Here is a 56036-nt window from a genome sequence, read left to right as displayed (position 1 = left end):
GGCGCGCGCCATCGCGAGTGCGCCTTCGGGCGACAAGACTGCACAGCCGGCGGCCGCTGAAACCCGCTCGGCCGCGGCGACAAAAATCAGCGGCCCGGAAAGCCTGTTGAAGGGCTGGCAACAACTGGCGGCGCGCGTCGCCGCGTTACCGGCACCTGTGCAAGACATGGCGCTTCGCGGCCTGAAAAAAGTCGTCGACTACCAGGACATCGCCTATGGCGGCGAGTATCTCGACCGGCTCGACCGGGCGGTCGTCCTGGACAATGCCGAACATGACTGCGTGCTGTCGATCGCCGCGGCAAAGCATCTGGCCAACGCCATGTGTTACGACGACATGATCCGCGTCGCCGATCTGAAGACACGCTCGACGCGCGACCAGCGCGTACGCCGCGAAGTCGGTGTCAAGCAAGGCTCAGTCCTGCAGGTGACCGAATATTTCCATCCGCGCATCGAGGAATTCTGCGGCACGCTGCCGGCCGGGCTCGGCAGCTACATCGAGGACCGGCCGAAGCTCGCCGCCTTTCTCGACCGCCGCATCAATCGCGGCCGCCACATCCGCACCGACAGTTTCGCCGGCTTTGCCGCTTTGTGGTTCATCGGCGGCCTGCGCCGCTGGCGCCGCCGCCTGCTGCGCCACAAGGTCGAGACCGCGCATCTCGATCGCTGGTATGGGCTGGCGCTGGGCCAAGTCGGCCAGGACTACGCGCTTGGTACGGAGATCCTCAACTGCCGCCGGCTGATCAAGGGTTACAGCGACACCCACGCCCGCGCGCAGTCGAAATTCGACCGGGTGCTGTCGGCGCTCGACCTGGTCAAGGGCCGCCCGGACGCCGCCGACTGGATCCGGCGCCTGCGCGAAGCAGCATTGAAGGACGAGAAGGGCGACATGCTCGACGGCGCGCTGAAGACCGTGGCGTCGCTGGGCGACACCTCGCCGAGCTGAGGCGCACGTTCGACCCGGCTGTAACTCAGTCTGTCGTCCATGTCGCCTTCGACGCGGCAGTCTGCACGGCAATTCTCAGGCCAATGATCTCAGCGATCGCCGCCTCCAGCACCAGGACGATCGTTTCCTTTGCCACATCATCGAGATTTTCGGCGACATAGCTCAGGTCGCTTAGGACATCGTCTTCCTTTTCCATTTTTCTCCTCTGTTGAACTTTAGGCCAGAACTAAAAATGGGTGGCGGCACCGATTTGCATGCCTGCCGCTCCGTGTAGGCTTCTGCTCGCAGTGTGGATGAACCTCCCAACACCACGACGCCTTCACGGTCCGGGGGAGAAGGCGGGCAACGGCGGCGGTGCTGGGAACCGCCGCCGGCGTCCCCTTCCTTGCCGACAGACTCCTACGAAAACAGTACGCATTCATCCGGTTTTCTTGGATTTACCTTTATGAGCACAGTGTCTCCGACATGTTTATTGGTCGTCTCTTTTCTATAAAAATTCCTAGCTACTGAATCGTATTTCTTGCCATGGAACAAGTAACTCACTCTTATATTATACGCGACAGGATCAGGAGCCGCAGTCAATCTATCTACAACCCTGGACTCAACCACCGGCCAAGCTGTCGCCTTCGCCGCAAGCCTATTCTCCTGAATAGTTGCAAGCACAAAAACAATGACCGTAATTATAAAGCCCACGAATACAAAAATAAAACCAGCATGATAGCTATCCATTCTTTCTCACGCTGACCTTTCCTAGAAGAGATTAACATTACCTAGAAAGATGCTTTTTATGATCATTTAGCTTCTCATCATACCCCGCCCTACGGCGCCACTGTTGCGTCCTCGCTGCTCGGCAAGCTCATACCACAAACCGCATGGAAATCCTCCTGCGCCTGCGCGGCGAGCCGTGGCTGCTGACGGGCACTCATCCGCTGGAACCGCACCAGACTGGATATTGATCCCAGCCCGTTCTGTCGGGATGGGACAGGCTCTGGGTAGTTCCCGCAGCAACATTTCCCCGAAAACTGGGAAATCGTCCGCCTAAAAATGGGTGGCCGGCACCGATTTGCATGCCCGCCGCTGCGCGTAGGCTTCTGCTCGCAGCGTGGATGAACCTCCCAACACCACGACGCCGTCACGATCCGGGGAGAAGGTGGGCAACGGCGGCGGTGCGGGAAACCGCCGCTGGCGTCCGGCCGCTAGGCGCCGAGAATTCCTCGCCGCCCTGTGATCGACGCAACAAACGGGGGCTGCAATGTCGAATTCGCTTCTTCTGTCGACCGCCATGCTGCAATTCCTGGCGGCATATACGGTGATCATGATCGCCAGGCCCTATTGGACTCGCGACCGGCAGCCTTGCCTCCCTGCACGGCTTTGGCAGGACGATCCGCTCGTGGCCGGGATTGGCGCCGGAACCGCCGTGCTGGCGATCCTGGTGGCGTTCGGCGCCGTTCACCTTTCCGGGTCGCTGTCGGTGCCGGCGGTCAAGATCGCCGGTGCGGCGGCCCTTGGCTGGATGGCCCAGCGCATCGCCAGAACGGCGCCGCCGGCCATCGGCGAAGCGCCTCGGCAGGCCGGATTGTTTGCCGGAGGTTTTCTCATCAGCATTCTCTCACCTGAAACCGCCGCCTTCTTCGCCGTCGCCTTCATGGGACTGATGCTGCCGATCCGGACCTCGAACGAGGTGCTGATGGTCGCGGCCATCGTCGCCATCATCGACATAGGCTGGTACGGATTTCTGGCCGTCGCGCTTTCGCGTCCGCTCGTGCGCGCTGCCGCGATGCGGCATCATCGCGTCATCTGCCGGGCGGCGGGGATCGTGCTGGCAATGCTCGCCCTCGTCTCGGCAGCATCAGCTTTTCCACTCGGCTGAGCGCTGGTTGAAGCAGGCGTGCGGGATAGGTCGTTTGGTGCCGCTTGCGTGACTCGAACACGCGACCCCATCATTACGAATGATGTGCTCTACCAACTGAGCTAAAGCGGCCCGGGAAGCCGTGCTTCCAAGATGGGCTGGGTGATAGACGCAACCGGCCGCGAATTCAAGATGGCTGCCGCGAATTCAGGACGAGCAATTCGTCTCCGTCCCAGGCTGGGCACAAGGGCAGCTGCCGCGCCGATGCTACGCCGTATCGGCAGGCCGCCCGTCCGTCACGTCGGGGCCGTGACGGAAAAGTCAGCGAAAAAGGTTGATTTCTTTACCGAAAACCGCCGAAATGAGCTTTGTATCCCTCGGCAAGGCAGAATGCAGCCGCTCGCTTGTTGATTGATTGGTCGCCTGCGGCTAACGATCATGACAATGTGAGTGAAATTGCAGAGGGAATTCGTTTGGACGCGATCGAAAAAGCGATCCGCAACGCCTTCGAGAAAGGCAATGCCGACGACCGGGCGTTTCGCGAGCGGGTCTACCGATCGGCTTTCGCGGCACTCGACCGCGCCCTGCAGGCCAATCCAAACGTCACCGTGGAAGTCGCCATCAAGCGCCGCAAGGCGGTCCAGGCGAAGATCACCGAAATCGAATCGGAATTCCTGCCGGCGGTTGCCGACGTCGCCGCGCCGACCGACAGTTTGGAGGCAGCACCGGAGGTGGAGCCTCCGGCCGAAGCCGAAGCCGAGCCCGCGCCGTCGCCCGATGTCGTCGTTGACGGTCCGCCGCAGTCGCCCGAATCCGATGCGCCCCGGTCGCGCGTCCTGCCGGTCGTCCCCGACATAATGCCCGATGCGCCTGTTCCCGAGGCGCCGGTGATCGACATGGGGGCCTCGGCTCCGATCGAAGCCGAAACCGACGACGCGGAAGTGACGCCCGACCGCGACGACCAGCGGGCGAGGCGGCGGCGCCTGCCTTTGACCGCGATCTTCTTCGGCGTGACGCTGCTCGCAGCCGCCGGCATCGGCCTTTATTTCGCCAACCAGACCGGCGTCTTCAAATCGGCGACCGAGCTCGACACGGCGCCGCCGGAAGCGCCGCCAACGGTCGACGGCGATGATTTCACGCCGGACGACACCGCTTCGCCGCCAAAGCAGGGCGAGGCGGACCAGGCGCGCGACTGGATCAACGTGTTTTCGCCGGGTGACCCGACGCAGGTCAATGCACCGTCGGACGCCAAGGCCGACGTTATCCAGGACGAAAGCGGTTCCTTCCTGCGCATCCGCTCGGGTGCATCCGGTTCGGCCATCAGCTTCGACGTCGGGCAAGGCGTGCTGGAAAAACTCGCCGGCAAGCATGCCACATTCGACATCATCGCGCGCTCCGAGGAGGGCCAGGAGACGCAGATTTCCGTCGATTGCAATTTCGGCGAACTCGGCGACTGCGGCCGCAAGCGCTATGCCGTCGGTCGCGAGCGCAATGAATATCTGTTCGACGTGCGCTTTCCCGACAAGCGTCCGGGTGCTGCCGGCACCATCGCCATCAATTCCGACTTCGACAAGCAGGGCAAGTCGGTCGACATCTACGAGATTCGCGTCTCGGTCGTTCCGTAAAGCACGTCGCGTTCGGACCGGCCTCATGCGACGCAGTTTAGGTTCTTGTTTTGATGCATGTCGTTACCGCAAAACCGCTGCACACTTTTTGCGCGACATGCATTAACTATCGAGCAGCGCCTGCAGCGTCTCGATGCGGTCGGCTTCCGCGGCCGGCTTGTCCCAGCGCAGCCGCGAAATGCGCGGAAAGCGCATGGCGACGCCGGATTTGTGCCGCGTCGAACGGTTAAGCCCTTCGAACGCCACCTCCAGCACCAGGCCCTGTCTGCGGTCGGCCCGTACCGAGCGCACCGGGCCAAAGCGCTCAATTGTATTGTCGCGGACATATTTGTCGATTTGCCTCAGTTCCTCGTCGGTGAAGCCGAAATAGGCTTTTCCCACCGGCACCAGCTCCTCCGATCCCTCCGGCCCGGACCAGACGCCGAATGTGTAGTCGGAATAGAAGCTCGAGCGTTTGCCGTGGCCGCGCTGGGCGTACATCAGCACGGCGTCGACCGTGTGCGGATCGCGCTTCCATTTGAACCACGGCCCCTTCGGCCGCCCGGCCACATAGGGCGAATCCCAGCGCTTCAGCATGACGCCTTCGATGACCGGATGCAGCGGCTTGCGGCGCAATTCCTCCAGCGCCTGCCAGGTGGTGAATTCGACCAGCGGCGACAGATCGAAGCGACTCGGATCGAGTGTCCTCACGAAGGCCTCGAGCCGGCCGCGTCGTTGGCGGAAGGGCAATCCCCGCACATCCTCGTCACCAATCTGCAGCGCATCGTAGCAGCGCATGAAGGCGGGGTATTGCTGCTGGATCTTGGGTGACACGCTCTTGCGGTTCAGCCGCTGCTGCAGGTCCGAGAACGTGCCCGTCGCCTGCCTGGGGTCACCGACCAGAAGCTCGCCGTCGAGGGCGCCTGAAAAATCCATCGCCTCGGCAAGATCCGGAAAGGCGCCGGAGACATCGTCACCGGTGCGCGAATAGAGCCGGCGAATGCCGCCTTCGCAAACCGCCTGGACGCGGATGCCGTCCCATTTCCATTCGGCCGCGTAGTCGGCCGGGTCGAGCTTTTCGAGGTCGCCGTCGCCGACGGCGTTCGACAGCATCACTGGCCTAAACAGCGCCAGCGCCGTCTTCCTGGGTTTTTCCGCCTTGCCCTCCAGCCAGGCGAACAGAGCCGCATAAGGCGGCGTCAGCCCGTGCCAGAGTTCCTCGATCTCGGCGATATCGACCTTGCCGAAATCGGCCAGCGCCTGCTTGGCGAGCCGCGCCGAAACACCGATGCGCAGGCCGCCGGTGACCAGCTTTATGATGGCAAAGCGCGCGGACGTGCTGGCGCTGTCGAGCAGCCGGGCCAGCACCTGTGGCCCGTCGGAACGGCTTGCCGCCTGCAGCTTGGCCACCACCTCGGCCAGCGTCGGCGCGTGGTTCGCAATATCGAGAGGCGATTGCGGCCAGACCAGCGACACGGTCTCGGCCAGGTCGCCGACATAGTCGTAGGAATAGCCGAACAGCACGGGATCCATGCGCTCGACCACCAGCGTGCGCAGCATTGCCGGCTTGACCGCGGCGATGGAAAGATCGCCGGTAATGGCCGCCAGCGCCAGCCCGCGATCCGGATCCTCGACGCTGCGGAAATAGTCGGTCAAAAGCGTCAGCTTGCCGTTGCGCGAAGGCGTCAGCACCAGCCGGTCGAGAAGCTCGGCGAAGCGGTTCATGGGAGGGGCGCCAAGGGGGGAAGTTTGCGATCCTTCGCGCCCCCCTCTGTCCTGCCGGACATCTCCCCCACGAGGGGGGAGATCGGATGTCGCGACTGGTTTCGCCAATCTCGAACGTCGCTGGAATGAGCGCGGCGGCGAAGAAGCCAATCTCCCCCCTTGTGGGGGAGATGGCCGGCAGGCCAGAGGGGGGTGTGAAGGATCGCGGCGCCCGCGATTGGTGGTTCAACAATTGCCATCAATCGCCCTCGTCCTCGTAGCCGACGAGATGCAGCGGCCTGGCGGCGATGCCTTCGAGTTCGCACCAGCGCACCAGCGCCTCCTCGCGGCCATGCGTCACCCAGATTTCTTCCGCGCCGGTCTCCTTGATCGTCGTTGTCAGCTCGTCCCAGTCGGAGTGATCGGAGATGATCAGCGGCAGCTCGACGCCGCCCTGCTTGGCGCGCTGGCGGATGCGCATCCAGCCTGAGGCGAAGCACGACATCGGATCGGGAAAACGCCGCGCCCAGCGATCGGCGAAGGCGGATGGCGGGCCGATGACGATGGCGCCGGCAAAGTCGCTTTTTTGGCCGGTCTCGACGGTCGCCGGTTCCAACGTGCCGAGATCGATGCCCTGGCTCTGGTAATATTCGCTGAGCTTGGCCAGCGCACCATGGATGTAGATCGGCTTTTCGTAGCCGACATCGCGCAGCAGCCGCATGACACGCTGCGCCTTGCCCAGCGCATAAGCGCCGACCAGATGCGTGCGCTCGGGGAACTGTTCGGTCGATTTCAGCAGCCGGGCGATCTCTTCGGAATCGGGCGGATGGTGAAACACCGGCAGGCCGAACGTCGCCTCGGTGATGAAGACGTCGCAGTTGAGCGGCTCGAACGGCTCGCAGGTCGCGTCGTTCTGGCGTTTATAGTCGCCGGACGCGACGATGCATGTGCCCTGATGCGCGACCTTGATCTGCGCCGAGCCCAGCACATGGCCGGCCGGGTGAAAGCTGACGGCCACACCGCCAAGCGCAATCGTCTCGCCGAGCACGGCGGCTTGCGTCGTTCCGGCAAAACCTTCGCCGTAACGCAGCCCCATAATATCGAGCGTCTGCTGCGTCGCCATTACCGAGCGGTGGCCGGAGCGGGCATGGTCGGAATGGCCATGCGTGATCAGCGCCCGGTTGACCGGCCGCACCGGGTCGATGAAGAAATCGCCGGGCGGGCAATACAGCCCTTCCGGCCGGGGATGAAGCAGGTCGCTGGCGCGCATGGCCCCAAGATAGGCGCTAATTCCGGCGCGGGAAGCCTGTTGTAAGTCACTGCTGACTCCAGCATAGAGCGCAAGCCGGCTGCAAACACCCGGCGGAATTCGATCACGATGAAACCGCTCCAGACCTCGTCCGGCGATTTGACCGCCGACCGCCGCGCCGACTATGCCGAAATGCTCTATGCATCCGGCGATCATGCGGCAGCCGCGGAATTGCTGCTCGGCGCGCTCGAACTGGCGCCGCAATGGCCAGCCGGCTGGTTCCGCCTCGGCGAGATGCAGGAAGCGGCGGGCGCGCCCGATCGTGCCGCGCAGGCCTGGACGACGGCACTGCGGCTCGACCCGGCGGACAGGCTCGGCGCGGTGCTCAAGCTGCAATTGATCGGCAGGGCAGCGGCGGCCCAGGCGCCGCCCAGCGCCTTTGTCGAGACGCTTTACGACCACTATGCCGAAAGCTTCGAGGGTGAGCTGGTCGACAGGCTCGGCTACCGTCTGCCCGAATGCCTCGACCGCGCCATCCGGGCAGCACGGCCGGGCCGGTTTTCGCTGGCGCTCGATCTCGGCTGCGGTACCGGCCTGATGGGCCAGAAGCTGCGGCCGATCGCCGATCGGCTGGAGGGTTACGACATCTCGGCCGGCATGCTGCGGCAGGCGCGCGCCAAAGGCCGCTACGATCTGCTCGTCAAGACGGACCTGCAGGATTTTTGCTATTCTGGCCCGAAAGCCGATCTGGTGACGGCGGCCGATGTGTTCATCTATGTCGGCGCACTCGACAGGGTGGTGAACAAGATTGCCGGAATGCTTGCCGGCGGCGGTCTGTTTGCGTTCTCTGTCGAGACGCTCCCGGGCGGAGAATCGTCTGACCGCGCCGATTTCGCCCTGCAGCCGTCGCGCCGCTACGCGCATTCGCGAGGCTATATAGAGCGGGTTCTGGATGCCGACGGCTTTTCGATCCTGTCGCTGCAGGCAACGATCATCCGGCAGGATCGCCGCGAACCGGTCGAAGGGCTGGCCGTAGTGGCAAGCTTGCTTTCCGGCAGCGTAAAATCTGGCTAAGACTTCTGCCGCTGCGCATGAGAAGCCGCAGCGGCGAAAGACAAGGAGCACGTTCATGCGCTGGAACATGACGGTCTTGGCATCTTGCCTGGCGATGGCTGGCTGCGTCGGCAATTCGATGTCCGAACGGCAGGACGAAAACGTCCAGTCCTCGCTGCTGTATGACAAGGTGCCTTGCGATCAATTGCTGGCGCAACGAAACGGCCTGGCGCAGCAATATCATCTGCCGGTGGACGCCAAGCCGTCCTTCTCCAACCCGGCGACGGGCTTTGGCCCGTTCACGCCGGATATCCGCTCAAAAGCCAAGCGCGACGCCGACCAGGCAAGCGGCAAGATCGACGCCATGAACCGGTCGATTGCCCGCCGCGAATGCGGCAAGCCGGCCAAAAAGAACAAGCTCGGCCTGACCTGACCGGATCCTAATCCGCCACCTTCCACTGCTCGCGCGAGGCGCTGGCGGGATAGACGCCGAGAATGCGCATTTCGCGCGAGAAAAAGCGCAACTCGTCGAGTGCCAGCTTCACCAGCGGATCGTCGGGATGGCCCTCTATGTCGGCGTAGAACAGCGTCGCTGTAAACGCGCCGAGCTGGTAGCTTTCCAGCTTGGTCATGTTGATGCCGTTGGTGGCAAACCCGCCCATCGCCTTGTAGAGCGCCGCCGGCACGTTTCGGACGCGGAAGATGAAGGTCGTCATCATCTTGGCGTCGGCCGAGGGACGTTCGGCCCATTGCTTGTTCTTGGTCAGCACCACGAAGCGGGTGACGTTGCTGTCGGTGTCCTCGACATTCTCCTCGATGATTTCGAGTCCGTAGAGGGTCGAGGCCAGCGCCGGCGCCAGCGCGGCCATGGTGCGGTCCTTCATCGCGGCGACCATCTTGGCGGCGCCCGCGGTATCGCCGGCAACCGCCGCCTTCCAACCGTTCTTGCGGATGTATTTGCGGCATTGGCCGAGCGCGTGGATGTGGCTGTGCACGGTCCTGATCTCGTCGCGCCTGACGCCCGGCAGCACCATCAGCTGGAAGTGGATCGGCAGAAAGTATTCGCCGATGATGTGCAGCTTCGATTCCGGCAAGAGGTGATGGATGTCGGCGACGCGGCCGGCAATGGTGTTCTCGATCGGGATCATGGCCAGATCGGCCTTGCCGGTCTCGACGGCGTTGAAGGCGTCCTCGAAGGTCGGGCACGGCAACGGCTCCATCGAAGGGAACATGTTGCGGCAGGCGGTGTCGGAATTGGCGCCCGGCTCGCCCTGGAAGGATATTTTGTTGGTCTTTTCAGGCATGCGCGGAGTCTCGGGAATTGGGGGAAGAATTTCTTAGTTGGAAAGGAGCGCCCTGGCGCGTTCGAGATCGTCCGGCGTATCGACGCCAAGCGGCACCGACTGCACGATCTCCGCATCGATGCGCATGCCAGCCTCCAGCGCCCGCAACTGCTCGAGCCGCTCGCGGCGCTCCAGAGGCGACGGCCTTAGCGCAACGAAGCGTTCGAGTGCGGCGCGGCGATAGGCATAGAGGCCGATATGATGGTAGAGCGGGCCTTCGCCCCAAGGGGCGGTAGCGCGGGTGAAATAGAGCGCCCTGAGCCGCGTCGTCGAGAGTGGCGAGCCGACCAGCTTGACGACGTTCGGATTGGTCTTTTCCTCATCGCGGACGATCTCGACGCAGAGCGTGGCGATATCCACCGCCGCGTTCTCGAAAGGCTTCAGCGCGGCGCCGATAACAAGGGGGTCGATGGTCGGCAGATCGCCCTGCACATTGACGATGGTCTCGACGCTGTTGCCAGGGTCGAGAATGGTCAGCGCTTCGAAGATGCGGTCGGAACCGGTTTCGTGGTCCGCCCGCGTCATCACCGCCTCGAAACCATGCGCGCGCACCGCCTCCGCAACGCCTTGCGTATCGGTGGCGACGACCACCCGGCCGAGCCCCGCCTCGGCAGCACGGCGGGCGACGTGGACGATCATCGGAGTGCCGGCAATGTCGGCCAGCGGCTTGCCCGGCAGGCGGGTCGAGGCCATGCGGGCCGGGATCAGGATGAGCGTGGACATGAGGCGGGCAGGGGCTCGAAAAAGAGGGGGACAAAAGTGGCAAAAGGTCTCACTGGCAGCGCCCTTATAGGTGTTGCAACGCCGGAGCAAAAGACCTAGTTTCCGCGCGATTTGACCGCCTTGCAGGGTGGTTCACGATACCGACGGACGGAGTGGACGGATCGGTCCGCCGGAAAAGGGAGCCTGGGGCGTATGGATTCCAACGAAGTCAACAAGCTGCTCGCCGGTTTCCTCGGCACGGTGTTCATTGTCTTTTCCGTTGGCATCGTATCCGACGCGCTGTTTGCCTCGCCGACGCCGGAAAAGCCCGGCTTCGCCATCGAGGCGACCGAGCCCGCCGAAGGCGGCCCGGCCGCTCCCGCCGCGGAGGCCAAGCCGATCGCCGAGCTGCTGGCCACCGCCAACGCCGAAGCGGGTGCCGCCATCTTCAAGAAATGCCAGGCCTGCCACTCCGGCGAAAAAGGCGGCCCCAACAAGGTTGGCCCCGATCTGTGGGACATCATCGACCGTCCGGTCGCCGAGCATGAGGGCTTTGCCTATTCGGCCGGCATGAAGGAGTTCTCCAAGGGCGGCAGCGAGAAGTGGACCTACGACAATCTCAACCACTTCATCACCTCGCCGAAGAAGTTCGTGAAGGGCACGGCGATGGGCTTCGCCGGCCTGCCGAAGGATGAGGACCGCGCCAACGTCATCGCCTATCTGCGCACGCTGTCGGACAATCCGAAGCCACTGCCGGCCCCCGGCGCCTCGGCCGAGAACGCGCCCGCCAAGCCGGCCGAAGGTGCAGCCCCTGCCAAGCCGGCAGAAGGCGCCGCTCCGGCCGCTCCGGCCGCACCCGCAAAATAACAAAACTGTAATGACATAATCCTTGAAAAAGCCGGGTTCAGCCCGGCTTTTTCGTTTGGGAAAATGCATATGCGACGACAAAGCCACTCGGTTGCGGTTTTCAGCGCCGCCAAATGATCTAGATTGGGCCCAGACGCTATGGTGACGGCGCTATATCGCGAAGAGGAGAACGCATGACGGTTGGCCGAGCGCGGACGCTTCTGAAATCAGTGCTGATGCTGGCTGCTTTTGCCAGCGGCCTGCAGGTGGCCTTCGCGGACCAATGGCGCACGACCTCGTCGCTGATCGGCGAATCCAAATATGGCGACAATTTCCAGCACTACGATTACGTCAATCCGGATGCACCGAAGGGCGGCACGCTGAATTCGGTTGTGCTGGGCACGTTCGACAGCTTCAATCCCTACATCGTGCAGGGTTCGCCGGCCGCCGGCTTTGCACAGTTCGGCGGCGGCCTGCTCTACGACACGCTGATGGAGCAGGCGACCGACGAGGGCAGCACCAGCCATCCGCTGATCGCCGACGCCTATAAATATCCGGCCGACTATTCCTCGGCGACCTACCGGCTCGACCCGCGGGCCAAATGGCATGACGGCCAGCCGATCACCACGGACGACGTGATCTGGTCGTTCCAGGTACTGAAGGCCAACAGCCCGATGTACAGCCGCTATTTCGAAAACGTCACCGACGCCGTCGCCATCTCCGACCGCGAGGTCGAGTTCCACTTCAGTCAGAAAGGCAACCGGGAGCTACCGAAGATCATCGGCGACCTCGTCGTGTTGCCCAAGCACTGGTGGGAAGGCACGGACGCCAGTGGCAAGAAACGCGACGTCACCAAATCGACATTGGAGCCGCCGCTGGGATCGGCCGCCTACAAGATCGCCAGCTTCAAGCCGGGGTCCGAAATCATCTGGCAGCGCGTACCCGATTACTGGGCGGCCAAGCTGCCCGTAAAAATCGGCCGCGAGAATTTCGACAGGCAGCGTTTCAGCTATTTTCTGGACGACAACGCCGCCTGGCAGGCCTTTACCAAGGGCGGCTTGGACGACATCAAGCCGGAGAACAGTTCGAGGCGCTGGAACACATTCTATGATTTTCCGGCAGTCAAGGCCGGCGACGTCATCAAGAAGGAATTCAAGACCGCGTCGCCCGAACCGATGCAGGCCTTCATGCTCAACACCAGGCGCCCGCTGTTCCAAGATCGCCTGGTGCGCGCCGCGCTGATGTACCCGTTCGACTTCGAGACGATGAACCGGACCCTGTTCTTTGGTTCCAACACCCGCACCAGCAGCTATTTCCAGGGCACGGAACTGGCGTCGAGCGGCCTGCCGCAAGGCAAGGAACTGGAGATCCTGGAGCAGTACCGCGACAAGCTGCCGCCCGAAGTCTTCACCCAGGAATTCAAGCTGCCGGTCTACGACACGCCGCAGGCGGAGCGCAAATACCTGAAGACCGCGGTCGATCTGTTCGCCAAGGCCGGCTGGGTGATCAAGGGCGGCAAGATGGTCAACGCCAAGACCGGCGAACCGTTCAAATTCGAGATCCTCGGTTGGAACGACACCGACCAGGTCATCGCCAGCCCATATATCGCCAATCTGCGCAAGATCGGCGTCGACGCGACGCTGCGCCTGATCGACCAGACCCAGTATATCAACCGCGTCAAGCATTTCGATTACGACGTCATCATATGGCAACTCGGCCAGTCGGACTCTCCCGGCAACGAACAGCGCGACTTCTGGAGCTCCAAGGCCGCCGATTCGCCGGGATCGCGCAATTACGCCGGCATCAAGAATCCGGTCGTCGATGCGCTGGTCGATCGGATCATTTATGCCACCGACCGCGACGATCTCGTTGCCGCCACCCATGCGCTCGACCGGGTGCTGTTGTGGAATTTCTACGTCGTGCCGCAATATTACCGCGCCGTGGTCTGGCTCGCCTACTGGAACAAGTTCGGTATGCCGGAAAAGCAGCCCGCCTATAGCGGCGTCGACCAGAATTCCTGGTGGATCGACCCGGCCAAGGAAAAGGCGCTGGCGGCCAAATACAAGAGCGGCAATTGATGGCGGCGCTGCCCCGTCGCGACTTCCTCGCCCTGGGCGGTGCCGCCGCGGCCGCAGCGCTGCTGCCCGGCCGGGCTTTCGCGGCCATTCCAACCGGCGTGAAACTGCACGGGTTGTCGGCCTTCGGCGATCTCAAATACGGGCCGGATTTCACGCATTTCGACTATGTCAATCCGGACGCTCCCAAGGGCGGCCGGATGAATTTCGCCCCGCCGAACTCCACTCTCAATCAGAGCTTCCTGACTTTCAACACACTGAACTCACTGGTGTTGAAGGGGGATTCGCCGCCGCGCACCGAGCTCTGCTTCGATTCGCTGATGGCAAGGGCAGTCGACGAACCGGATGCGGTCTACGGCCTGCTTGCCGAATCCGTTACCTTGTCGCAGGATCGCAATGGCTACCGCTTCAGCCTGCGGCCACAAGCGCGCTTCCATGACGGGTCGCCGCTGACCGCCGACGACATTGCCTTCGCCTTGAACCTCTACAAAGACCGGGGACATCCGAACCTTTCCCAAGCGCTGCGGCACATGACGGAAGCGGTCGCAATCGATCCGCTTACAGTCAACCTTACCTTCAACGGCCAACAGTCCGCGCAGAATATCCTCGCGATCGTCGTAATGCCGATCGTGTCGAAAGCTTTCTACACCGCCAATGATTTCGACGCCTCGACGTTGATCCCACCGCTCAGCTCCGGACCGTACAGGGTGGGACGGGTTGTGGCCGGGCAGACCGTCGAATATGAACGCGTCGCCGACTATTGGGGCCGCGACCTGGCCGTGAACCGCGGCAGTTATAATTTCGACCGCATCCGTATCGATTTCTACCTTGATCGCCAGGCGGCGTTTGAAGCGTTCAAGAAAGGTGACACGCATTTTCGCGAGGAGTTCACCTCGCGGGTATGGGCGACCGGCTACGACTTTCCGGCGCTGACGGATGGCAGGATCGTCAAACGCGAATTTCCCGGCGAGAAAACGCCATCCATGCAGGCTGTCGCGCTGAACCAGCGCCGTCCGCAGTTCCGCGACATTCGCGTGAGACGGGCGATCGCCTATTGCTTCGACTTCGAATGGACCAGGCGGGTTCTGTTTTTCGACTCCTACGAGCGTTCGCAATCGAACTTCGAGCGATCGGATTACAAGGCCAAGGGCCTGCCCTCACCCAAGGAGTTGGCCCTGCTGGAGCCGTTTCGAGCCGAGTTGCCGCCGGAGACCTTCGGCGAACCGGTGATGCAACCCGTCTCCGACGGTTCCGGGCACGACCGTAAGCTGCTGCGCGAGGCTTCGAGGCTGCTTGCCGAAGGCGGCTGGAAGCGAGCGGGCAATTTCGTCCTCAACGACAAAGGCGAGCGCCTGCGCGTGGAAATGCTTGCCGAGGACGAGGGTCTCGTTCGTATTTTCGCGCCGTGGTCCGAGAATATGAAGGCGATCGGCATCGACGCTTCGATCCGGCAGGTCGACTCGACGCAATTTGAAGCGCGGCAGAGCAATTTCGACTTCGACTTCAACATGCTCGCATGGTCGATCGGAGCGACGCCCACCGCCGACGGTTTGGAGATTCTCTATGCTTCCCGAATGGCGAAAACGCCGGGGATGCGCAACTATCCGGGTACGGAAAGCAAAGCCATCGACGCGCTGATCGAGGCAGCCGGCAAGGCGCAGAGCCGGATCGAACTCGTCACCGCGCTCAACGCGCTCGATCGGGTCTTGCGCGCGCGGCTAGACTGGATTCCAACATATCATCTGGCGAATCACCGAGCAGCCTTCTGGGACATGTTCGGCTTTCCCGCTCAAAAGCCGGATTACGACTTTCCGGTCGAGACGTCATGGTGGTTCGACAAAGACAAGGCGGCAAAGATTGGCAAAGGCTGAGATTTTTGCACAAGCGAGGCAGGGAACCTGATGGGCGCCTATATACTGCGCCGCATCCTGTTGATGATCCCGACCCTGTTCGGCATCATGGCGGTATCCTTCGCCGTCATCCAGTTCGCGCCGGGCGGGCCGGTCGAGCAGGTCATCGCCAGGCTGACCAACCAGGGCGGCAGCGATCGCCTCGGCGGCGGCGGGGGTGATGCCGGCGGCGCCAATTTCGATGTCGCCGGCGACGTCGGCTCGAAATACCGCGGCGCGCAAGGGCTCGACCCGGAATTCATCAAGAAGCTGGAGAAGCAGTTCGGTTTCGACAAGCCGCCGCTCGAGCGCTTCGGCATGATGCTGTGGAACTATCTCCGCTTCGATTTCGGCGACAGCTATTTCCGCGACATCTCGGTGCTCGACCTGATCCTGGAAAAGATGCCGGTGTCGATCTCGATCGGACTGTGGATCACACTCTTGTCCTATCTGATCTCGATCCCGCTCGGCATCCGCAAGGCGGTCAAGGACGGCTCCACCTTCGACGTCTGGACCAGCGGCGTCGTCATTGTCGGTTACGCCATTCCGGGCTTCCTGTTCGGCATATTGCTGATGGTGCTGTTTGCCGGCGGCTCGTTCTGGGACTGGTTTCCGCTGCGCGGCCTCACCTCCGACAATTGGGACCAACTGTCCTGGCCGCAGCGGATCGTCGACTATTTCTGGCATATGACCCTGCCGCTGACGGCGCTGGTGCTGTCGGCCTTCGCCACGACGACGCTGTTGACCAAGAATTCCTTCCTCGAGGAAATCCGCAAGCAATATGTGGTCACAGCCCGCGCCAAGGGCCTGTCGGAGCGGCAGGTGCTTTATGGCCACGTCTTCCGCAACGCCATGCTGATCGTCATCGCCGGTTTCCCAGGTGCCTTCATCTCGGCATTCTTCACCGGGTCGCTGCTGATCGAGAACATCTTTTCGCTCGACGGCCTCGGCCTGCTTGGTTTCAACTCGGTGGTGCAGCGCGACTATCCGGTGGTCTTCGCCAATCTCTACATCTTCTCGCTGCTTGGCCTGTTCGTCGGGCTGCTGTCCGACCTGATCTATACCTGGGTCGATCCGCGCATCGACTTCGAGCGGAGAGACGTCTGATGGCGCAGGCGACAGCCGAAACGGCGCCGCCTCGGATCGCGCGGCCCTTTCTGTCGCCGCTCAACCAGCGGCGCCTGCAGAACTTCAAGTCCAACCGGCGCGGCTACTGGTCGTTGTGGATTTTCCTGTTCCTGTTCGTGCTGTCGCTGGTTTCCGAACTGATTGCCAACGACAAGCCGATCATCGCCTCCTACAAGGGCGAGATCCTGTTTCCGGTCCTGGTCGCCTATCCCGAGGAGAAGTTCGGCGGCTTCTATGCGGTCACCGACTACCGCGACCCGGTCATCCAGGACGAGATCAATGCCAATGGCTGGATGGTCTGGCCGCCGGTGCGCTACTCCTACCAGACCGTCAACAACGCCATTCCCGAAGCAGCACCGACAAAGCCGTCCTGGCTCTACGACAAGAAGACGCGCTGCAACCAGTATCCGAAAGGCGAAGCGGACCCCAATTGCAACGTCGGCAACTGGAACTGGCTGGGCACCGACGACCAGGCCCGCGACGTGCTGGCGCGCGTCATCTACGGCTTCAGGATATCGGTGCTGTTCGGTCTGATCCTGACCGCCGGCTCGGCGCTGATCGGCGTGGCGGCCGGCGCCTTGCAGGGCTATTTCGGCGGCTGGACCGACCTTCTGTTCCAGCGCTTTATCGAGATCTGGTCGGCGATCCCGGTGCTGTATCTGCTCTTGATCGTCGCCGCCATCCTGCCGCCCGGCTTCTTCATCCTGCTCGGATTGATGCTGCTGTTCTCCTGGGTGGCGCTGGTCGGCGTGGTGCGGGCCGAGTTCCTGCGCGCCCGCAATTTCGAATATGTCAATGCGGCGCGCGCGCTCGGCGTTCCCAACATCACCATCATGTTCCGGCATCTGCTGCCCAATGCCATGGTGGCGACGCTGACCTTTCTGCCCTTCCTGCTCAGCGGCTCGATCTCGACGCTGACCTCGCTCGACTATCTCGGCTTCGGCCTGCCGCCCGGCTCCGCCTCGCTGGGCGAACTGTTGAAGCAGGCGCAGCGCAACCTCAACGCCCCCTGGCTCGGCATTTCCGGCTTCGTCGTCATCTCGCTGATGCTGTCGCTGCTGGTCTTCGTCGGCGAGGCCACCCGCGACGCCTTCGATCCGCGCAAGACGTTCAGATGAGGGCCCCTCTCCTCTCGGTCCAGGATCTCAGCGTCGCCTTCACGCAAGGCGGCAGCCAGTCGATCGCCGTCGACCATATCTCCTTCGACCTCGCCAGGGGCGAGACGGTGGCGCTGGTCGGCGAATCCGGCTCCGGCAAGTCGGTCACCGCGCTGTCGGTGCTGAAGCTGCTGCCCTATCCGACCGCCAGCCACCCGTCGGGAAAGATCCTGTTCCTCGGCGCCGACCTGCTTGCCGCGGACGAGAGAGACTTGCGCCGCGTGCGCGGCAACAAGATCACCATGATCTTCCAGGAGCCGATGACCTCGCTCAACCCGCTGCACACGATCGAGCAGCAGATCGTCGAAGTGCTGAAGCTGCACCAGGGCCTGGGCGATCGCAACGCCAAGGCGCGCACGCTGGAACTTCTGCACGAGGTCGGCATCCGCGAACCGGAAAAACGGCTCGACGCCTATCCGCACCAGCTTTCCGGCGGCCAGCGTCAGCGCGTCATGATCGCCATGGCGCTCGCCAACGAGCCTGAACTGTTGATCGCCGACGAACCGACGACGGCGCTCGACGTCACCGTCCAGGCGCAGATCCTCGAATTGCTGGCCGGCCTGAAAAGCCGCAAGAACATGTCGATGCTGTTCATCACCCACGATCTCGGCATCGTCAGGAAGATCGCCGACCGGGTCTGCGTGATGACCAAGGGCAAGATCGTCGAGACCGGCCCGACCAAGGAGATATTCGCCAATCCGCAGCACGCCTACACGCGGCATCTGCTTGCCGCCGAGCCGAAAGGCAAGCCGCCGGCGGCCAACCAGGCCGCCAAGCCGGTGATGGTCGGCAAGGACGTCAAGGTCTGGTTTCCGATCAAGAAGGGCTTCTTCCGGCGCACCGTCGACAATGTGAAGGCGGTCGATGGCATCGACGTCACCGTGCGGGCCGGTCAGACGCTTGGCGTCGTCGGCGAATCCGGCTCAGGCAAGACGACACTCGGCCTGGCGCTGGCCAGGATGATCTCGTCGACGGGGACCATCCAGTTCAACGGACGCGGCATCGATCAGCTGTCCTTCAGCGAAATGCGGCCGTTGCGGCGCGAGTTGCAGATCGTCTTCCAGGATCCGTTCGGTTCGCTCAGTCCGCGCATGTCGGTCGCCGAGATCATCGAGGAAGGGTTGAAGATCCACGAGCCGAAACTGTCTCCTGATGCGCGCGACGAGCGTGTCGTCGACGTGCTGAAGGAAGTCGGCCTCGATCCGGCGACGCGCAATCGCTATCCGCACGAATTCTCCGGCGGCCAGCGCCAGCGCGTCGCCATCGCGCGCGCCATGGTGCTCAACCCGCGTTTCGTCATGCTGGACGAGCCGACCTCGGCACTCGACATGAGCGTGCAGGCGCAGGTCGTCGACCTCTTGCGCAGCCTGCAGGCCAAGCACGACCTCGCCTACCTCTTCATCAGCCACGATCTGAGGGTCATCCGCGCGCTCGCCAACGAAGTCATCGTCATGCGCAACGGCAGGATCGTCGAGGCCGGTCCTTCCGAACAGATTTTCGGCAACCCGCGGACCGACTATACAAAGGCGTTGATCTCGGCCGCCTTCAAGATCGAAACGGCGCCGGTCGGTATCGTCAGCGAGTAGATTTTCGCCAGAGATCATGCACAAAATCAAAACGCTGCCGCGCCCTTGCGAGTCCGGACGCGAACGCTGTTGGTAAAAGGGAAAAACAATCCGCAATGGAAAAAGGCCGCATCCTGCTTGCCCTCACCGGTATTCATCCGCTGCGCTGGCGCGAACTGCTGTCGGCGGAGCGCGAAGTGGTGCTCGAGCCGAATGGCGCCGGCGACCCCTCGATCACCTATGCGGTGGTGTGGAAACAGCGGCCGAACCTGTTGTCGTCGCTGCCCAATCTGCGGGCTATCTTCTCGATCGGCGCCGGCGTCGACCACATTTTCGCCGATCCCACCTTGCCCGACGTACCGGTCGTCAAGGTGGTGGCCGACAACCTTACCCAGTACATGACCGAATACGTCGTCTGGCGGGTGCTCGACCACCATCGCCAGGGCATGCTCTACCGCGTCCAGCAGCAGAAGAAGATCTGGCACGAACCGCAGCAGCGGCCGGCCGGCGACATCTCCGTCGGCATCATGGGGCTCGGCACGCTTGGCCGCGCGGCGGCGTCGGTGCTGTTGTCGCTCGGCTTTCCCGTTAATGGCTGGTCACGCAGCGACCGGCCGATGGAAGGTGTCTCGACTTACGCGGGCGAGGCCGGCCTGATCCCGTTCCTCAACGCCACCGATATCCTGGTGGTGCTGTTGCCGCTGACGCCACAGACGCACGGCATCATCAACCACGGCGTGCTGAAGGAGCTGCGCAAGCGCAATGGCCTCGGCGGCTCGGTGCTGATCAATGCCGGGCGCGGCAGGCTGCAGAAGGACGCCGACATTCTGCGCGCGCTGGATGACGGCACGCTGAAGGAAGCCAGCCTCGACGTGTTCGAGGTCGAGCCGCTGCCGAAGACCAGCCCGCTATGGAGCCACCCGAAAGTGTTCGTGACGCCGCATGCGGCGGCAACTTCCGATCCGGTCCACCTGGCGCCGATCATGCTGCGTCAGATGGACGCCTTCGAGCGCGGCGAAGCGCTGGAAAATGTGGTGGATCGCGACGCGGGGTATTGATTTTTTAGAGCGTCGCTTTCCAGTCTCAGCCCCAGCCGAGCGGCACGTAGTCGATCTCCATAAACGCCTCGACCTCCGGGATCCAGCGGTCGCGGACGAAGGCGACGTGGTCGGGATGGTCGTTGTAGCCGGAGTAAGCCCGCTGATCGGCGAACTCCATCGAGAAGCCGAAGCGATAGTCGTTCTTGGGGCTGACCTGCCGCAACTGCTCGAAATGCGTGACGCCCTTTATCGCCGTGAGGATCGTCTTGGCGTCGGCGAGGAACCTTTTTTCCTCAAGCGAATGCGGCGGGTGCTTTAGCGTGAACACGACGGTGTGACGGATCATTTTTTGCTCCTGCGATGTCTTCGTATCACGCGCTGTCGGCCCAGGCGCGGATGAGATTATAGGCGATCGCCCCCTTCGGCGGTGTCACCAGGCCGCCCGGATGCTCGCGGGCCAGCATCGAGAGCACCTCGTCGCGAAAGAACCAGCGGCAATCTTCCAGCTCGTTGAGGTCGGGGTGGATATCGTCGTTGAGCGGTTCGCCGAAGCAGCCGATCATCAGCGAATAGGGAAACGGCCAGGGCTGGCTGGCGTGGTAGACGACGCGGCCTAGCCGGATGCCGGCTTCCTCCAGCGTTTCGCGGCGCACCGCCGCCTCGATCGTCTCGCCCGGTTCGATGAAACCGGCGAGCGCCGAATACATGCCGGACCCGAAATGCCGGCCGCGGCCGAGCAGGCATTTTTCGCGCGTCGCCGTCAGCATGATCGCCACCGGGTCGGTGCGCGGAAAGTGCTCCGTGCCGCAGGCCGGGCAATGCCGCTTGTAACCGCCCGCCCGCATCTCAGCTTCGGTGCCGCACTTGCTGCAGAAGCGATGGCTGGCATGCCAGGCAAGCAGCGCCGCCCCTTGCGCCAGCGCGCCGGCGGCCGCTTCGTCGATCAGCCCCTGCATATAGACCGAGCGATAGTCGATGGCCTTGATCGTCTCGGGAAGCTGCTCGGGCTCGACTCCGGCCGGCACCGCCAGCACCGGGCCGCTTTCGGAAAAACCGAGCAGCACGCCGTTTTCGAGCGATGCTTCGAGCGGCCGGCATTCGGCCACGCCGAACCAGGGGTCGAATGCGCCTTGCGCAAGCTTCAGATAGAGCCGGCCGCCACGCATCAGCAAAAGCCGCGCCGAAGGATCGGCGAGCGCCTTTTCGACGGAATCGTCGGCGCGGTTTTCGGACTGCCGGTCGATAATGTTGCCGGCGAAGCCGACGAACTGGCTCGGCTCGCGCAAGGGCGCGTCAAACAGGCGAAAGCTCATGCAGACTCGGGAAGGTTCAAGATGGACACGGGGGGCTTATAGCGCTGCCTTGATCTTTTCCGCAAACTTGCGGAGGTCGGAGCGCTGATAGGGCTCGCGCAGGCCGTGCCCCCACACCGGGCCAGGCCAGCCGGGATCGCCTTCCGAGCGCGCAACGACGTGTACGTGCAACTGGCGCACGATGTTGCCGAGTGCGCCGGTATTGATCTTGGTGCAGCCGGTCACCCGCTTCAGCGCCAGCGCCACCATATTGGTCTCGAAGGTCAGCATCGCCTGGTCGAGCGGCGTCATATCGTGGATTTCCTCGATGCCCGGCCGCTGCGGGACCAGCAGCAGCCATGGCCAGCGGCGGTCGTTCATGACGCGCAATTCGCACAGGCCGAGCCACATCAGCTGTTCGCTGTCGGCTTCCAGCTGGGCGTCAAGCGTGAATCCGGCCTTGAGGCCCGGCAGCATCGGCGTTTCCCTCACTTTTGGACGTTTTTTGAACTCTATCGACGCTAGAGCGGCTTCCGAAGGGCCGCAAGGGGCAGCAAGCAACATTGGCCGTCGCGGCGCTGATTGTGCGCGAAGAAGTGGAGGCCCGGGCAAATTGCATCAGGTTGGCGCTGCCCCGCCGAGGTCGACGATTTTGATCGTGGCCACATTTTGTTCTTGCTTTGTGCCGGCAGCTGTGCTACTAATCCCGCTATGGTGATTATTCGCACCAATGACCCGCCCGCCGAGGCGGGTTTTTGGTTTCAGCTTTCGCCGTCGCTAGGGCCCCTATCATCCGCACTTGCATTTCATCGCCGGATTGCCGATATGGAGGCTGGGAGGTTGGTGGTGGACGGTCCACTCGCCAACCGGGTCAGGTCCGGAAGGAAGCAGCCCTAACGAGCCCGGAACGGGTCATTGTTCCAGCCTCCCGCCTCTTCGCCTTTTGCCCCGACATTGACGGCGCCAAGCCGTGCGGGCGAAACTATGCGCAGGAATCGGCCGCCTCCAGTGGCAGCCCTTGGAGCTTGACGGGCGAATGAGCGAAGCCGGAAACGAGGCCGGGAAATTGGACAAGCCTGCCGCCTACCGCGTGCTGGCGCGCAAATACCGACCGTCGAATTTCTCCGAGCTGATCGGCCAGGAGCCGATGGTCCGCACGTTGACCAATGCCTTTGCCACCGGCCGCATCGCCCAGGCCTGGATGCTGACCGGCGTGCGCGGCGTCGGCAAAACGACGACCGCGCGCATACTCGCCCGGGCCCTGAACTACAAAACACCGACGGTCGACCAGCCTTCCGTCGACCTTGCCGTGCTCGGCGAGCATTGCCAGGCGATCATGGAAGGCCGGCATGTCGACGTCATCGAGATGGACGCCGCCTCGCATACCGGCATCGACGACATCAGGGACATCATCGAGCGTGTGCGCTACGCCCCGGTGTCGGCGCGCTACAAGGTCTACATCATCGACGAAGTGCACATGCTTTCCAACCAGGCCTTTAACGGCCTGCTGAAGACGCTGGAAGAGCCGCCGCCGCACGTCAAGTTCATCTTCGCCACCACCGAAATCCGCAAGGTGCCGATCACCGTCCTGTCGCGCTGCCAGCGTTTCGACCTCAGGCGCATCGATGCGGCAATGATCAAGGCCGACCTTGCCAGGATAGCCGGTCTGGAGGGCATCGAAGTCGAAGAGGATGCGCTGGCGATGATCGCCCGCGCGGCCGAAGGCTCGATGCGCGATGCGCAGTCGATCCTCGACCAGGCGATCGCCCATGGCGGCGGCGCGGTCAGCGCCGAAGCGGTGCGCGCCATGCTCGGCCTTGCCGACCGCGCCCGCATCGTCGACCTGTTCGAGCATGTCATGAAGGGCGACGTCGCCGCCGCCCTTGCCGAATTCCGTGCCCAGTACGATACCGGCGCCGATCCTGCCGCGGTGCTGACCGACCTTGCCGAGTTCAACCATCTGGTCACCCGTCTGCGTTTCGTGCCGGCTGCCATCGACGACGCCTCGCTGTCCGAGGACGAGCGCCGGCGCGGCGCCGATTTCGCCAGCACGCTGTCGGTCAAGGTGCTGTCGCGGACATGGCAGATGCTCTTGAAAGGCATTCCCGAGGTGCAGACCTCCAACCGCCCGGTCAGCGCCGCCGAGATGGTGCTGATCCGGCTGGCGCATGCCGCCGACCTGCCGACGCTGGACGAGGCGCTGAAATCGCTGGAGAACGGCGTTTCGCCGCCGGGCGCCGCGCCGCGCGTGAATGGCGCGCCGGCAAGCCCCGGCCCCGCAAACCATGCGCCTGCAAGCGGTGGTGCCGGTGCCGTGGCGCAGACGCGGATGCCGACGGCCAATGGCGGCGCGCAGACGATGCGCCTGGTCGAGGCCGAGCCCGTGCCGACGAACTTCGTTGCTCCGCCGGAGCCGGTGGTCGAGGCGCCGCTGGTGCCGGTGAAATCGCTGGCCGATATTGTCGCCCTTGCCGACGCCCAGCGCGACATGGCCTTCAAGGTGCTGGTGAAGCGTTGCGTGCGCCTGGTGCGCATCGAGCCCGGCCGTATCGACGTCAGCCTGACCGACGATGCGCCGAAGATGCTGCTCAACGATTTGACCGCCAAGCTGCGCGCCTGGACGGGCCGCAGCTGGCTGGTGTCGCTGTCGAAGGAGGAGGGCGGCCAGACGCTGGCCGAGATGGAATCGACAAAGCGCGAAAACGCCTTCCTCGATGCCAAGAGCGACCCGACGGTCGCCGCCATCCTGGCGCGCTTTCCCGGCGCCAAGATCATCGACGTGCGCATTCCCGACGCGCCGGAAGCCGATGCGGCAGAGGCCGAAGTGCCGGTCGAGCCGCCGGCCGACGACGACGAAACCTGAACAACCAGCACCAACTGCAAAGGACCGTGCGATGAAAGATCTTCTCGGCCTGATGGGCAAGGCAAAGGAAATGCAGGCCAAGTTCCAGGCCATGCAGGATGAGATTGCCACGCTGGAAGCCACCGGACAGGCCGGCGGCGGCCTGGTCAGCGTGACGCTGACCGGCAAATTCGAGATGAAGTCGCTGAAGATCGACCCGGCGCTGTTCAAGGAGGACGAGGTCGAGATTCTCGAGGACCTGCTCCTCGCTGCCCACAACGACGCCAGGACCAAGGTCGAGCAGATCATGCAGGAGAAGACCAAGGCGCTGACCGCGGGACTGCCGATCCCGCCGGGAATGAAGCTGCCGTTCTAAGGTGTGTTGATATTCACGTGATGCCGGCCTGCAAACAGCGGCTTCCTGCGCTTCCGGTGCTCACGTACGAAACGTACGCTCCGCTCCGGTTCCCAGAAGCCGCCATTTTCGGCTCGGCCTGACCTGAATCTCAGCACACCTCGAGCTGTGTTTACAGTTACCGCGTCGACTGAACCAATCTCTCCAGGCTTGGGCAAGCCCTCTTGCGGAGATTGCGGCGCTCCAAGGTCACGGCATGAATCCTTGGAACCATGCCGGCACCTGACCGAAGAGGGCAGCGATCCAACGCTCTTCGCCCGCCAGCTGTGTCTATTGGGCAACGCCCCAAACTTAATAACGCTTTAGCCATCTTTTTGCCTGAAAGTGTCTCATTCTTGCCGCAACCAGGGGCGGGCTGGCAGCAGAATGAGGGGACACCTGTTGATCTCTACCCGATGGAAGGCGCCGTTGCGGCTCGGCGTCGTTATCTCACCGCTGTTTTTGGCCGCTTGCAGTCAGACCGCCTCGCACGGCATGTCCAGCCTGACCGATGCCATTACGCCGGGTTTCCTGAGCTCGCGCTCCTACAATTCCACGCCGAAGGAGAAGGAATGCCTGGAGCGGGCGATGTTCTTCGAGTCCAACCGGTCGAGCCGTGACGGCATGATTGCGGTCGGCACGGTGGTGATGAACCGGTTGCGGTCCGGCAAGCACGGCAGCACCATCTGCGAAGTGGTTGGCGAGCGCGGCCAGTTCGCGCCGGGCGTCATGACACGGCCGATGAATTCGAAGGCGATGCCCGACGTCGAGGAGGCCGCCGAGGCGGTTCTCAAGGGCGAGCGCAAAGCCAAGCTGAAGAACACCATGTATTTCCACACCGCCGGCCTGCGCTTCCCCTACAAGAACATGCACTACACCATGGTCGCCGGCGGCAATGCCTTTTACGAAAAGCGCGGCCGCAACTGGCAGCCGTTGCCGGACGAAACGGTGGTCGCCATAGCCCAGGCCAAGCCGCAAGCGCCTGCCGCTCAGGCCATACTTGTCGCTTCGGCGGAGCCGGCTCGCGAGGTCAAGCCGACATTCGCCAAGGCAACCTATGTTACCGCCGCCGCATCGCAGCCAGCAAGGCAGACAAGGGTGACTGCAGGAATGGCGACCGCGGCGAGGGCGGCACCGGAGAAGCCAATCCTTGTGGCGTTGCAAGAGCCAATGCACGAACCGGACGCGGCCCGTTTCGGTAGAACCGTGAACCCCCGGCTGGTCACATCATTCCAGGCGGCGCCGGCAGAGCCGACAATGTCGTTCGAGACGACGCCCGAGAACACCGACGCCATCGGCGCGATGATCGCCGGCCAGACCCGGCCGCTGGAGGAAAACTGAGGCGGCCGGCGTCGGCGCGTTGTACCGGGAGAAATGCCCGGCAGGGCAATGAGGGGCGGCGGCGCAACGCCGGGCGATTGCCTCTTTGCAGGCTGAACACCGCGCCTCAGCGCTGTTCCAAAACCCGTTGAAAAATCCTAAACCGGAGCGATGTCGAAGCGAATCGCCGGTCCCGAGATCGAACGCCTGATCCAGCTGCTGGCCAAGGTGCCGGGGCTCGGCCCGCGTTCGGCGCGCCGCGCCGCGCTCCACCTCATCAAGAAGAAGGAGCAGCTGCTGGCGCCGCTCGCCGCCGCCATGGGCGAGGCGGTCGAGAAGGTGCGCATCTGCTCGACCTGCGGCAATGTCGACACCTCCGATCCATGCATGATCTGCACCGACCCGCGCCGCGACCCCACCACGCTCATCGTCGTCGAGGACGTGGCCGACCTTTGGGCGCTGGAGCGGGCGACCGCCATGAACGTGCGTTATCATGTGCTCGGCGGTACGCTGTCGCCGCTCGACGGCATTGGTCCCGATGAGCTCAACATCCGTTCGCTGGTCGATCGCGTCGCCGGCGGCGAGGTCAAGGAAGTGATCCTCGCCGTCAACGCTACGGTCGAGGGCCAGACTACCGCGCACTACCTCACCGACCAGCTTTCCGGCTTCGACATCAAGGTGACGCGCCTGGCGCACGGTGTTCCGGTCGGCGGCGAACTCGACTATCTCGACGAAGGCACGCTCGCCGCGGCACTGCGCTCGCGGACGGTGTTTTGAGGCGAGTTGCGGGGAGGATGATGGTTGCTAAGCATTCTTTAAGGCTGGCACTCCGTCCCACCCCCCTCTGCAGGACAGAGGGGGGTGGGACGGATCGCTGTTTTCGCAAAATAGCCGTCGCGTTTCTTCTTGCAGTCCTCTTTGCCCTCATCCTCGCCACCCCCGCCTCCGCGGCAAAGATCGACGACCAGTTCCGCGCCTGGCTTGGCAACGACCTCTGGCCCGAAGCCAGCGCCAAAGGCATCTCCAGAAAAACCTTCGATGCCGCCTTCGACGGCGTCAAGCCGAACCTCAAGCTGCCCGACCTGGTAAAGCCGGGCGAGAAGGCGGTGACGCCGCGGAAACAGCATCAGGCCGAGTTCGGTTCGCCCGGCGCCTATTTCGCCGAAAGGATCGTCCGTGCTGTGACCGCCGGTGGCCGCACCCGCGAGGCGGCCAACGCTAGGACCCTTGCAGCGATCGAGAAACGCTACGGCGTGCCTGGCGAAGTGCTGCTGGCGATCTGGGGCCGCGAGAGCGGCTTCGGCGCAGCGAAGCTGCCTTTTGACGCCTTCGAGGTGCTGGGCACCAAGGCGTTCATGTCGACCAAGAAGGAATTCTTCCGCACCGAGCTCTTGGCGGCGCTGGAGATCGTCGAGCGCGGGCTTGCCCCGGTCGGTGCGATGAAATCGTCCTGGGCCGGCGCGCTCGGCCAGCCGCAGTTCATGCCGACGTCGTTCCTCAAGCATGCCGCCGATTTCGACGGCGACGGCCGCCCCGACATCTGGAATTCGACGCCCGACATACTGGCATCGATCGCCAATTATCTCGTGCATTATGGCTGGGTCAGGAGCCGTGGCTGGGGCTTCGAGGTGACGGTGCCGGAAAGCGTCTCGTGCTCGCTCGAAGGTCCGGACCAGGGCAAGAAGATTTCCCAATGGGCTGATATTGGCATCAGGCGTGTGTCGGGTAAACCGTTCCCGGCGAGCGAACTGAAAGCCGAGGGCTTTCTTTTGATGCCGGCCGGGCGTAGCGGCCCGGCCTTCATCGTGACCCCCAATTTCTACGTGCTGAAGCAGTATAACACCAGCGATCTCTATGCCCTGTTCATCGGCCATGGCGCCGATCGCATCGCCCATGGCGACAGCAATTTCTCGGGCAATTGGGGCGCGGTCGGCGGGCTCTACCGCTCCGACATCGCCGCCCTGCAGCGGGCGCTGGAAGCCAAGGGCTACGATGTCGGCAGCGCCGACGGCCTGCCTGGCTTCAAGACGCGCCGCTCGATTGGCAAATGGCAGGCCAGCAACGGCCGTTCCGCTACCTGCTTTCCCGACCCCGATCTGGTTACCGCGCTGAAATAGCCGGATTTTCGCACCGCCGGTCTGGCCCAATCGACCGTTCTGCAAATGCTCGTTGCCGCGCTCGAAACCGCCGGATATGGTGAGCTGGAACCGCACAAAAATTGCCAATACGACGGTCCGGGGATCACCGTTCGACGCGGCAAGAAATGCCACAACCCTGAGCCGGGAACTCAGGTCAACAAAAACAGGGAACAGTTGAAATGATGATGGAAAAGTTTGCTCTACGCACCCGCTTCTTGCTGGCGGGCGCCGCCATGTCCGCGCTGCTTCTGGCCGGTGCGCCTGCCTTCGCGGTCACGCCCGCCGACACGCTGGTCGAGGGTTTCGCCATCGACGACATCATCTCCATGGATCCGGGCGAGGCATTCGAACTGTCTACCGCCGAAGTCACCGGCAACACCTACGATCTCCTGGTGCGCCTCGACCTCAGCGACACCTCGAAGGTCAAAGGCGATCTCGCCGAAAGCTGGAGCGTCTCCGACGACGGCCTGACCTACACGTTCAAGCTCAAGCCCGGCCTCAAATTCGCCTCCGGCAATCCGATCACAGCGGCGGACGTCGCCTATTCGTTCGAGCGCGCCATCAAGCTCGACAAGAGCCCGGCCTTCATCATCGGCCAGTTCGGCATCGACGGCGGCAACGTCACCGAGAAGGCCAAGGCTGTTGATGACACGACGTTCCAGTTCACCGTCGACAAGGCCTATGCGCCGAGCTTCGTGCTGAACTGCCTGTCGGCGACGGTCGCCTCGGTCGTCGACGCCAAGCTGGTCAAGGAGCATGTCGCGGCGGTCACGCCGAGCGCCGACTACAAATGGGACAATGATTTCGGCAATGCCTGGCTGAAGACCGGCTATGCCGGCTCCGGTGCCTTCAAGCTGCGCGAATGGCGCGCCAACGAAGTTGTCGTCCTTGAGCGCAACGACAATTACTACGGCGAGAAGGCCAAGCTTGCCCGCGTCATCTACCGCAACATGAAGGAAAGCTCGGGCCAGCGCCTGGCGCTGGAAACCGGTGATATCGACGTCGCCCGCAATCTCGAGCCAAACGATCTCGACGCCATCGCCAAGAACGCCGATCTCACCACCACCAGCGCGCCGAAAGGCACGGTTTTTTACATCAGCCTCAACCAGAAGAACCCGAACCTCGCCAAGCCCGAGGTCCGCCAGGCTTTCAAATATCTGGTCGACTACGACGCGTTGAGCTCAACCATCCTCAAGGGCATCGGCGAGATCCACCAGACCTTCCTGCCCAAGGGCGACCTTGGTGCTCTCGACGAAAACCCGTTCAAGCTCGATGTCGCCAAGGCCAAGGACCTGCTTGCCAAGGCGGGTCTCGCCGACGGCTTCAACGTCACCATGGACGTGCGCACCGGCCAACCGACCACCGGCATGGCGGAATCGATCCAGCAGACGCTGGGACAGGCCGGCATCAAGCTGGAGATCATCCCCGGCGACGGCAAGCAGACGCTGACCAAATACCGCGCCCGCAACCACGACATCTATATCGGCCAGTGGGGCCAGGACTATTTCGATCCGAACTCCAATGCCCAGACCTTTGCCAGCAACCCGGACAATTCGGATGAAGCCAAGACCAAGACCCTGGCCTGGCGCAACGCTTGGGACATTCCGGACTTGACCAAGCAGACGGAAGCGGCCCTGCTCGAGAAGGATTCGGCCAAGCGCGCCGCAATGTACGAGGATCTTCAGAGGAAGATCCTCGATACCAGTCCTTTCGTCATCATCCACCAGCAGCTGGAAGTGGCTGGCCTGCGCAAGAACCTCAAGGGCTTTGCGCTCGGCCCGAGCTTCGACACCAACTTCGTCGGCCCTGTTTCGAAGGAGTGATGTCGGCGGACGCGCCGCATGAGCTTGGCTGAAAGGGAAACAACGGCGGGGCGCGGCAGCGCTCGCGCCGTTGCCGCTGCCTCATCGATCGCCCGGTTCCTGGTCATCGCGATAACGACTTATCTCGGTCTGCTCGCGGTGACCTTCTTCATCGGCCGGGTGATCCCGATCGACCCGGTGCTGGCGGTGCTCGGCGACCGGGCGCCGACCAATGTCGTCGAACGAACGCGCCGCGAGATGGGTCTCGACCTGCCGTTGGTCGAGCAGTTCTACATCTATGTCAAACATGCCTTGAATGGTGATTTCGGCACCTCGGTGCTGACCACCAATCCGGTGATGACGGACATCCGCCGCGCCTTTCCGGCGACGCTGGAACTGGCAACACTGGGGACGCTGATCGGTTCGGTGATCGGCGTGCCGCTTGGTGTGCTGGCGGCCGTGCGGCGCGGCAGCATCATCGACCAGATCGTGCGCATCATCGGTCTTGTCGGCTATTCCGTGCCGATCTTCTGGCTGGGGCTGCTGGCGCTGGTGCTGTTCTACGCCAAGCTGCAATGGGTCGCCTTTCCCGGCCGCCTCGATATCGTCTACGAATACACCTTCACGCCGATTACCGGCTTTTACCTGCTGGATGCACTCTGGCAGCGGCAGTGGGACGTATTTGCCGATGCCTTCCGCCACATCATCCTGCCTGCCTCGCTGCTCGGCTATTTCTCGCTCGCCTACATCAGCCGCATGACGCGCTCCTTCATGCTGAACGAACTCACCCAGGAATACATCGTGGCGGCGCGCGCCAAGGGCCTGTCGGAAACGCGCATCATCTGGGGTCACGCGCTGCGCAACGCCGCGGTGCCGATGGTTACGGTGATCGCTCTGTCCTATGCCGGGCTGCTCGAAGGCTCGGTGCTGACCGAGACGGTGTTTTCGTGGCCGGGCATCGGCCTCTACATCACCAATTCGCTGCAGAACGCCGACATGAATGCCGTGCTTGGCGGCACGATCATCATCGGCTCGGTCTTCATCGGCATCAATCTTTTGTCCGACCTGCTCTACCGGCTGCTCGACCCAAGGACCAAGGCAGGATGAGCGCAGAAGCGATTCAAACCCGCCGTGATTGGCTGCTCAGCGAGCGGCCGGCGTCGCGCGCGCAGGCAAGGCTCGGCCGCGCCTATGTGGCCTGGCGGCGCTTTTCCGCCAACCGCCTGGCATTCATCGGTCTGCTCATCATCATCGCCCTGCTGGTGGTCGCGGCCTTCGCCGACGTGCTGGCGCCCTATTCGCCGACATTCGGCGACCTCAAGGGCTCGCGGCTGCTGGCGCCAAGTGCCGCGCACTGGTTCGGCACCGACGATCTCGGCCGCGATATCTATTCGCGCATCATCTTCGGTTCGCGTTGGACGCTCTATGTCGTCATTCTGGTCGCCATCATCGCCGCGCCCATCGGCTTGCTGGTCGGCACCGTTGCCGGCTATGCCGGCGGCTGGACCGATGCGATCCTGATGCGCATCACCGACATCTTTCTCGCCTTTCCGAAGCTGATCCTGGCGCTGGCCTTTGTCGCCGCGCTCGGCCCCGGCATCGAAAACGCGGTGCTCGCCATCGCCATCACCTCGTGGCCGCCCTATGCCCGCATTGCCCGCGCCGAAACGCTGACGGTGCGCAATTCCGATTACATCAAGGCGGTGCAATTGATGGGCGCTTCGCCGTTCCGCATCGTGCTTCGCCACATCATGCCGCTCTGCATCTCCTCGCTGATCATCAGGGTGACGCTCGACATGGCCGGCATCATCCTGACCGCCGCCGGCCTCGGCTTCCTCGGCCTCGGCGCGCAGCCGCCGCTGCCGGAATGGGGCGCGATGATCGCGTCGGGCCGACGCTTCGTGCTCGACCAGTGGTGGGTGGCGGGCGCGCCGGGCTTTGCCATCCTCATCGTCAGCCTCGGCTTCAACCTGCTCGGCGACGGCCTGCGCGACGCGCTCGATCCGCGAAGCGGTGACCAATGAGCACGCTTCTCGAAGTCGACGAGCTGCGCGTCACCTTCCCGACGCGCACCGGCCTGATCGAGGCAGTGCGCGGCGTTTCCTTCTCGCTCGGCCGCGAACGGCTCGGCATCGTCGGCGAGAGCGGTTCGGGCAAGTCGCAGACCGGCCGCGCCATCATGGGCGTCACCCCGCCGCAGGCCGAGGTGACCGCAAAGACGCTTGCTTTCGACGGCATCGACCTGCTGGCCGCCTCGCCGCGCGAGCGCCGCGCACTGCGCGGCAAGCGTATCGCCATGATCCTGCAGGATCCGAAATATTCGCTCGACCCGGTGATGAGCATCGGCCGCCAGATCGTCGAGACACTGCGCACGCATGAGACAGTCTCCAAGGCCGAAGCCCGCGACCGCGCGCTTGCCATGCTGGAGGCTGTGCAGATCCGCGATCCGGCCCGTGTCTTCGACCTGCATCCGCACGAGGTTTCCGGCGGCATGGGCCAGCGCGCCATGATCGCCATGATGCTGATCGCCGGGCCGGAGATGATGATCGCCGATGAGCCGACCTCGGCACTCGACGTCACTGTGCAGCTCGACGTGCTCGGCATCCTCGACCGGCTGGTCAGCGAGCGCGGCATGGGGCTGATCTTCATCTCGCACGACCTGCGCTTGGTCTCATCTTTCTGCGATCGTGTCATCGTCATGTATGCCGGCAAGGTGGTCGAACAGCTCAAAGCCTCGGAGCTCGGCCGTGCCCAGCATCCCTATACGCGCGGCCTGCTCAACTGCATGCCCAAGATCGGCGCCGACCGTCACCCGCTGCCGGTGCTCGACCGCAAGCCGGAGTGGGCAGCATGACGGCAGCCCTTTCCGTCGACAGGCTGGAGGTGGTCTTCGACCGCTTCCGCGCGTTGAAAGGCGTCAGCCTCGAGGTCGAATCCGGTGAATCCTTCGGCCTGGTCGGCGAGTCCGGCTCCGGCAAGTCGACGTTGCTCAGGGCAATCGCCGGCCTGGCGCCGGCCGCATCAGGCACCATCGCGGTCAACGGCAAAACGCTCGGCGCGCGTCGCGACAAGGCGTTTTACCGCGAGGTGCAGATGGTCTTCCAGGACCCGTACGGTTCGCTGCACCCGCGCCAGACCGTCGACCGCCTGCTGCAGGAGCCGCTCGCCATTCACGGCTTCGCCGACGGCGAAAAGCGCATCCAGCGGGCACTCGACGAGGTCGGCCTGGGCACCGGCTTCCGTTTTCGCTATTCGCATCAATTGTCCGGCGGCCAGCGCCAGCGCGTGGCAATCGCCCGTGCCCTGATCCTCGAACCGTCGATCCTGCTGCTCGACGAGCCGACCTCGGCGCTCGACGCTTCGGTGCAGGCGGAGGTGCTGAACCTGCTGGAGGAGATCCGGCGGCGGCGCAAGCTGACCTTTCTGATGGTCAGCCACGACCTCGCCATCATCACCCATATGTGCGAGCGGCTGATGGTGATGCAGAACGGCGAGGCGGTCGAGCACCTGACCGCCGGCGACCTCGTCGAGCGCCGCGTCACCAAGGACTACACGCGCAATCTGCTGAGGGCGAGCGAGGGGTTTGTCAGGACGGCATGAGCGACGGGCGTTCGGTTGCCGACACCGGCATCGACAGGCCCAATCGCCGGGCGACGGTGCCAACTTGAGGAAAACCTGAAATAAGCCCAAAAGAGTCTCAACAGCCATCAAACGAGAGCGGGCGCCGGTCCGGTGAGGGATACGATGACAAATTCAGCCATTTCCGAACGCAAGAACCAGTCGATTTCGCGCGGCGTCGGCATGACCACTCAGATCTATGCCGATCGCGCCGAAAACTCGGAAATCTGGGACGTCGAAGGCCGCCGCTATATCGATTTTTCGTCCGGTATCGCTGTCGTCAACACTGGCCACCGTCACCCTAGGGTGATCGAAGCGGTCAAGGCGCAGCTCGACCGCTTCACCCATACCTGCTACCAGGTCGTGCCCTACGAGAGCTATATCCGGCTGGCCGAACGGCTGAACGGCATGCTGCCCGGCAAGTTCGACAAGAAGACGATTTTTGTCACCACCGGCGCCGAGGCGGTCGAGAACGCTATCAAGATTGCCCGTAACGCCACCGGCCGGCCGGCGGTCATCGCTTTTTCCGGCGGCTTTCACGGCCGCACCTTCATGGGCATGGCACTGACCGGCAAGGTCGTGCCCTACAAGGTCGGCTTCGGCGCCATGCCGGCGGACGTCTTCCATGCGCCGTTCCCGGTTGCGCTGCACGGCGTGTCGGTCGCCGATTCGTTGGCGGCGCTCGACCGGCTGTTCAAGGCCGACGTCGATCCGGCCCGCGTTGCCGCCATCATCGTCGAGCCGGTGCAGGGCGAGGGCGGCTTCTACGAGGCGCCGCGCGACTTCATGACCGCATTGCGCAAGATCTGCGACCAGCACGGCATGCTGCTGATCGCCGACGAGGTGCAGACCGGCTTTGCCCGCACCGGCAAGATGTTCGCCATGGACCACCACGAGGTGGCGGCCGACATCACCACCATGGCCAAGAGCCTGGCCGGCGGCTTTCCGCTGGCGGCGGTCACCGGCCGTGCCGAGATCATGGATGCGCCGAACCCCGGCGGGCTCGGCGGCACCTATGGCGGCAGCCCGATCGGCGTCGCCGCGGCGCATGCCGTGCTCGACGTCATCGACGAAGAGAAGCTCTGCGACCGCGCCAACACGCTGGGCAACCGTCTGAAGCAGCGCCTGCAATCGATCCGTGACGAAGCGCCGGAGATCGTCGATATCAGGGGCCCCGGCTTTATGAACGCGGTCGAGTTCAACGATGTGACGAAGGGCCTGCCGTCGCCGGAACTCGCCAATGCGGTCCGGCTGAAGGCGCTCGACAAGGGTCTGATCCTGCTGACCTGCGGCGTCTACGGCAACGTCATCCGCTTCCTCGCGCCGATCACCATCCAGGACGGCGTCATGAACGAGGCGCTCGACATCCTGGAAAGTTCGATCCGCGACGCCCGCGCCGCCTGAGCGGCGAGGATATGGCCTGGGATTCAACTGCGGCGAAGGCCGAGATAGGCGGCAAGCCGCCGTTCAACGCCCTATGCGAGCACGAAATTCGGCAGTCGAATTGGTGCGTGGAAACGGTTCGGAAGGCAACTGTACACCGAGAAAGGCACAAAGCGGCTCCCACCCTTCGGAGGCCTGATAGGTAAGAAGGCGTTCAGGTGGCAGCGTTGATTTCACGGAAGCGTTATGTGCTTCATAGACAGCGATTGCGTGATCACGGTTATCAAATCGACCGCCAAAGACAGTGTTTCCAATCACCGCCACACCAAAAGACTGTGGATCATTGGTAGCAGCATCCATCGTGAGCCCTATTGTTTGCGCCATGCTGTCATACCAGGCTTCGGGGTCACGAACTGTCAGGATAACCTTCGCATCAGGGTAGTGGTCACTCACTTCGCGCCAAAAATGCGCCGTTGGCCAATCGACCGCGGAAAGATAGCCGGCATATGCCGCATCCCAGGTCGGGAGTTGTCCCTGGCCGGCGGCGCGCCACAGCGTCTTCTGCTCGGGATTGGCGTGGACATCTGCCATGTGATGACACGGCCCGAACCCAAGATGCTCCAACGCGAGCTTCAGCGAATATGTGCCAGTGCGACCCATGCCTGCGCCAATGACATATAGAGCCATGAGCACCCCCCGACGATTTCAATTGGTCAAAATACCGCTGTTTCCTTTACTTCGCTATATGTTTGAAGGTCAGCTCCCGGTCGAACTAGACTAGGTCATTCAGGGTGATTGGGTTTGATCTTATCCCGCAGCGCGGACAGGCTCTTCTTCCTGGAAGGCGGCGAGCGCCGCCTTCAGTCCATCCGGCCCGGTCGCGACAATCTGCGGCGACGGCGAAAAGCCGGCGCCGAGCATCTTGCGGCCAAGCATGTGGTCGCCGGGCCGGTTGACCGATTCGATGCCGAGCAGCCGGCTTCCGGCGTAGTGATAGATGGAGAATTTGTTCTCGGCCACGTCGCCCAGCACGAGATGGCTGTCGCCGCCCGCAATCAGGCCGACCATCTGCAGCTTCATGTCGCCGATATCGGACCAGAACCACGGCACCGCCGAGTAATTGTCGGTGTGGCCGGCGATGGTGCGTGCGGCGAGCCGCGCCTGGTCGGTGGCGTTCTGCACCGATTCCAGCCGCACGTCGCCGCCTGTGAACCAGTGCCGGTAGGACGCCGCGTCGCCGATGGCGAGGATTTCCGGCACCGACGTGCGCATCTGCTGGTCGACGCGGATGCCGTTGGCGATGGCAATGCCGGCGGCTTCGGCCAATTCGACATTCGGCACGACGCCAATGCCGATGACGACCATCTGCGCCGGCAATCTTTCGCCAGATGAGGTGATTGCAGCCGAAACACGGCCGTTCTCGCCCTCCAGCCGTTCGATGGTGGTGCCGGTAAGGATGCGCACACCGGTCGCCTCCAGCCGCTGGCGCACATGGCCGGCGATGACCGGCGCGACGGCGCGCCCGAGCAGCCGGTCAACCGCCTCGACCACCGTGACCTTGCGGCCGGCGGCGGTGAGCGTTGCGGCAATCTCAAGGCCGATGAAGCCGCCGCCGAGGATGACGACCTCCTCGCTTTGCGCGCTTAATTCGCGGATCAGGCGGGCATCACTGAGCGAGCGCAGCGACACAACGCCAGAAAACTCCGACCCCGGCAGCGGCAGCAGGCGCGGACGCGCGCCGGTGGCGAGGATCAGCCGGTCGAACGGCAGCACGCCGCCTGATATCTCCAGCCGGCGGCCGGCGACGTCGATCCGCTCGACCCGGAGGCCTGGCCGGTAGTCGATGGCGCTGCCGGTATAAAAAGCCTCGCCGCGCAACGGTTGCGGCTTTGCTTGCTGATCCTTGATGAAGGTCTTCGACAGCGGCGGCTTGTGGTAGGGCAATTCGTCTTCGTCGCCGATCAGGATTACCGGCCCGTCATAGCCTTCTTCGCGCAGACTGGCGGCCGCTTGCACGCCCGCATGACCCGCACCGACAATGACGACCCCGATCTTCATAACAGCCCGATTCCTCACCCAAATCTAGGACGTCACGCCAGGTGGCGATTGTCTGGTCCCGCCGCAAGAGCGCCGATCCGGGTCGCACCCGGAACGGCCGCCTGTCAACCGCGTCATGCGCCGGCATTCCTATACATCGGTGTTAAAGTTGACAGTTCTAGTTTAGAATAATTCTAAACTATTGTTTCAATTGAATTTTTTCTACGCCACCAGTTGACATCCGGTGTCTTCGCCGTTTTATGGAAGCTCGCGCGTCAGCGCATCCCTTTGATGTCTGGGCCTTGAACCCTTTCGATTGGAGGCATTTCGGTGTCTTTCTTCCGCGAACCGCGCGATGGCGCGACCCTTCTTTGCCCGCTGGCAGCTGCCCGCCGCGGCGCCGGCATTTCATTGATTCCCGAGGAGAGACAGTCATGAGAACGATGATCAGGGCACGGTATGGCGGCAGGCTTGCGGCGATCGGGGCCACCGCGATGCTCACGGCGGCTGTGTTCGTGCTGCCGGCCAAGGCGCAAACCGATGCCAAGGCGGTCATCAAGACCTATTCCGACATCGCGCTCGCCAAATACGAGGATTCGCTGATCACGGCCGAGGCGCTCGACAAGGCTGTCGATGCGCTGCTCGCCAAGCCATCGGCCGAGACGCTGAACGCCGCCCGCGAGGCCTGGAAGGCATCGCGCGTTCCCTATCAGCAGACCGAGGTCTATCGCTTCGGCAATGCCATCGTCGACGACTGGGAAGGCAAGGTGAACTCCTGGCCGCTCGACGAGGGCTTGATCGACTATGTCGCCAAGGGCTACGGCACCGAGTCGGATGCCAACGCTTTATACACCGCCAATGTGATCGCCAATAAGTCGATCGAGATCAACGGCAAGAAGGTCGACGCCACCAATCTGACGCCGGAGTTCCTCTCCGGCACCCTGCAGGAGGCCGGCGGTATCGAGGCCAATGTGGCGACCGGCTATCACGCCATCGAATTCCTGCTTTGGGGTCAGGACCTGCACGGAACCGGTCCGGGCGCCGGCGAGCGGCCCTACACCGATTACGACCTCGCCAATTGCACCGGCGGCAATTGCGACCGTCGGGCGCGATACCTGAAATCGGCGAGCGACCTTCTGGTTTCCGATCTAAAGGATATGGTCGACGACTGGAAGGAAGGCGGCGCCGCCCGCAAGAACCTTGTCGATGGCGAGCCGAACGCCGCCATTTCGACCATCTTCACCGGGATGGGCTCGCTGTCCTATGGCGAACTCGCCGGCGAGCGGATGAAGCTCGGCCTTTTGCTGCACGATCCGGAAGAGGAGCATGATTGCTTCTCCGACAACACCTACAACTCCCATCTCTACGATGCGATCGGCATCCGTGCCGCCTATCACGGCAGCTACACGCGGCTTGACGGCACTGTCGTCGAGGGGCCGTCGGTGGCCGACATGGTCAAGGCGGCCGATCCGGCGATCGACAGGGAATTGTCGGCTAAACTGGATATCACCATCGCCAAGATGGAGGCCATCAAGGCGCGGGCGCTTGCCGGCGAGGCCTATGACCAGCAGATCGCCGAGGGTAACGCTGACGGCAACGCCACCGTGCAGGCGGCGATCGACGCGCTGGTCGATCAGACCAAGTCGATCGAACGCGCCGTCGGCACCCTGAAGCTCAATGCCATCGCCTTCGAGGGCTCGGACAGCCTCGATTCACCGGACAAGGTGTTCCAGTAAACTTCGAAACCAACAGCCACGCGGCGCAATGAGCGCCGTTAGCCAGAGCGACAAATGCTGATCTGCCATTGCAACATCATCACCGAAAAGGAGATAGAGCAGACGATCGTCGGACTGCTGGATGAGGACCCCTGGCAGCTGATCGTGCCGGCGAAGGTCTACCATGCCATGCACAAGCGCGGTCGCTGTTGCGGCTGCTTCCCAAATGTGGTCGAAACGATCATTCGGGTCACCGAAAATTATCACGCCCGCTCGGCGGCGAGCGGCGTGGACATCGTTTCACACCTGGATCGCGTCAGAGGCCTGCGCGTCCAATACGGGAGCAGAATCCATGAAAGGCGAACAGCAGATCATAGAGCGGCTTAACGAGGCTCTGTTTCTGGAACTTGGAGCGGTCAATCAATATTGGGTGCATTTCCGGCTGCTGGAAGACTGGGGATACGCCAAGCTGGCGAAGAAGGAACGCGCTGAATCGATCGAAGAAATGCACCATGCCGACCGGCTCGTGGCGCGCATCATCTTCCTTGAGGGCCATCCGAACCTGCAGTCCGTGGCGCCGCTGCGTATCGGGCAGAATGTCAAGGAAGTGCTCGAATCCGATCTTGCCGGCGAATATGACGCGCGCACCGCCTACAAGCGTTCGCGCGAGGTTTGCAACGAAGCAGGCGACTACGTGACGATGAAGCTGTTCGAGGAATTGCTGGCTGACGAGGAAGGTCACATCGACTTCCTCGAGACGCAACTCGACCTGCTCGCCTCCATCGGCGAGGAAAAGTACGGCCAACTCAACGCAGCGTCGGCCGACGAGGCGGAATAAGGACATGCCGGAATGCGGCGCCCCCTAGATTTCTTGCGCCTCTTGCCGGCCGAAGATTGCGGCCTGCCGCCTCAGAAGAAGCCGCGGTACGGGATCCTTCGCGGCCCTTTTCTTGCCGTGGTGGCGACGCTCACAGCCTCGGCGCTGGCCGGAGCGCCGCAACCGGCGGGGCTTGCCACCAGCCGCACCGATCTGACGCCGAAGGATCTGGCGCGCGTCATCGCGATCACCAGGCCGACCAGCGATTTCTCCAAGCCCGAGCAATTCGAATTGATGCAGGGCGGCGCCGGCACCTCGAAGAAGGACGTCAACAAGGATGCCTTCTCGCAATCCTCCGCCAACATCGGCTTCGAGGAAGAGGGTACCTTCAAGCTCGGCAATGCCATTTTCCGCAAGAACTGGGTGTCGTCGCCATCCTCGACACAAGCCTCGGATGGGCTCGGTCCGCTGTTCAACGAGCGCGCCTGCCAAAACTGTCATCTGAAGGACGGCCGCGGCCATCCGCCCGAAGGCGACAGCGGCACCACCTCGATGTTCCTGCGCCTGGCAAGGGAAGCCAGTACCGAGGAGGAGAAAGCCGCGCTCGCCGATCACAAGGTGCTCAACTTTCCCGACCCGGTCTATGGCACACAACTTCAGGAGCTAGCCGTTCCCGGCCTGCAGGGCGAAGGCAGGATGCATGTCGATTATCAGGAGCAGAAAGTAAAACTGGCGGACGGCAGCGTCGTGTCGCTGCGCAAGCCGAGCTATTCGGTCGAGGGTCTCGCCTACGGGCCGCTCGATCCGCACACCACGCTGTCGCCGCGCATGACACCGCCGATGATCGGCCTTGGCCTGGTGGAGCAGATCGCTCCTGCCGACATCCTTGCGCATGCCGATGCGACCGACCGCGATGGTGACGGGATTTCCGGCAGGCCCAACATAATACGCGACAGCAGCAGCGGTGAACTGACGCTCGGCCGTTTCGGCTGGAAGGCGCAGGCGGCTTCGATCCGTCAGCAATCGGCGGACGCTTTTGCCGGCGATATCGGCATTTCGACGCCTGAGGTGCCGAGGCACTGGGGCGATTGCAGCGCCGCAGAAAAGACCTGCCTTGCCCTACCCAACGGTGTACAGGAGCGCCTCGGTCCGGTCGAAGCGCCGTCGCCGGTCGTGGACCTCGTCACCTTCTATTCGCAAAACCTTGCCGTGCCGGCTCGGCGCGATCTCGACAGACCGGATGTGCTCGCCGGCAAAAAACTGTTCTACGATATGGGCTGCATCTCCTGCCATACGCCGAAATTCGTCACCCGTCGCGGAACCCCGAACAGAGCGCACGCCTTCCAGCTGATCTGGCCTTATTCCGATTTCTTGCTGCATGACATGGGACCCGGCCTTGCCGACGGACAGGCGGTGGGCGAGGCCACGGGAAGCGAATGGCGCACGCCGCCGCTGTGGGGCATCGGGCTCACCCAGACCGTCAGCGGCAACACCTTCTTCCTGCATGACGGGCGCGCACGCAGCCTGGCCGAGGCAATCCTGTGGCATGGCGGCGAGGGCGAGAAGGCGCGTGACCGCTTTGCCGCTGCCAATGCGGCCGAACGCGCCGCGCTGATGAAGTTTCTGGAGTCGCTCTGATGCGGAAGCGTCTTGCACTCGCGCTGATGCTGGTCCTCGCCGATGCGCTGCCGGCATCCGCCGCGGTGAAGGCTTCGGATGTGATCCAGCGGGCGATCGACGGCTTCGTCCGCCCGGCCTATACCAGGCTGCATGACCATGCGGACAGCTTGGCCAAGACCATGCACGCGCTTTGCCAGGCGCCTTCGCAAGATACTCTCGATGCGGCACGCGCCGAATTCTCAGGCGTCGTGGATGCCTGGTCGGTGGTGGAAATCATCCGTTTCGGGCCGATCGCCGAAAACAACCGGCTTGAGCGCATGCTGTTTTGGCCGGACCGCAAGAGCATCGGCCTGAAGCAGGTGCAGGCAGCACTGGCCGGCAAGGATCCGGCGGCCGCCGATCCGGCCCAACTGGCGACAAAGAGTGTCGCCATGCAAGGGCTCGGCGCATTGGAGTTCGTGCTCTACGGCGATGACGCCGGTCAATTGGCCGGCAAGGGCGACGCCTATCGCTGCGCCTATGGTGCAGCCATTGCCGGCAATGTCGAGACGATTGCCGCCGAGGTCGGCGAGGCCTGGAACAAGCCCAACGGCTTTGCCGCGCTCTGGGCCCATCCCGGTCCGCAGAACGCGCTCTATCACGACGGAACCGAAGCGGTGACCGAACTGGTCGGCGTCTTCATCAACGAGTTGGAAATGGTTCGCGACGTGCGCCTGAAAGGCTTCCTGGGCGCCAAGCCGGAGGCCGACAAACCGAAACAGGCGATTTATTGGCGCTCGCAGAACACCGCACGCTCGCTGACCGGCAATCTGGCGGGCATGGATGCGCTGTTCCAGGCCTCCCAGCTTGGCGATGCGCTGCCGCCTGATGCACGCTGGATGGCGGAATCGGTCCACATCCAATTCACCAACGGGATCGAGGCCGCCAAGGCGATCAGGGGTCCGATCGACAAGGCACTAGCCGATCCGACGTTGCGCCAGAAGCTCGACTACTTCGCACTGGTGACATCCAGCCTGACGACCCTGATCGGCACCAGGCTGACCGCCGAATTCGGCCTGACCGCCGGGTTCTCGTCACTGGATGGCGACTGATCATGAGGACGCCGCTGATCGATCGGCGCGATTTCCTGAGGGCCGCCGGCGCTGGTTTCGTGGCGGCGATGGCGCCGTCGGCCTGGGCAAATACACTCGACGCCGACGCGGTCTTCGCCACGGCTTTCGTCAAGCGCGACGGCAGCTATGGCGCGGCCGTCCTGTCCGAGGCCGGCAAGTTGTTGCACACGATCGATCTGCCCGATCGGGGCCACGACGTTACCTTCGACCCGGTGTCTAAGCGTTCGGTGGTGTTTGCCAGGCAGCCGGGCACCTTTGCTGTCGTCTTCGACCATACCGGCCGCGATGAACCGCACACCATTGCCAGCGTTGCCGGCCGGCATTTCTTCGGCCATGGCGTGTTTTCGGCCGATGGCACGCTGCTCTACGCAACCGAGAACGATTTCGACAATGCCGACGGCGTCGTCGGCGTCTATGACGCGCATGCGAAATTCAAGCGCATCGGCGAGTTCCCGACCTACGGCACAGGCCCGCACGAGCTTTTGCTGCTTTCCGACGGCAGGACGATTGCTGTGGCCAATGGCGGCATCGAGACGCATCCGGATTATGGCCGCGCCGAGCTCAACATCGCAACGATGAAGCCTTCCTATGTTCTGGTCGACCGCCTTACCGGCGATCTCACCGAAAAGCACGAATTGCCGCCAGCGCTGCACCAACTGTCGATCCGCCATATGGATGCCGACCGCTCCGGCACCGTCTGGTTCGGCTGTCAATACAGGGGGCCGGGTACCGATCGTCCCCCACTGCTCGGCCGCGCGCCGCGCGGCATGGACTTGAAATTGCTCGACATGCCGCAGGACGTGCTCTCGGCCTTCAGAAATTATATCGGCTCGGTCGCGGCCAACCCTGCCGCCGGCACCATCGCCGTGTCTTCGCCTGAGGGGAATTCGCTTGCCGTGATCGACACGGCCAGCGGCCGCATCGTCGCCAGCAAGGCGCTGGTCGAGGTCTGCGGCGTTGCACCCGATGGGGAAAGCTTCATGGCGACGACCGGCGCCGGCGAAATCGTCGAGGCCGGTGGCTCGATACGTTCCGAGCCGGACTATGTCTGGGACAATCACCTGCTGCGTATCGAGCAGGTCGGCTAGTTCCGATACCTATTGTGGCGATTGCGTGCGTTGGAACTTACATTCTTGGACCCGCGCCGAAGCCAAGTCGCCTGACGATTTATCCATTATTCCCTTGCGGGGATCAGCCCTGGCGGGCACAGGGAAGCTGTTTTCAAACCTGTCTCAACCGGCCGCTTCATGAAGTTGCTTGCCATCGACTGTGCCGCAAATCTCTGCGCCGCCTGCGTCTACGACGCGGCGGCCGGGAAAGAACTCGGCCGTTCGGTGCTCGATCTCGGTAAGGGGCATGCCGAGCATCTGATGGGTGTCATCGAAAAAGCGTTGGGGACCAGCAGAACCGACTATTCCGGCCTCGGCGCCATTGCCGTTTCGACGGGTCCTGGCTCCTTCACCGGTCTGCGAGTCGGCGTCTCGGCGGCGCGCGGCCTAGCGCTGGCGCTGAAAATCCCGGCGATCGGCGTGACGACTCTGGAGGCACTGGCGGCAGAGACCGCAGCGATATTTCCCCGCCGCGCCGTGCTCGCAGCGCTCGATGCAGGCCGCGAGGAGATCCATGCGGCACTTTACGATGAGAGGTCGGTTCTGATCTATGGTCCGGCTGTGACCACGCTCTCGCAAGCCGCAGCCATGGCGATCGACATCTCTCCGGTTCTGGCGGGCACGGCGGCAACCCAAATTGCCGCGGCAGCCGGGAGCAGCTTCGATCTCGGCGGGACGGCGGCCACCGCCGACATCGCTGTCTATGCCGGGCTGGCTGCGGCCCAAGGTGCCGGTAAACACGGTGAGGGCGAAAAGCCGAAACCGCTCTATCTGCGGGGCGCCGACGCCAAGCCGCAGGCCGGCTTTGTTCTATCCAGGCAAAAAAACTGATGCGCATTCCATTCCTCCAGCCGCGTCGCAGGGACTATGCGATCGAGCCGCTGACGGTTGCCGACAGCGCGGCCATGTCGGTGCTGCATCGCGAGGATTTCGCGCGGTCGTGGACCGACGACGAATTCGCCGCGCTGCTCGAGCAGGACACGGTGTTCGGCTATGCCGCGCGCGAGACCGGACAGGGCGCCAAGCCGCCGGTCGGCTTCGTGCTGGCGCGGCTGGCCGCCGGCGAGGGGGAGATCCTGACGGTCGCAGTGGCACGCTCGCACCGGCGCCGGGGGCTCGGCTGGCAATTGATGGATGCGGTGCTGCGTGAACTGCACGCACAGCGCGCCGAGGCGCTTTTCCTTGAGGTCGACGAGACCAACGTCGCCGCGATCGCGCTCTACCGGCGGCTCGGCTTCCGCGAGGTCGGCAAGCGCGCCAACTATTACAAGTCGCCGGAGCACGGCCCGACCGGCGCGCTTGTCATGCGCCGCGATCTTCGCTAGCCAAACGCCGGGGTGGTGCGGATGATAGGAAAAATCAGGGTTTTCCTGGCGCTGGGGCTGGTTGTCGTCGGCTCATTGGTGCTTGTGCCGCTGCAGGTCTTGTCGATGAAGACCGGGCTCTGGCGCGAGACCTTCATCCTGAAGATCTGGCACAGGATGATCATCAGGGCGCTCGGGCTGCGCATCCATGTCAAAGGGGCGCTATCCGGCCAACGCCCATTGCTGATTGCTGCCAACCACATCTCCTGGACCGACATCATGGTGCTGGGATCGATGGTCGACGTGACGTTCATCGCCAGGGCCGACATGGCAGGCTGGCCGCTGATCGGCATGCTGTCGAAGCTGCAACGCACCGTCTTCATCGAACGTGAGCGCAAACGTTCGTCGGGCGACCAGGCGAGCGAGATCGCCCGCCGGATGGCCAAGGGGGACGCCATGGTGCTGTTCGCCGAAGGCTCGACCGGCGACGGCAACATGATCCTGCCGTTCAAGAGCACACTGTTCGGCGCCGCTACGATGGCGATTGCTGAAGGGGCGGCCGAACAGGTCTTCATCCAGCCGGTGGCGATCGTTTATACGCGCCTGCATGGCGTGCCACTCGGCCGCCGGCATCGGCCGGTTGCCGCCTGGATCGGTGATGAGGAACTGATGCCGCACCTCAAGGTGCTGATGGCCGAGGGCGCTCTCGACGTCGAGGTGCATTTTGGCGAAGCGATTGCTTTCTCCAAGGGCTCCAGCCGCAAGGAGACGGCAAAGCAGATGGAACGCCAGGTGCGCGAGATGGTGCAGGCGGCGCTCGCCGAACCGCGCCCGAGCCGGTAGTCTGCGCGATACCGGCCAGATTCGTCTGTTTTTTGTCAGGGAAAGGCGCTAGAAGCCGCGAAATGGAATTGAACACGATAGAACGCGACGACCTCGGCGCTGCCGCCGAAGACCTGGTCGTTCCGCCTGCCGCGACCAGGAAGGTCTTCGTCAAGACCTATGGCTGCCAGATGAACGTCTACGATTCGCAGCGCATGACCGATGCTCTGGCCATCGACGGCTATGCCGCGACAGACGCCATTGGCGAGGCCGATCTGGTGCTGCTCAACACCTGCCACATCCGCGAGAAAGCGGCGGAAAAGGTCTATTCCGAACTTGGGCGCATCCGGGAGTTGAAGGCGGAACGTGCCAAGGCCGGGCGCGAAATGCTGGTCGGCGTCGCCGGCTGCGTGGCGCAGGCCGAGGGTGCCGAGATCATCCGTCGCTCGCCGGCCGTCGATCTGGTCATCGGCCCGCAGACCTACCACCGGCTGCCCGCTGTGCTGGCGAAGGCGCGGAGCGGAGAAAAGATCGTCGAGACCGACTATGCCGTCGAGGACAAGTTCGAGCATCTGCCGCAGCCCAAGCGCGCCGAACTGATCAGGCGCGGCGTGACGGCGTTCTTGACCGTTCAGGAAGGCTGCGACAAATTCTGCACCTTCTGTGTCGTGCCCTATACGCGCGGCTCGGAAGTCTCGCGGCCGGTGGCACAGATCGTCGCCGAGGCCGAGCGCCTGGCGGATGCCGGCGTGCGCGAGGTGACGCTGCTCGGCCAGAACGTCAACGCCTGGCATGGAAGAGGCGAAGACAGCGAGGAATGGGGCCTTGGCCGGCTGCTGTTCAGGCTCGCAGAGATTCCAGGTCTGGCGCGGCTGCGCTACACGACCAGCCATCCGCGCGACATGGACGATGAATTGATCGCCGCCCATCGTGATTTGCCCGCGCTGATGCCCTATCTACATTTACCGGTGCAATCCGGCTCCGACCGCATACTCAAGGCGATGAACCGCAGGCATATGGCCAAGGACTACCTGACGTTGATCGACCGCATCCGTGCCGCGCGGAACGACATCGCACTGTCCGGCGATTTTATCGTCGGCTTTCCCGGTGAGACGGAAGCGGATTTCGAGGCGACGATGCAGTTGGTGAAAGACGTCAACTATGCCTCGGCCTTCTCGTTCAAATACTCTCCGCGGCCCGGCACGCCGGGCGCCGAAATGAACGATCAGGTGCCGGAGGCCGTCAAGGACGAGCGCCTGCAGCGATTGCAAGCACTGCTTCTGAAACAGCAGCGGCATTTCGGCGCAAGCCTGGTCGGCAGGACCATCGACACGCTGGTCGAAAAGCCGGGCCGCCAGGCCGGCCAGAAGGTTGGCCGCTCGCCGTGGCTGCAGCCGGTTATTGTTGATGAAAAGGCTGGCGAAATCGGTGACATTATCCAGGTACGAATCACGAAGACGGGCTACAACAGCCTGTTCGCCGAATTGGCCTGAAGGCCTCGGCAGATGAGGAGAGACGGTTGAGCGCTGCTGAAGTCAAGAACCTGCCCCAGAATCTACCCTCCGGGGCCTCGGATATGGCGCACATCGTACTGACTTTCGACAATAACAAGCTTGCCAGCGCCCTTTACGGCCAGTTCGACGAGAATCTGGCCCGGCTCGAGCAGAAGCTCGGCGTCGACATCCGCTCGCGTGGCAACCAATTGACCATCAAGGGCTCTTCCTCGGCCGCCGAGCAGGCACGCCGCGCCTTGGACAATCTTTACGGCATTCTGCAGAAAGGCACTGATATCGGCCAGTCCGATGTCGACGGTGCGGTGCGCATGGCGATCGCCACCGACGACCAGCTGACGCTGCCGACGCTGGAGCGCAAGGGCAAGGTGTCCGCCGCCCAGATATCGACACGCAAGAAGACCATCTATGCCCGCTCGCTGAACCAGGACGCCTATATGCGCGCGCTGGAGCGGTCGGAACTCGTCTTCGGCATCGGCCCGGCCGGCACCGGAAAGACCTACCTGGCGGTGGCGCACGCGGCAATGCTGCTCGAACGCGGCATGGTCGAACGCATTGTGCTGTCGCGCCCTGCGGTCGAGGCCGGCGAACGGCTTGGCTTTCTGCCGGGCGACATGAAGGAGAAGGTCGATCCCTATCTGCGGCCGCTCTATGATGCACTCTACGACATGATGCCGGCCGACAAGGTCGAACGGGCGATTGCCGCCGAGGTCATCGAGATCGCGCCGCTGGCGTTCATGCGCGGCCGTACGCTGGCGCATGCCGCCGTCATCCTCGACGAGGCGCAGAACACCACGCCGATGCAGATGAAGATGTTCCTGACCCGGCTCGGCGAGAACTCGCGCATGATCGTCACCGGTGATCCGACCCAGATCGATCTGCCGCCGAACACCAAGTCCGGCCTGGTCGAGGCGCTGAGAATTCTCGACGGCGTCACCGGCATGGTGACGGTCCGCTTCAATGAAGGCGACGTCGTCAGACATCCGCTGGTCGCCGAGATCGTCAAGGCCTACGACCGTGACGGCAAGCTGGCCAGGGGCTTGGGTGTCGAAAGCTGATATGATTATGCGGCCGCATGGCTGAGGAGCAAAAGGCGGGAGGGCCGCTTCCCGTCGAGATTGATATCGCCATAGAGGCGGGCGACTGGCCCGACGAGACGACGCTGACGCGGCTGGTCGACCACGCCGTATCGGCCGCCTTTGCCGAAACCGGTGCGGTCGGCGGTTCCGAGCTCAGTATCGTCTTCTCCGACGATGCCCATATCCGTACGCTCAATGCCGGCTGGCGCGGCAAGGACAAGCCGACCAACGTCCTGTCTTTTCCGGCTTTTCCCTTTGCCAGGGGCGGGCCTCTGCCGCCGATGCTCGGCGACATTGTGCTGGCCGCCGAGACTGTCGCGCGAGAGGCGGCACTGGAAGACAAGCCCGTCGAGGACCATATCTCCCATCTCGTCATCCATGGCCTGCTGCATTTGCTCGGCTATGATCACGAAACGGATGCCGAAGCTGAACTGATGGAAGCGACAGAGCGCGCAGCACTTGCGAGGCTTGCCATTCCCGATCCCTACACGTAATTACAAAAGACCAATTGACCGGACGATGATGAACGACAAACCAGAGACTGCCGCCCGCTCCGACGCCGGCAGTGCGATCAAGCCTTCCGAAACGACGGAAGAGGGCTCGAGTCCGAGTACCACGACCGGCAGCTTCGCCAGCGAGGCATCGCCTGCCGGTCCTTCCCTGTTCGATCGCGTGCTCGGGCTTTTCAGGCACCGCAACGGCACCAGCCTGCGCGAGGAGATTGCCGGTGCGCTTGCCGAAACGGCGAGCGATGCAGAATCCTTCTCGCCCGGCGAACGCGCCATGCTCAACAACATCCTGCGCCTGCGCGAAGTGCGGGTCGAGGATGTCATGGTGCCGCGCGCCGACATCGAGGCGGTCGAGATCACGACGAAGCTCGGCGATCTTCTGGGGCTGTTCGAACAGTCCGGCCACTCCCGCATGCCAGTTTATTCGGAGACGCTCGACGATCCGCGCGGCATGGTTCATATCCGCGACGTGCTGGCGCATATCACCAAGGTCGCCCGCGTCAGAAAGGGCAGGACGACCAGGAAAACCCCGGTCGCGACGGTTCTCGATCTCGCCCAGGTCGATCTGGCGCGCACCATCGGCGATCTCAACCTGATCCGACCGGTGCTGTTCGTGCCGCCGTCGATGCTCGCCTCCGACCTGATGGGGCGAATGCAGACGACGCGCACCCAGATGGCGCTGGTCATCGACGAATATGGCGGCACCGACGGCCTCGTCTCGCTCGAGGACATCGTCGAGATGGTGGTCGGCGACATCGAGGACGAGCATGACGAGGACGAGCCGATGATCACCCAGGCCGGCGAAGGCGTCTTCATCGTCGACGGCAAAGCCGAGATCGACGACGTCGCCAAGATGATCGGCGAGGATTTCGCCGCCGGCGAGCACGGCGAATATGTCGACACGATCGGCGGTATGATCTTCAACACGCTTGGCCGGGTGCCCGCGCGCGGCGAAGTGGTGCAGGCCATACCCGGCTTCGAGTTCCATGTGCTCGACGCCGATCCGCGCCGCGTCAAGCGCGTGCGCATCGTCGAGACCTTGAAGGGCGAGCGGCGGCGCCGCGCCGTCCGCACCGAGCAGGCTTGAAAGACGCGGCTTGCCCGATGGCGGTTGCGGACCCGTTCAAGCACTCGACGCTGGGCTCCGGCGTCTTCTACCAGGATCCGCGGGCCGCATTGACATGGCTTGAAAAAGCCTTCGGCTTCGAGCCGAGCATGGTTGTCAGCGATGCCGATGGCAGGCTCGTCCATTCCGAGATGCGGTTCGGCAATGGTTATATCATCGTCGATTCCGAATGGGCCGGCCACGTCGCCAGTCCGGCTTCAGTTGCGGGCAGGAACACGCAATCGGTCTATGTGCGCCTCAAGGATGGGATAGATGCCCATTGTAACCGTGCAAGGGCGGCGGGAGCCGAGATCATCGAGGAGCCTGCCGACCAGTTTTACGGTGAACGGCAGTACAGGGCGCGCGATCCTGAAGGCCATGTCTGGACCTTTTCCCAGACTGTCCGCTCTGTCCCCCGCGAAGAGGCTGAGCGGCTGGGCGGGCTGAAGATACAAGGCTGGCATCGATAGCCATGGGCGGACTAGGTCGCCCGGTTTGGAGGCAAGCCCGCGGCCTGATAAATCTTGCTTCCTGATTCGCACGACTCGGAAGCATTGATGGAGCGCCAGGCCGGCCGGATAATTCTGCTTTGGGGCTGGCGGCGCGCGCTGGTGGCGTTTCTTGCCGGGGCGCTGGCGGTTCTTGCCCAAGCGCCTTACGATTTCTTCGCCGTCGGTTTCGTTTCGTTCCCACTGCTGGTGTGGCTTCTCGATGGCGCGACCGGCGAAGCCTCGGACGGTTTTCTGCGGCGCTTGCAGCAGGCTTTCGCCGTCGGCTGGTGGTTCGGTTTCGGCTACTTTCTTGCCGGTCTCTGGTGGGTCGGCTCGGCGCTTCTGGTCGAGGCCGACAGCTTTGCCTGGGCCTTGCCGTTCGCGGTGGTCGGCATCCCCCTCGCGCTGGCCTTCTTTTACGGTTTCGCTGCCGTGGTTGCCCGGCTGTTGTGGAGCAACGACATCGGCCGCATCGCCGCGCTCGCCTTCGGCTTTGCGCTGGCGGAATGGCTGCGCGGCTTCCTGTTCACCGGCTTTCCGTGGAATGCCGTCGGCTATGCGGCGATGCCGGTGCCTTTGCTGATGCAGAGCGTCTCGGTGACTGGCATGGTCGGCATGAACGCGCTGGCGGTCTTCGTCTTCGCGCTGCCGGCGCTGCTTGCGGCGCGCCAGCATCTTCGCCTGGGCGCGGCGTTGCTTGTCGTTCTCGTCGCCGCCCATGCCGGCTTCGGCTATATCCGGCTCGCCGCCCCCGAAAAACCGGCGGCCCATAGCCTCGACGTCCGTATCGTGCAACCTGCCGTCGATCTCACCGAAAAATGGGATGCCTCGGTGCGTGACCGCATCTTCGCCACCATGATGGGGCTTTCGGCCAAGGCACCGGAACCCGGCCATGACAGGCCGCAATTGATCCTGTGGCCGGAGACCTCCGTGCCGTTTCTGTTCACCGAACGTCCGGATGCCTTGCCTGCCATCGGAGAGATGCTTGGCGATGGCCAGATGCTGGTTGCCGGCGTCGTTCGCGAGGAAGGCGGCTCGGCGGCCCGCAGCCGTTACTACAACTCGGTCGTGGCGATCGACGACAGGGGCGAAATCGTCGATGCCGTGGACAAGGTCCACCTGGTGCCCTTCGGCGAATATCTGCCTTTCGCCGATCTGCTCGGCCGCTTCGGGCTTGAGCAGCTTGTTGCCGGTCCGATGACCTTCGCGGCGGGCAATGAGCGGCACCCGATCACGCTGCCCGGCGGGATCCGAGCGCTGCCATTTATTTGCTATGAGGTCATCTTCTCCGATCTCGTCGCGGTTGACGCAACGTCAGCCGAGCTTATTGTGAACGTCACCAATGACGCCTGGTTCGGCGACACGCCAGGGCCGTACCAGCACTTCAGGCAGGCGCAGATCCGGGCGGTGGAGAATGGGGTACCCCTGTTGCGCGCGGCTAATAACGGCATTTCGGCCGTTGTCGACCCGCGCGGCCGCATCGTCGACGCGCTGGCAATCGATGCACGCGGCGCCATCGATGTGCGTGTGCCGATCTCCAACCAAGCCATCGTTTCCTCCAGCCAACGACGCATTAACGGAATGCTGATCATGTTTTTGCTCGCCGTAGCGGCATGCATTTTGAACGTAAGGCAAAGGCTACGGGCGAATTGACAGCCGACACATTAGAAACTCATACTGTAAGCGCCTGAAAATTTTCGAAGTCGATAAGGTCGTTCTGTTGGGGCACGGGCCGCGGCGTCGTTTGGGCAGCAAAATAGAAAAAGCCGGAAAAATTCGGCGAGGACAAAATGACAGAAGAAAACAAGAAAAAGCCGAATCCGATCGACATCCACGTCGGAAGCCGCATCCGGCTTCGCCGCAATATGCTGGGAATGAGCCAGGAAAAACTGGGCGAAAACCTCGGCATAACGTTCCAGCAGATCCAAAAGTACGAAAAAGGCACCAATCGCGTCGGCGCCAGCCGTTTGCAGGCAATCGCCTCCATACTCGGCGTGCCCGTCGCCTTCTTTTTCGAGGATGCGCCCGGTCAGGAGCCCGTGGGCAACCGTGGATTTGCCGAGGATGCGTCGATGACCTCCGCCGTCGAATTCTGCGGCAGCCCGGAAGGGCTCCAGCTGAACCGCGCCTTCGTCAAGATCGCCGACGTGAAAGTGCGCCGTAAGATCATTGAGCTTGTGAAGTCGCTCTCCACCGACGAGGTCGATTGACTGGCTCGCGAAGAGTTCAAGAGGTAGAGTTCGTCGTCGCTGGGCACGCAATTTCTCGCGGTTGCCCGCATCGAGGGATGTGCATTCCGCCGATGCGCTAAAGCGCGGATCGATTTTGCTCGACACGCTTCCTCGACGCCGTTTTCCCTCAGTCTGTTGGCGCAAGGGCTGATCGCAGTGCGCCCTGCCGCCGTCTCGGGATGCAAAAGATAAATAACGTCAAAATTCATGCCAGAACGGCTGCATGGCTTGACGAGCGGCGCCCGGCACCGTTAACAACTGGCGCGCCAAAATCGGCGGCCTGCCGATATTTTTTCAAGAGGGGACACCCGTGACGCGGCACAATTACTTCTTCACCTCGGAATCCGTTGCCGAGGGCCATCCCGACAAGGTCTGCGACCGCATCTCCGACGAGATTGTCGATCTCGTCTATCGCGAAGCCAGAAAGACCGGCATGGACCCGTGGAAGGTCCGCGTTGCCTGCGAGACGCTTGCGACAACCAATCGCGTTGTCATCGCCGGCGAGGTGCGCGTCCCCGAGACGCTGCTCAAGAAGGACAAGGAGGGCAATGTCCTGAAGGATGCGGCCGGCCATCCGATTGTCAACCCGGCCAAGTTCAAGTCGGTCGCCCGCAAGGCAATCCGCGAAATCGGCTACGAGCAGGCCGGCTTCCACTGGAAGACGGCCAAGATCGAGGTCCTGCTGCACGGCCAGTCGCCGGATATCGGCCAAGGCGTCGACAACGCCTCCGACCGGCAAGGTGAGGAGGGAGCCGGCGACCAGGGCATCATGTTTGGCTATGCCTGCCGCGAAACCCCGGACCTGATGCCTGCGCCGATCTATTACAGCCACAAGATCCTCGAATTGCTGGCCGCTGCGCGCCATGAAGGCAGCGGTGATGCAGGCAGGCTCGGGCCGGATGCCAAGAGCCAGGTCACCGTCCGCTATGTCGACGGCAAAGCGGCGGAAGTGACGCAGATCGTGCTGTCGACCCAGCATCTCGATGAGACATGGGATTCGAAGAAGGTGCGCAACGTCGTCGAGCCCTATATTCGCGAAGCACTGGGCGACCTGAAGATCGCCGACAATTGCAACTGGTACATCAACCCGACCGGCAAGTTCGTCATCGGCGGGCCCGACGGCGACGCCGGCCTGACCGGCCGCAAGATCATCGTCGACACCTACGGTGGGGCTGCGCCCCATGGCGGCGGCGCTTTCTCCGGCAAGGACACCACCAAGGTCGACCGCTCGGCCGCCTATGCGGCGCGCTATCTCGCCAAGAACGTGGTTGCCGCGAAGCTCGCCGATCGCTGCACTATCCAGCTTTCCTATGCGATCGGTGTCGCCCAGCCGCTGTCGATCTACGTCGACCTCCACGGCACCGGTAAGGTCGACGAGGCAAAGCTCGAGCGTGCACTGCGCACCGTGATGGACCTGTCGCCGTCTGGCATCCGCCGCCACCTCGATCTCAACAAGCCGATCTATGCCAAGACGTCGTCCTACGGCCATTTTGGCCGCAAGGCCGGCCGCGACGGATCCTTCTCCTGGGAGAAGACCGATCTCGCCAAGGCGCTCAAGGACGCTCTCGCCGAACCGGTCGCCGAAGCAGTCGCCGCCTAACCGCGGCGCCTATGGACCCGAAGGACCGGCCAAGCCGTGCGACCGAGGCCTTTTTCGGTCGCCGGCGCGGCAAGACCATTCGACCACAGCAGGCAGCGGCGCTGGAGAGCGGCTTCGCCGCCTACAGGCTCGATCTGACGGTTGAACCGCCGGCCGATCTGCGCAGCCTTTTCGAAGCCGAAGTTTCCGCTGTCCAGCTCGAAATCGGTTTTGGCGGCGGCGAACATCTTCTGCACCGTGCTACGGCCAGCCAGGCGACCGGCTTTATCGGCGTCGAGCCTTTCGTCAACGGCATGGCCAAGATGATGATGGCGGTCCGGGAGCGGCCGCTTGCCAATCTGCGCGTCTATGATGACGACGCCACGCGCCTGCTGGACTGGCTGCCGCAGGCTTCGCTTGACGGCATTGACCTCCTCTATCCGGATCCGTGGCCGAAGAAGAAGCACTGGAAGCGGCGCTTCGTCAGCCCGGTCAATCTCGACCGCTTCGCGCGCGTCCTGAAGCACGGCGGAAAGTTCCACTTTGCGTCCGACATCGACAGCTATGTGAACTGGACGCTGCTGCATTGCCGTGCGCACGGCGCCTTCACGTGGCAGGCAAGCGAAGCCGCCGACTGGCATCGGCCCTATGATGGCTGGCCGGGGACGCGCTATGAGGCCAAGGCCATTCGCGAAGGCCGACGGCCCGCCTATCTGACCTTCGTGCGGAAATAATCGGGAAATTAGAGCTGAGCACAAGGCGAGCGGGCCGAAGGCTCTCGGCGCTCACCTGGCTCAGAAGCGACGGATATTGTCGAAGGCTGCCGGCTCCATGCCGAGATTGCGCAGATCATGCGCACGCGGCTTGCGACCGTTTTCCACAGCCCGCGACGCTGCTACGGCGCTGCCGAACACGCTAAAGACATCGCCTATGGCTGAAAAAAAACCACGATTGTTCATGATCGTACCCTTTCGAGCGCAGTGAGCGCTCCAATTGTGCAATGCAATATAGATAGTCGTGCGTGGCCGGTGCTCAAAGGGGGATCACTGCATGGGCGCCATGCATTTGGCGCAGCGCTGCGGACTCGGAGCCTTGCCGTCATGCACGACGGGCTTGAAACGAGGACCACGATCGTCTATATCAGCTTCAAATTCTTGGTCGGTATGACGAAGAGTGGGTCCACCCGGTCCCGCTCTTTTTTATTACCTGCCGACCAACAGGGATCGAGCGACAGGACCGAATGACAGTGATGGCAAGCGAAGGCGACGATCGCATCATCCGCGAAAGCGGCATCGATGCGCGCATCGCGCTGATCGTTCAGCCGGTACTGCGGGCCATTGGCTTCCGCCTGGTACGTGTGCACCTGTCGGGCCAGAACGGGCTGACGCTGCAGATCATGGCCGAGCGCGAGGACGGCACCATGACGGTCGAGGATTGTGAAGAGGTCAGCCGGGCGGTGTCGCCGGCGCTCGATGTCGATGATCCGATCGAGAAGGCTTATCATCTCGAAGTGTCGTCGCCGGGCATCGACCGGCCGCTGGTCCGCAAATCGGACTTTGCAGCCTGGACCGGCCATCTGGTGAAGATGGAGACGTCGGTTCTCGTCGCCGACCGCAAGCGCTTCAAGGGCAGGATCGCCGAAAGCGACGCGGACGGTGTGGTGATCGAGCGCGACAAGGCCGCTTACGGCGAGGAGCCGACGGTGCGTGTTCCCTACGATGCGATTGCCGAAGCGCGGCTGGTTCTGACCGACGATCTTATCCGCGATGCACTGTCGAAGGACAACCGGGCGCGCAAGGAAGCCAGGAAACGCCGCGGCGAACCCGAAGACGCACCAGCGGGTGCGGAAGACGAAACCGAACAGGAAATGTGATTGGGCTGCCGGCGGTAAGGTCGGCGACAAGCTCGGGAGAAAGAAGATGGTTGTAAGCGCCAACAGGCTTGAACTGCTGCAGATCGCCGATGCGGTCGCGCGTGAAAAGTCGATCGACAAGTCGATCGTCATCGCCGCCATGGCCGATGCGATCCAGAAGGCCGCGCGCTCGCGCTACGGCCAGGA

At 63.1% G+C, this 56036-nt stretch carries 56 protein-coding genes, 1 tRNA gene and 1 other RNA gene (2 of these 58 cut by a window edge); 45 read left to right on the top strand and 13 right to left on the bottom strand.

The window, feature by feature from the left end; all coding sequences use genetic code 11:
- Nucleotides 1–943: the 3' portion of an indolepyruvate oxidoreductase subunit beta family protein gene (locus tag NKJ35_RS01365; RefSeq protein WP_352644455.1), read on the top strand. 647 nt of this gene lie to the left of the window's left edge; 943 of the gene's 1590 nt are visible here — the last part of the coding sequence; its start codon lies off the left edge, out of view; it ends in the stop codon at nt 941–943.
- Nucleotides 944–968: 25 nt separating this feature from the next.
- Here the strand turns inward: NKJ35_RS01365 and NKJ35_RS01360 are convergent, their stop codons facing one another.
- Nucleotides 969–1139 (bottom strand): hypothetical protein, encoded by a 171-nt coding sequence (locus tag NKJ35_RS01360; protein ID WP_254816217.1) that lies wholly within the window; start codon nt 1137–1139, stop codon nt 969–971.
- Between the two features lie 203 nt (nt 1140–1342).
- Nucleotides 1343–1672, bottom strand: a complete 330-nt coding sequence (locus NKJ35_RS01355) for a DUF3592 domain-containing protein (RefSeq protein WP_352644453.1) — start codon at nt 1670–1672, stop codon at nt 1343–1345.
- Nucleotides 1673–2195: 523 nt separating this feature from the next.
- Between NKJ35_RS01355 and NKJ35_RS01350 the strand changes: the two genes are divergently transcribed.
- The gene (locus NKJ35_RS01350) at nt 2196–2813 is read left to right on the top strand and encodes a LysE family translocator (protein WP_352644452.1); all 618 of its coding nucleotides are present in this window, start codon (nt 2196–2198) and stop codon (nt 2811–2813) included.
- A 35-nt stretch (nt 2814–2848) separates the two neighbouring features.
- Here the strand turns inward: NKJ35_RS01350 and NKJ35_RS01345 are convergent.
- Nucleotides 2849–2924 (bottom strand) — tRNA-Thr (locus NKJ35_RS01345).
- Between the two features lie 341 nt (nt 2925–3265).
- Between NKJ35_RS01345 and NKJ35_RS01340 the strand changes: the two genes are divergently transcribed.
- Nucleotides 3266–4417: a hypothetical protein gene (locus NKJ35_RS01340; protein WP_352644451.1), complete on the top strand. Its 1152-nt coding sequence runs from the start codon at nt 3266–3268 to the stop codon at nt 4415–4417.
- A gap of 102 nt (nt 4418–4519) precedes the next feature.
- Here the strand turns inward: NKJ35_RS01340 and NKJ35_RS01335 are convergent, their stop codons facing one another.
- On the bottom strand, nt 4520–6121 hold the full coding sequence (locus NKJ35_RS01335; RefSeq protein WP_352644449.1) for a cisplatin damage response ATP-dependent DNA ligase: 1602 nt from the start codon (nt 6119–6121) through the stop codon (nt 4520–4522).
- Between the two features lie 238 nt (nt 6122–6359).
- Complete coding sequence (locus tag NKJ35_RS01330) at nt 6360–7370, bottom strand: ligase-associated DNA damage response exonuclease (RefSeq protein ID WP_352644447.1); 1011 nt, start codon at nt 7368–7370, stop codon at nt 6360–6362.
- A 108-nt stretch (nt 7371–7478) separates the two neighbouring features.
- Here NKJ35_RS01330 and NKJ35_RS01325 point away from each other — a divergent pair, with 108 nt between their 5' ends.
- Complete coding sequence (locus NKJ35_RS01325; RefSeq protein ID WP_352644445.1) at nt 7479–8423, top strand: methyltransferase domain-containing protein; 945 nt, start codon at nt 7479–7481, stop codon at nt 8421–8423.
- 55 nt (nt 8424–8478) lie between these two features.
- Nucleotides 8479–8835: a hypothetical protein gene (locus tag NKJ35_RS01320; protein ID WP_352506111.1), complete on the top strand. Its 357-nt coding sequence runs from the start codon at nt 8479–8481 to the stop codon at nt 8833–8835.
- A gap of 7 nt (nt 8836–8842) precedes the next feature.
- Here NKJ35_RS01320 and NKJ35_RS01315 read toward each other — a convergent pair whose 3' ends face one another.
- Together NKJ35_RS01315 and NKJ35_RS01310 are read right to left on the bottom strand one after the other, a co-directional pair.
- Complete coding sequence (locus NKJ35_RS01315; RefSeq protein ID WP_352644444.1) at nt 8843–9706, bottom strand: prephenate dehydratase; 864 nt, start codon at nt 9704–9706, stop codon at nt 8843–8845.
- Between the two features lie 33 nt (nt 9707–9739).
- Nucleotides 9740–10468, bottom strand: a complete 729-nt coding sequence (locus tag NKJ35_RS01310; RefSeq protein WP_023676856.1) for a 3-deoxy-manno-octulosonate cytidylyltransferase — start codon at nt 10466–10468, stop codon at nt 9740–9742.
- Nucleotides 10469–10660: 192 nt separating this feature from the next.
- On the opposite strand from NKJ35_RS01310, the gene NKJ35_RS01305 reads away from it, so the two are divergent.
- The 7 genes from NKJ35_RS01305 (at nt 10661) to NKJ35_RS01275 (ending at nt 20165) form a co-directional block, all read left to right on the top strand.
- On the top strand, nt 10661–11314 hold the full coding sequence (locus tag NKJ35_RS01305; protein WP_352476004.1) for a c-type cytochrome: 654 nt from the start codon (nt 10661–10663) through the stop codon (nt 11312–11314).
- 173 nt (nt 11315–11487) lie between these two features.
- Nucleotides 11488–13371 carry an extracellular solute-binding protein gene (locus NKJ35_RS01300; protein WP_352644443.1) on the top strand — a complete coding sequence of 628 codons (1884 nt, stop codon included), beginning with the start codon at nt 11488–11490 and terminating at the stop codon, nt 13369–13371.
- Nucleotides 13371–15239, top strand: a complete 1869-nt coding sequence (locus NKJ35_RS01295) for an extracellular solute-binding protein (protein WP_352644442.1) — start codon at nt 13371–13373, stop codon at nt 15237–15239. The genes NKJ35_RS01300 and NKJ35_RS01295 overlap by 1 nt, the downstream gene beginning before the upstream one ends.
- A 30-nt stretch (nt 15240–15269) precedes the next feature.
- A complete protein-coding gene (locus tag NKJ35_RS01290; RefSeq protein ID WP_254816205.1) occupies nt 15270–16364 on the top strand; it encodes a microcin C ABC transporter permease YejB in 1095 nt (364 codons plus the stop codon).
- The gene (locus tag NKJ35_RS01285) at nt 16364–17503 is read left to right on the top strand and encodes an ABC transporter permease (RefSeq protein WP_254816204.1); all 1140 of its coding nucleotides are present in this window, start codon (nt 16364–16366) and stop codon (nt 17501–17503) included. The genes NKJ35_RS01290 and NKJ35_RS01285 overlap by 1 nt, the downstream gene beginning before the upstream one ends.
- Nucleotides 17500–19128 carry an ABC transporter ATP-binding protein gene (locus tag NKJ35_RS01280; RefSeq protein ID WP_352644441.1) on the top strand — a complete coding sequence of 543 codons (1629 nt, stop codon included), beginning with the start codon at nt 17500–17502 and terminating at the stop codon, nt 19126–19128. Before NKJ35_RS01285 ends, NKJ35_RS01280 begins: the two co-directional genes overlap by 4 nt.
- Before the next feature lie 95 nt (nt 19129–19223).
- Complete coding sequence (locus NKJ35_RS01275; RefSeq protein ID WP_352644440.1) at nt 19224–20165, top strand: 2-hydroxyacid dehydrogenase; 942 nt, start codon at nt 19224–19226, stop codon at nt 20163–20165.
- Nucleotides 20166–20190: 25 nt separating this feature from the next.
- On the opposite strand, the gene NKJ35_RS01270 is transcribed toward NKJ35_RS01275, so the two are convergent.
- The 3 genes from NKJ35_RS01270 to NKJ35_RS01260 are packed head-to-tail and all read right to left on the bottom strand — an operon-like array spanning nt 20191 to nt 21916.
- Nucleotides 20191–20493 (bottom strand): Dabb family protein, encoded by a 303-nt coding sequence (locus NKJ35_RS01270; protein WP_254816201.1) that lies wholly within the window; start codon nt 20491–20493, stop codon nt 20191–20193.
- Between the two features lie 25 nt (nt 20494–20518).
- A complete protein-coding gene (gene nudC, locus NKJ35_RS01265) occupies nt 20519–21460 on the bottom strand; it encodes an NAD(+) diphosphatase (RefSeq protein WP_352644439.1) in 942 nt (313 codons plus the stop codon).
- A gap of 36 nt (nt 21461–21496) precedes the next feature.
- Nucleotides 21497–21916: an HIT family protein gene (locus NKJ35_RS01260; protein WP_352448577.1), complete on the bottom strand. Its 420-nt coding sequence runs from the start codon at nt 21914–21916 to the stop codon at nt 21497–21499.
- Between the two features lie 358 nt (nt 21917–22274).
- On the opposite strand from NKJ35_RS01260, the gene ffs reads away from it, so the two are divergent.
- The 13 genes from ffs to NKJ35_RS01195 all read left to right on the top strand — a co-directional run bounded on the left by ffs (nt 22275) and on the right by NKJ35_RS01195 (nt 34957).
- Nucleotides 22275–22371, top strand: an RNA gene (gene ffs, locus NKJ35_RS01255) — signal recognition particle sRNA small type.
- Between the two features lie 104 nt (nt 22372–22475).
- The gene (locus NKJ35_RS01250) at nt 22476–24302 is read left to right on the top strand and encodes a DNA polymerase III subunit gamma/tau (protein WP_352644438.1); all 1827 of its coding nucleotides are present in this window, start codon (nt 22476–22478) and stop codon (nt 24300–24302) included.
- Nucleotides 24303–24333: 31 nt separating this feature from the next.
- Nucleotides 24334–24657 carry a YbaB/EbfC family nucleoid-associated protein gene (locus NKJ35_RS01245; protein WP_254816197.1) on the top strand — a complete coding sequence of 108 codons (324 nt, stop codon included), beginning with the start codon at nt 24334–24336 and terminating at the stop codon, nt 24655–24657.
- 420 nt (nt 24658–25077) lie between these two features.
- Complete coding sequence (locus NKJ35_RS01240; protein ID WP_352506122.1) at nt 25078–26016, top strand: cell wall hydrolase; 939 nt, start codon at nt 25078–25080, stop codon at nt 26014–26016.
- A 150-nt stretch (nt 26017–26166) separates the two neighbouring features.
- Nucleotides 26167–26772, top strand: a complete 606-nt coding sequence (recR, locus tag NKJ35_RS01235) for a recombination mediator RecR (protein WP_352506123.1) — start codon at nt 26167–26169, stop codon at nt 26770–26772.
- A gap of 20 nt (nt 26773–26792) precedes the next feature.
- Complete coding sequence (locus tag NKJ35_RS01230) at nt 26793–28112, top strand: lytic murein transglycosylase (RefSeq protein ID WP_352644436.1); 1320 nt, start codon at nt 26793–26795, stop codon at nt 28110–28112.
- A 45-nt stretch (nt 28113–28157) separates the two neighbouring features.
- Nucleotides 28158–28316: a hypothetical protein gene (locus NKJ35_RS01225; protein WP_352475995.1), complete on the top strand. Its 159-nt coding sequence runs from the start codon at nt 28158–28160 to the stop codon at nt 28314–28316.
- Nucleotides 28313–29956 carry an ABC transporter substrate-binding protein gene (locus NKJ35_RS01220; protein WP_254816193.1) on the top strand — a complete coding sequence of 548 codons (1644 nt, stop codon included), beginning with the start codon at nt 28313–28315 and terminating at the stop codon, nt 29954–29956. The genes NKJ35_RS01225 and NKJ35_RS01220 overlap by 4 nt, the downstream gene beginning before the upstream one ends.
- A gap of 18 nt (nt 29957–29974) precedes the next feature.
- On the top strand, nt 29975–31042 hold the full coding sequence (locus NKJ35_RS01215; RefSeq protein ID WP_254816192.1) for an ABC transporter permease: 1068 nt from the start codon (nt 29975–29977) through the stop codon (nt 31040–31042).
- Nucleotides 31039–31959 (top strand): nickel transporter permease, encoded by a 921-nt coding sequence (gene nikC, locus NKJ35_RS01210; RefSeq protein WP_352644435.1) that lies wholly within the window; start codon nt 31039–31041, stop codon nt 31957–31959. Before NKJ35_RS01215 ends, nikC begins: the two co-directional genes overlap by 4 nt.
- On the top strand, nt 31956–32789 hold the full coding sequence (locus NKJ35_RS01205) for an ABC transporter ATP-binding protein (RefSeq protein WP_352644433.1): 834 nt from the start codon (nt 31956–31958) through the stop codon (nt 32787–32789). The genes nikC and NKJ35_RS01205 overlap by 4 nt, the downstream gene beginning before the upstream one ends.
- Nucleotides 32786–33535, top strand: a complete 750-nt coding sequence (locus NKJ35_RS01200) for an ABC transporter ATP-binding protein (RefSeq protein WP_352644432.1) — start codon at nt 32786–32788, stop codon at nt 33533–33535. Before NKJ35_RS01205 ends, NKJ35_RS01200 begins: the two co-directional genes overlap by 4 nt.
- A gap of 144 nt (nt 33536–33679) precedes the next feature.
- Nucleotides 33680–34957 (top strand): 4-aminobutyrate--2-oxoglutarate transaminase, encoded by a 1278-nt coding sequence (locus NKJ35_RS01195; RefSeq protein WP_352475991.1) that lies wholly within the window; start codon nt 33680–33682, stop codon nt 34955–34957.
- A gap of 63 nt (nt 34958–35020) precedes the next feature.
- On the opposite strand, the gene NKJ35_RS01190 is transcribed toward NKJ35_RS01195, so the two are convergent.
- Both NKJ35_RS01190 and NKJ35_RS01185 read right to left on the bottom strand, forming a co-directional pair.
- The gene (locus NKJ35_RS01190) at nt 35021–35623 is read right to left on the bottom strand and encodes a sulfotransferase family protein (RefSeq protein ID WP_352644430.1); all 603 of its coding nucleotides are present in this window, start codon (nt 35621–35623) and stop codon (nt 35021–35023) included.
- 120 nt (nt 35624–35743) lie between these two features.
- Entirely contained in the window at nt 35744–36994 is a 1251-nt protein-coding gene (locus NKJ35_RS01185; protein ID WP_352644429.1) for an NAD(P)/FAD-dependent oxidoreductase, read from the bottom strand.
- Between the two features lie 422 nt (nt 36995–37416).
- Between NKJ35_RS01185 and NKJ35_RS01180 the strand changes: the two genes are divergently transcribed.
- The 18 genes from NKJ35_RS01180 to trmB all read left to right on the top strand — a co-directional run bounded on the left by NKJ35_RS01180 (nt 37417) and on the right by trmB (nt 54711).
- Nucleotides 37417–38709 (top strand): imelysin family protein, encoded by a 1293-nt coding sequence (locus tag NKJ35_RS01180; RefSeq protein WP_352644571.1) that lies wholly within the window; start codon nt 37417–37419, stop codon nt 38707–38709.
- A gap of 54 nt (nt 38710–38763) precedes the next feature.
- Nucleotides 38764–39075 (top strand): (2Fe-2S)-binding protein, encoded by a 312-nt coding sequence (locus NKJ35_RS01175; protein WP_352506130.1) that lies wholly within the window; start codon nt 38764–38766, stop codon nt 39073–39075.
- Nucleotides 39041–39526, top strand: a complete 486-nt coding sequence (gene bfr / locus NKJ35_RS01170) for a bacterioferritin (protein WP_023676883.1) — start codon at nt 39041–39043, stop codon at nt 39524–39526. Before NKJ35_RS01175 ends, bfr begins: the two co-directional genes overlap by 35 nt.
- Before the next feature lie 12 nt (nt 39527–39538).
- Entirely contained in the window at nt 39539–41143 is a 1605-nt protein-coding gene (locus tag NKJ35_RS01165; protein WP_352644428.1) for a di-heme oxidoreductase family protein, read from the top strand.
- Nucleotides 41143–42216, top strand: coding sequence for an imelysin family protein (locus NKJ35_RS01160; protein WP_352644427.1), 1074 nt, complete (start codon nt 41143–41145; stop codon nt 42214–42216). Before NKJ35_RS01165 ends, NKJ35_RS01160 begins: the two co-directional genes overlap by 1 nt.
- A 2-nt stretch (nt 42217–42218) precedes the next feature.
- On the top strand, nt 42219–43325 hold the full coding sequence (locus NKJ35_RS01155) for a DUF1513 domain-containing protein (protein WP_352506133.1): 1107 nt from the start codon (nt 42219–42221) through the stop codon (nt 43323–43325).
- A 159-nt stretch (nt 43326–43484) separates the two neighbouring features.
- Nucleotides 43485–44177: a tRNA (adenosine(37)-N6)-threonylcarbamoyltransferase complex dimerization subunit type 1 TsaB gene (tsaB, locus tag NKJ35_RS01150; RefSeq protein WP_352644425.1), complete on the top strand. Its 693-nt coding sequence runs from the start codon at nt 43485–43487 to the stop codon at nt 44175–44177.
- Nucleotides 44177–44671, top strand: a complete 495-nt coding sequence (rimI, locus tag NKJ35_RS01145; protein WP_352644424.1) for a ribosomal protein S18-alanine N-acetyltransferase — start codon at nt 44177–44179, stop codon at nt 44669–44671. The genes tsaB and rimI overlap by 1 nt, the downstream gene beginning before the upstream one ends.
- Before the next feature lie 21 nt (nt 44672–44692).
- Nucleotides 44693–45493 (top strand): lyso-ornithine lipid O-acyltransferase, encoded by an 801-nt coding sequence (gene olsA / locus NKJ35_RS01140; protein ID WP_352644422.1) that lies wholly within the window; start codon nt 44693–44695, stop codon nt 45491–45493.
- 62 nt (nt 45494–45555) lie between these two features.
- Complete coding sequence (miaB, locus tag NKJ35_RS01135) at nt 45556–46965, top strand: tRNA (N6-isopentenyl adenosine(37)-C2)-methylthiotransferase MiaB (protein WP_352644421.1); 1410 nt, start codon at nt 45556–45558, stop codon at nt 46963–46965.
- A gap of 83 nt (nt 46966–47048) precedes the next feature.
- On the top strand, nt 47049–48041 hold the full coding sequence (locus tag NKJ35_RS01130; protein WP_352464821.1) for a PhoH family protein: 993 nt from the start codon (nt 47049–47051) through the stop codon (nt 48039–48041).
- 17 nt (nt 48042–48058) lie between these two features.
- Nucleotides 48059–48556, top strand: a complete 498-nt coding sequence (gene ybeY, locus NKJ35_RS01125; protein WP_352644419.1) for an rRNA maturation RNase YbeY — start codon at nt 48059–48061, stop codon at nt 48554–48556.
- Between the two features lie 28 nt (nt 48557–48584).
- A complete protein-coding gene (locus NKJ35_RS01120) occupies nt 48585–49658 on the top strand; it encodes a hemolysin family protein (RefSeq protein ID WP_254816261.1) in 1074 nt (357 codons plus the stop codon).
- Between the two features lie 17 nt (nt 49659–49675).
- The gene (locus NKJ35_RS01115; RefSeq protein WP_352644418.1) at nt 49676–50146 is read left to right on the top strand and encodes a VOC family protein; all 471 of its coding nucleotides are present in this window, start codon (nt 49676–49678) and stop codon (nt 50144–50146) included.
- 87 nt (nt 50147–50233) lie between these two features.
- Nucleotides 50234–51820 (top strand): apolipoprotein N-acyltransferase, encoded by a 1587-nt coding sequence (gene lnt / locus NKJ35_RS01110; protein WP_352644416.1) that lies wholly within the window; start codon nt 50234–50236, stop codon nt 51818–51820.
- Between the two features lie 137 nt (nt 51821–51957).
- Nucleotides 51958–52377, top strand: coding sequence for a helix-turn-helix domain-containing protein (locus tag NKJ35_RS01105; protein ID WP_023676895.1), 420 nt, complete (start codon nt 51958–51960; stop codon nt 52375–52377).
- Nucleotides 52378–52708: 331 nt separating this feature from the next.
- Entirely contained in the window at nt 52709–53998 is a 1290-nt protein-coding gene (gene metK, locus NKJ35_RS01100) for a methionine adenosyltransferase (protein ID WP_023719567.1), read from the top strand.
- Nucleotides 53999–54009: 11 nt separating this feature from the next.
- Nucleotides 54010–54711 carry a tRNA (guanine(46)-N(7))-methyltransferase TrmB gene (gene trmB / locus NKJ35_RS01095; protein WP_352644414.1) on the top strand — a complete coding sequence of 234 codons (702 nt, stop codon included), beginning with the start codon at nt 54010–54012 and terminating at the stop codon, nt 54709–54711.
- Nucleotides 54712–54771: 60 nt separating this feature from the next.
- Here the strand turns inward: trmB and NKJ35_RS01090 are convergent, their stop codons facing one another.
- Entirely contained in the window at nt 54772–54936 is a 165-nt protein-coding gene (locus NKJ35_RS01090) for a hypothetical protein (protein ID WP_352644412.1), read from the bottom strand.
- 281 nt (nt 54937–55217) lie between these two features.
- On the opposite strand from NKJ35_RS01090, the gene rimP reads away from it, so the two are divergent.
- Nucleotides 55218–55850: a ribosome maturation factor RimP gene (gene rimP, locus NKJ35_RS01085; protein WP_352644410.1), complete on the top strand. Its 633-nt coding sequence runs from the start codon at nt 55218–55220 to the stop codon at nt 55848–55850.
- Between the two features lie 46 nt (nt 55851–55896).
- Nucleotides 55897–56036 carry the 5' end (the start) of a transcription termination factor NusA gene (nusA, locus tag NKJ35_RS01080; RefSeq protein WP_023719563.1) on the top strand. The gene runs 1456 nt beyond the window's last position, so only the first 140 of its 1596 coding nucleotides appear in the window; the start codon lies at nt 55897–55899; the stop codon falls past the right edge of the window.

The sequence above is a fragment of the Mesorhizobium sp. M0136 genome, from assembly GCF_040322515.1.
GTDB lineage: Bacteria > Pseudomonadota > Alphaproteobacteria > Rhizobiales > Rhizobiaceae > Mesorhizobium.
This window is presented reverse-complemented; position numbering and strand designations above follow the sequence as displayed.

Excerpts from the sequence above, each read along its gene's own strand:
- rimP (WP_352644410.1), top strand. The coding sequence starts at position 55,218 with ATGACAGTGATGGCAAGCGAAGGCGACGATCGCATCATCCGCGAAAGC.
- NKJ35_RS01155 (WP_352506133.1), top strand. The coding sequence starts at position 42,219 with ATGAGGACGCCGCTGATCGATCGGCGCGATTTCCTGAGGGCCGCCGGC.
- NKJ35_RS01190 (WP_352644430.1), bottom strand. The coding sequence starts at position 35,623 with ATGGCTCTATATGTCATTGGCGCAGGCATGGGTCGCACTGGCACATAT.
- NKJ35_RS01330 (WP_352644447.1), bottom strand. The coding sequence starts at position 7,370 with ATGCGCGCCAGCGACCTGCTTCATCCCCGGCCGGAAGGGCTGTATTGC.
- NKJ35_RS01105 (WP_023676895.1), top strand. The coding sequence starts at position 51,958 with ATGACAGAAGAAAACAAGAAAAAGCCGAATCCGATCGACATCCACGTC.
- NKJ35_RS01325 (WP_352644445.1), top strand. The coding sequence starts at position 7,479 with ATGAAACCGCTCCAGACCTCGTCCGGCGATTTGACCGCCGACCGCCGC.
- NKJ35_RS01270 (WP_254816201.1), bottom strand. The coding sequence starts at position 20,493 with ATGATCCGTCACACCGTCGTGTTCACGCTAAAGCACCCGCCGCATTCG.
- NKJ35_RS01350 (WP_352644452.1), top strand. The coding sequence starts at position 2,196 with ATGTCGAATTCGCTTCTTCTGTCGACCGCCATGCTGCAATTCCTGGCG.
- NKJ35_RS01250 (WP_352644438.1), top strand. The coding sequence starts at position 22,476 with ATGAGCGAAGCCGGAAACGAGGCCGGGAAATTGGACAAGCCTGCCGCC.
- NKJ35_RS01315 (WP_352644444.1), bottom strand. The coding sequence starts at position 9,706 with ATGCCTGAAAAGACCAACAAAATATCCTTCCAGGGCGAGCCGGGCGCC.
- olsA (WP_352644422.1), top strand. The coding sequence starts at position 44,693 with ATGATAGGAAAAATCAGGGTTTTCCTGGCGCTGGGGCTGGTTGTCGTC.
- NKJ35_RS01175 (WP_352506130.1), top strand. The coding sequence starts at position 38,764 with ATGCTGATCTGCCATTGCAACATCATCACCGAAAAGGAGATAGAGCAG.
- bfr (WP_023676883.1), top strand. The coding sequence starts at position 39,041 with ATGAAAGGCGAACAGCAGATCATAGAGCGGCTTAACGAGGCTCTGTTT.
- NKJ35_RS01295 (WP_352644442.1), top strand. The coding sequence starts at position 13,371 with ATGGCGGCGCTGCCCCGTCGCGACTTCCTCGCCCTGGGCGGTGCCGCC.
- NKJ35_RS01215 (WP_254816192.1), top strand. The coding sequence starts at position 29,975 with ATGAGCTTGGCTGAAAGGGAAACAACGGCGGGGCGCGGCAGCGCTCGC.
- NKJ35_RS01310 (WP_023676856.1), bottom strand. The coding sequence starts at position 10,468 with ATGTCCACGCTCATCCTGATCCCGGCCCGCATGGCCTCGACCCGCCTG.
- NKJ35_RS01130 (WP_352464821.1), top strand. The coding sequence starts at position 47,049 with ATGGCGCACATCGTACTGACTTTCGACAATAACAAGCTTGCCAGCGCC.
- NKJ35_RS01090 (WP_352644412.1), bottom strand. The coding sequence starts at position 54,936 with ATGAACAATCGTGGTTTTTTTTCAGCCATAGGCGATGTCTTTAGCGTG.
- NKJ35_RS01305 (WP_352476004.1), top strand. The coding sequence starts at position 10,661 with ATGGATTCCAACGAAGTCAACAAGCTGCTCGCCGGTTTCCTCGGCACG.
- NKJ35_RS01160 (WP_352644427.1), top strand. The coding sequence starts at position 41,143 with ATGCGGAAGCGTCTTGCACTCGCGCTGATGCTGGTCCTCGCCGATGCG.
- NKJ35_RS01225 (WP_352475995.1), top strand. The coding sequence starts at position 28,158 with ATGCTCGTTGCCGCGCTCGAAACCGCCGGATATGGTGAGCTGGAACCG.
- NKJ35_RS01185 (WP_352644429.1), bottom strand. The coding sequence starts at position 36,994 with ATGAAGATCGGGGTCGTCATTGTCGGTGCGGGTCATGCGGGCGTGCAA.
- NKJ35_RS01115 (WP_352644418.1), top strand. The coding sequence starts at position 49,676 with ATGGCGGTTGCGGACCCGTTCAAGCACTCGACGCTGGGCTCCGGCGTC.
- NKJ35_RS01360 (WP_254816217.1), bottom strand. The coding sequence starts at position 1,139 with ATGGAAAAGGAAGACGATGTCCTAAGCGACCTGAGCTATGTCGCCGAA.
- NKJ35_RS01205 (WP_352644433.1), top strand. The coding sequence starts at position 31,956 with ATGAGCACGCTTCTCGAAGTCGACGAGCTGCGCGTCACCTTCCCGACG.
- miaB (WP_352644421.1), top strand. The coding sequence starts at position 45,556 with ATGGAATTGAACACGATAGAACGCGACGACCTCGGCGCTGCCGCCGAA.
- NKJ35_RS01280 (WP_352644441.1), top strand. The coding sequence starts at position 17,500 with ATGAGGGCCCCTCTCCTCTCGGTCCAGGATCTCAGCGTCGCCTTCACG.
- NKJ35_RS01275 (WP_352644440.1), top strand. The coding sequence starts at position 19,224 with ATGGAAAAAGGCCGCATCCTGCTTGCCCTCACCGGTATTCATCCGCTG.
- NKJ35_RS01285 (WP_254816204.1), top strand. The coding sequence starts at position 16,364 with ATGGCGCAGGCGACAGCCGAAACGGCGCCGCCTCGGATCGCGCGGCCC.
- NKJ35_RS01260 (WP_352448577.1), bottom strand. The coding sequence starts at position 21,916 with ATGCTGCCGGGCCTCAAGGCCGGATTCACGCTTGACGCCCAGCTGGAA.
- NKJ35_RS01290 (WP_254816205.1), top strand. The coding sequence starts at position 15,270 with ATGGGCGCCTATATACTGCGCCGCATCCTGTTGATGATCCCGACCCTG.
- ybeY (WP_352644419.1), top strand. The coding sequence starts at position 48,059 with ATGGCTGAGGAGCAAAAGGCGGGAGGGCCGCTTCCCGTCGAGATTGAT.
- nudC (WP_352644439.1), bottom strand. The coding sequence starts at position 21,460 with ATGAGCTTTCGCCTGTTTGACGCGCCCTTGCGCGAGCCGAGCCAGTTC.
- rimI (WP_352644424.1), top strand. The coding sequence starts at position 44,177 with ATGCGCATTCCATTCCTCCAGCCGCGTCGCAGGGACTATGCGATCGAG.
- recR (WP_352506123.1), top strand. The coding sequence starts at position 26,167 with ATGTCGAAGCGAATCGCCGGTCCCGAGATCGAACGCCTGATCCAGCTG.
- NKJ35_RS01355 (WP_352644453.1), bottom strand. The coding sequence starts at position 1,672 with ATGGATAGCTATCATGCTGGTTTTATTTTTGTATTCGTGGGCTTTATA.
- NKJ35_RS01200 (WP_352644432.1), top strand. The coding sequence starts at position 32,786 with ATGACGGCAGCCCTTTCCGTCGACAGGCTGGAGGTGGTCTTCGACCGC.
- NKJ35_RS01180 (WP_352644571.1), top strand. The coding sequence starts at position 37,417 with ATGATCAGGGCACGGTATGGCGGCAGGCTTGCGGCGATCGGGGCCACC.
- NKJ35_RS01195 (WP_352475991.1), top strand. The coding sequence starts at position 33,680 with ATGACAAATTCAGCCATTTCCGAACGCAAGAACCAGTCGATTTCGCGC.
- tsaB (WP_352644425.1), top strand. The coding sequence starts at position 43,485 with ATGAAGTTGCTTGCCATCGACTGTGCCGCAAATCTCTGCGCCGCCTGC.
- NKJ35_RS01335 (WP_352644449.1), bottom strand. The coding sequence starts at position 6,121 with ATGAACCGCTTCGCCGAGCTTCTCGACCGGCTGGTGCTGACGCCTTCG.
- lnt (WP_352644416.1), top strand. The coding sequence starts at position 50,234 with ATGGAGCGCCAGGCCGGCCGGATAATTCTGCTTTGGGGCTGGCGGCGC.
- NKJ35_RS01245 (WP_254816197.1), top strand. The coding sequence starts at position 24,334 with ATGAAAGATCTTCTCGGCCTGATGGGCAAGGCAAAGGAAATGCAGGCC.
- NKJ35_RS01300 (WP_352644443.1), top strand. The coding sequence starts at position 11,488 with ATGACGGTTGGCCGAGCGCGGACGCTTCTGAAATCAGTGCTGATGCTG.
- NKJ35_RS01230 (WP_352644436.1), top strand. The coding sequence starts at position 26,793 with ATGGTTGCTAAGCATTCTTTAAGGCTGGCACTCCGTCCCACCCCCCTC.
- NKJ35_RS01120 (WP_254816261.1), top strand. The coding sequence starts at position 48,585 with ATGAACGACAAACCAGAGACTGCCGCCCGCTCCGACGCCGGCAGTGCG.
- NKJ35_RS01320 (WP_352506111.1), top strand. The coding sequence starts at position 8,479 with ATGCGCTGGAACATGACGGTCTTGGCATCTTGCCTGGCGATGGCTGGC.
- nikC (WP_352644435.1), top strand. The coding sequence starts at position 31,039 with ATGAGCGCAGAAGCGATTCAAACCCGCCGTGATTGGCTGCTCAGCGAG.
- NKJ35_RS01220 (WP_254816193.1), top strand. The coding sequence starts at position 28,313 with ATGATGATGGAAAAGTTTGCTCTACGCACCCGCTTCTTGCTGGCGGGC.
- NKJ35_RS01165 (WP_352644428.1), top strand. The coding sequence starts at position 39,539 with ATGCGGCGCCCCCTAGATTTCTTGCGCCTCTTGCCGGCCGAAGATTGC.
- trmB (WP_352644414.1), top strand. The coding sequence starts at position 54,010 with ATGGACCCGAAGGACCGGCCAAGCCGTGCGACCGAGGCCTTTTTCGGT.